46 protein-coding genes and 1 tRNA gene (1 of these 47 only partly in view) are annotated in these 57,671 nt (G+C 72.7%); 30 read left to right on the top strand and 17 right to left on the bottom strand.

Annotated elements, in window-relative coordinates; translation table 11 throughout:
• The 8 genes in view from ACIBM5_RS42985 to ACIBM5_RS42950 are tightly spaced (each overlapping or abutting the next) and all read left to right on the top strand, a layout consistent with a single transcriptional unit that may run on beyond the window.
• Window positions 1-238: the final stretch of an amino acid adenylation domain-containing protein gene (locus ACIBM5_RS42985; RefSeq protein WP_396012133.1), read on the top strand. It extends 3,053 nt beyond the left edge of the window; only the last 238 of its 3,291 coding nucleotides appear in the window; its start codon lies beyond the left edge, outside the window; the stop codon is at window positions 236-238.
• A complete protein-coding gene (locus tag ACIBM5_RS42980) occupies window positions 235-5,832 on the top strand; it encodes an amino acid adenylation domain-containing protein (RefSeq protein ID WP_396012132.1) in 5,598 nt (1,865 codons plus the stop codon). The genes ACIBM5_RS42985 and ACIBM5_RS42980 overlap by 4 nt, the downstream gene beginning before the upstream one ends.
• A complete protein-coding gene (locus ACIBM5_RS42975; RefSeq protein ID WP_396012131.1) occupies window positions 5,829-7,343 on the top strand; it encodes an AMP-binding protein in 1,515 nt (504 codons plus the stop codon). The genes ACIBM5_RS42980 and ACIBM5_RS42975 overlap by 4 nt, the downstream gene beginning before the upstream one ends.
• Window positions 7,340-10,534, top strand: a complete 3,195-nt coding sequence (locus ACIBM5_RS42970) for an amino acid adenylation domain-containing protein (protein WP_396012130.1) — start codon at window positions 7,340-7,342, stop codon at window positions 10,532-10,534. The genes ACIBM5_RS42975 and ACIBM5_RS42970 overlap by 4 nt, the downstream gene beginning before the upstream one ends.
• Window positions 10,531-10,749 carry an MbtH family protein gene (locus ACIBM5_RS42965; protein ID WP_391585674.1) on the top strand — a complete coding sequence of 73 codons (219 nt, stop codon included), beginning with the start codon at window positions 10,531-10,533 and terminating at the stop codon, window positions 10,747-10,749. The genes ACIBM5_RS42970 and ACIBM5_RS42965 overlap by 4 nt, the downstream gene beginning before the upstream one ends.
• Window positions 10,746-11,012 (top strand): acyl carrier protein, encoded by a 267-nt coding sequence (locus ACIBM5_RS42960; protein ID WP_391585675.1) that lies wholly within the window; start codon window positions 10,746-10,748, stop codon window positions 11,010-11,012. The genes ACIBM5_RS42965 and ACIBM5_RS42960 overlap by 4 nt, the downstream gene beginning before the upstream one ends.
• On the top strand, window positions 11,005-12,468 hold the full coding sequence (locus ACIBM5_RS42955) for a condensation domain-containing protein (RefSeq protein WP_396012129.1): 1,464 nt from the start codon (window positions 11,005-11,007) through the stop codon (window positions 12,466-12,468). Before ACIBM5_RS42960 ends, ACIBM5_RS42955 begins: the two co-directional genes overlap by 8 nt.
• A complete protein-coding gene (locus tag ACIBM5_RS42950; RefSeq protein WP_396012128.1) occupies window positions 12,465-14,366 on the top strand; it encodes a N,N-dimethylformamidase beta subunit family domain-containing protein in 1,902 nt (633 codons plus the stop codon). Before ACIBM5_RS42955 ends, ACIBM5_RS42950 begins: the two co-directional genes overlap by 4 nt.
• A 272-nt stretch (window positions 14,367-14,638) precedes the next feature.
• On the opposite strand, the gene ACIBM5_RS42945 is transcribed toward ACIBM5_RS42950, so the two are convergent.
• Entirely contained in the window at window positions 14,639-15,136 is a 498-nt protein-coding gene (locus ACIBM5_RS42945; protein WP_396012127.1) for a cupin domain-containing protein, read from the bottom strand.
• A 601-nt stretch (window positions 15,137-15,737) separates the two neighbouring features.
• A complete protein-coding gene (locus ACIBM5_RS42940; protein ID WP_396012126.1) occupies window positions 15,738-16,673 on the bottom strand; it encodes a LysR family transcriptional regulator in 936 nt (311 codons plus the stop codon).
• A gap of 257 nt (window positions 16,674-16,930) precedes the next feature.
• Between ACIBM5_RS42940 and ACIBM5_RS42935 the strand changes: the two genes are divergently transcribed.
• On the top strand, window positions 16,931-18,304 hold the full coding sequence (locus ACIBM5_RS42935; RefSeq protein WP_396012125.1) for an MFS transporter: 1,374 nt from the start codon (window positions 16,931-16,933) through the stop codon (window positions 18,302-18,304).
• A gap of 147 nt (window positions 18,305-18,451) precedes the next feature.
• On the opposite strand, the gene helR is transcribed toward ACIBM5_RS42935, so the two are convergent.
• Together helR and ACIBM5_RS42925 are read right to left on the bottom strand one after the other, a co-directional pair.
• Complete coding sequence (gene helR, locus ACIBM5_RS42930; protein ID WP_396012124.1) at window positions 18,452-20,605, bottom strand: RNA polymerase recycling motor ATPase HelR; 2,154 nt, start codon at window positions 20,603-20,605, stop codon at window positions 18,452-18,454.
• Between the two features lie 190 nt (window positions 20,606-20,795).
• Entirely contained in the window at window positions 20,796-20,990 is a 195-nt protein-coding gene (locus tag ACIBM5_RS42925) for a hypothetical protein (RefSeq protein ID WP_396012123.1), read from the bottom strand.
• A gap of 617 nt (window positions 20,991-21,607) precedes the next feature.
• Here ACIBM5_RS42925 and ACIBM5_RS42920 point away from each other — a divergent pair.
• Window positions 21,608-22,414 carry a sugar phosphate isomerase/epimerase family protein gene (locus ACIBM5_RS42920; RefSeq protein ID WP_396012122.1) on the top strand — a complete coding sequence of 269 codons (807 nt, stop codon included), beginning with the start codon at window positions 21,608-21,610 and terminating at the stop codon, window positions 22,412-22,414.
• A 255-nt stretch (window positions 22,415-22,669) separates the two neighbouring features.
• Here ACIBM5_RS42920 and ACIBM5_RS42915 read toward each other — a convergent pair whose 3' ends face one another.
• The 3 genes from ACIBM5_RS42915 to ACIBM5_RS42905 form a co-directional block, all read right to left on the bottom strand.
• Entirely contained in the window at window positions 22,670-23,494 is an 825-nt protein-coding gene (locus tag ACIBM5_RS42915) for a hypothetical protein (RefSeq protein WP_396012121.1), read from the bottom strand.
• 323 nt (window positions 23,495-23,817) lie between these two features.
• On the bottom strand, window positions 23,818-24,462 hold the full coding sequence (locus tag ACIBM5_RS42910; protein WP_396012139.1) for a response regulator: 645 nt from the start codon (window positions 24,460-24,462) through the stop codon (window positions 23,818-23,820).
• Window positions 24,463-24,515: 53 nt separating this feature from the next.
• Window positions 24,516-25,862 carry a sensor domain-containing protein gene (locus ACIBM5_RS42905; protein ID WP_396012120.1) on the bottom strand — a complete coding sequence of 449 codons (1,347 nt, stop codon included), beginning with the start codon at window positions 25,860-25,862 and terminating at the stop codon, window positions 24,516-24,518.
• 117 nt (window positions 25,863-25,979) lie between these two features.
• On the opposite strand from ACIBM5_RS42905, the gene ACIBM5_RS42900 reads away from it, so the two are divergent.
• The gene (locus ACIBM5_RS42900; RefSeq protein ID WP_396012119.1) at window positions 25,980-26,333 is read left to right on the top strand and encodes a hypothetical protein; all 354 of its coding nucleotides are present in this window, start codon (window positions 25,980-25,982) and stop codon (window positions 26,331-26,333) included.
• Here ACIBM5_RS42900 and ACIBM5_RS42895 read toward each other — a convergent pair.
• On the bottom strand, window positions 26,330-26,947 hold the full coding sequence (locus ACIBM5_RS42895) for a CGNR zinc finger domain-containing protein (protein ID WP_396012118.1): 618 nt from the start codon (window positions 26,945-26,947) through the stop codon (window positions 26,330-26,332). The two genes, ACIBM5_RS42900 and ACIBM5_RS42895, sit on opposite strands and share 4 nt — an antisense overlap.
• Before the next feature lie 38 nt (window positions 26,948-26,985).
• On the opposite strand from ACIBM5_RS42895, the gene ACIBM5_RS42890 reads away from it, so the two are divergent.
• Window positions 26,986-28,314, top strand: a complete 1,329-nt coding sequence (locus ACIBM5_RS42890) for an MFS transporter (RefSeq protein WP_396012117.1) — start codon at window positions 26,986-26,988, stop codon at window positions 28,312-28,314.
• Window positions 28,315-28,491: 177 nt separating this feature from the next.
• On the opposite strand, the gene ACIBM5_RS42885 is transcribed toward ACIBM5_RS42890, so the two are convergent.
• Entirely contained in the window at window positions 28,492-29,919 is a 1,428-nt protein-coding gene (locus ACIBM5_RS42885) for an MFS transporter (protein WP_396012115.1), read from the bottom strand.
• A 26-nt stretch (window positions 29,920-29,945) separates the two neighbouring features.
• Window positions 29,946-30,608 (bottom strand): NAD(P)H:quinone oxidoreductase, encoded by a 663-nt coding sequence (gene wrbA, locus ACIBM5_RS42880; protein WP_396012114.1) that lies wholly within the window; start codon window positions 30,606-30,608, stop codon window positions 29,946-29,948.
• Window positions 30,609-30,757: 149 nt separating this feature from the next.
• On the opposite strand from wrbA, the gene ACIBM5_RS42875 reads away from it, so the two are divergent.
• Complete coding sequence (locus ACIBM5_RS42875) at window positions 30,758-31,210, top strand: MarR family winged helix-turn-helix transcriptional regulator (RefSeq protein ID WP_396012113.1); 453 nt, start codon at window positions 30,758-30,760, stop codon at window positions 31,208-31,210.
• A 122-nt stretch (window positions 31,211-31,332) separates the two neighbouring features.
• Window positions 31,333-31,848 (top strand): DinB family protein, encoded by a 516-nt coding sequence (locus ACIBM5_RS42870; RefSeq protein ID WP_396012112.1) that lies wholly within the window; start codon window positions 31,333-31,335, stop codon window positions 31,846-31,848.
• Window positions 31,849-32,326: 478 nt separating this feature from the next.
• Here the strand turns inward: ACIBM5_RS42870 and ACIBM5_RS42865 are convergent, their stop codons facing one another.
• Window positions 32,327-33,397 carry a LacI family DNA-binding transcriptional regulator gene (locus ACIBM5_RS42865; protein ID WP_396012111.1) on the bottom strand — a complete coding sequence of 357 codons (1,071 nt, stop codon included), beginning with the start codon at window positions 33,395-33,397 and terminating at the stop codon, window positions 32,327-32,329.
• A 213-nt stretch (window positions 33,398-33,610) separates the two neighbouring features.
• On the opposite strand from ACIBM5_RS42865, the gene ACIBM5_RS42860 reads away from it, so the two are divergent.
• The 5 genes from ACIBM5_RS42860 (at window position 33,611) to ACIBM5_RS42840 (ending at window position 39,863) form a co-directional block, all read left to right on the top strand.
• The gene (locus ACIBM5_RS42860) at window positions 33,611-34,780 is read left to right on the top strand and encodes a Gfo/Idh/MocA family protein (protein ID WP_391585695.1); all 1,170 of its coding nucleotides are present in this window, start codon (window positions 33,611-33,613) and stop codon (window positions 34,778-34,780) included.
• Window positions 34,777-35,949: a dihydrodipicolinate synthase family protein gene (locus tag ACIBM5_RS42855; RefSeq protein ID WP_396012110.1), complete on the top strand. Its 1,173-nt coding sequence runs from the start codon at window positions 34,777-34,779 to the stop codon at window positions 35,947-35,949. Before ACIBM5_RS42860 ends, ACIBM5_RS42855 begins: the two co-directional genes overlap by 4 nt.
• Window positions 35,950-36,112: 163 nt before the next feature.
• Window positions 36,113-37,000, top strand: coding sequence for a sugar phosphate isomerase/epimerase family protein (locus tag ACIBM5_RS42850; protein WP_396012109.1), 888 nt, complete (start codon window positions 36,113-36,115; stop codon window positions 36,998-37,000).
• Between the two features lie 327 nt (window positions 37,001-37,327).
• Window positions 37,328-38,437: a glycerate kinase gene (locus tag ACIBM5_RS42845; RefSeq protein WP_396012108.1), complete on the top strand. Its 1,110-nt coding sequence runs from the start codon at window positions 37,328-37,330 to the stop codon at window positions 38,435-38,437.
• A 268-nt stretch (window positions 38,438-38,705) separates the two neighbouring features.
• A complete protein-coding gene (locus ACIBM5_RS42840) occupies window positions 38,706-39,863 on the top strand; it encodes a methyltransferase (RefSeq protein WP_396012107.1) in 1,158 nt (385 codons plus the stop codon).
• Window positions 39,864-40,155: 292 nt separating this feature from the next.
• Here the strand turns inward: ACIBM5_RS42840 and ACIBM5_RS42835 are convergent, their stop codons facing one another.
• Window positions 40,156-40,836 carry a MarR family winged helix-turn-helix transcriptional regulator gene (locus ACIBM5_RS42835; protein WP_396012106.1) on the bottom strand — a complete coding sequence of 227 codons (681 nt, stop codon included), beginning with the start codon at window positions 40,834-40,836 and terminating at the stop codon, window positions 40,156-40,158.
• 9 nt (window positions 40,837-40,845) lie between these two features.
• Here ACIBM5_RS42835 and ACIBM5_RS42830 point away from each other — a divergent pair, with 9 nt between their 5' ends.
• Window positions 40,846-42,093 carry an MFS transporter gene (locus tag ACIBM5_RS42830; protein WP_396012105.1) on the top strand — a complete coding sequence of 416 codons (1,248 nt, stop codon included), beginning with the start codon at window positions 40,846-40,848 and terminating at the stop codon, window positions 42,091-42,093.
• Between the two features lie 10 nt (window positions 42,094-42,103).
• A tRNA-Arg gene (locus ACIBM5_RS42825) sits at window positions 42,104-42,175 on the top strand.
• Between the two features lie 608 nt (window positions 42,176-42,783).
• Here ACIBM5_RS42825 and ACIBM5_RS42820 read toward each other — a convergent pair.
• Both ACIBM5_RS42820 and ACIBM5_RS42815 read right to left on the bottom strand, forming a co-directional pair.
• Entirely contained in the window at window positions 42,784-43,941 is a 1,158-nt protein-coding gene (locus ACIBM5_RS42820; RefSeq protein ID WP_396012104.1) for an amidohydrolase family protein, read from the bottom strand.
• Between the two features lie 136 nt (window positions 43,942-44,077).
• Complete coding sequence (locus ACIBM5_RS42815; RefSeq protein ID WP_396012103.1) at window positions 44,078-44,746, bottom strand: tetratricopeptide repeat protein; 669 nt, start codon at window positions 44,744-44,746, stop codon at window positions 44,078-44,080.
• A gap of 347 nt (window positions 44,747-45,093) precedes the next feature.
• On the opposite strand from ACIBM5_RS42815, the gene ACIBM5_RS42810 reads away from it, so the two are divergent.
• The 5 genes from ACIBM5_RS42810 to ACIBM5_RS42790 all read left to right on the top strand — a co-directional run bounded on the left by ACIBM5_RS42810 (window position 45,094) and on the right by ACIBM5_RS42790 (window position 48,674).
• Window positions 45,094-45,522, top strand: coding sequence for a hypothetical protein (locus ACIBM5_RS42810; protein ID WP_396012102.1), 429 nt, complete (start codon window positions 45,094-45,096; stop codon window positions 45,520-45,522).
• Window positions 45,516-45,755 carry a helix-turn-helix transcriptional regulator gene (locus ACIBM5_RS42805; protein WP_396012101.1) on the top strand — a complete coding sequence of 80 codons (240 nt, stop codon included), beginning with the start codon at window positions 45,516-45,518 and terminating at the stop codon, window positions 45,753-45,755. Before ACIBM5_RS42810 ends, ACIBM5_RS42805 begins: the two co-directional genes overlap by 7 nt.
• Window positions 45,752-46,729 (top strand): NAD(P)-dependent alcohol dehydrogenase, encoded by a 978-nt coding sequence (locus tag ACIBM5_RS42800; protein WP_396012100.1) that lies wholly within the window; start codon window positions 45,752-45,754, stop codon window positions 46,727-46,729. Before ACIBM5_RS42805 ends, ACIBM5_RS42800 begins: the two co-directional genes overlap by 4 nt.
• A 19-nt stretch (window positions 46,730-46,748) precedes the next feature.
• A complete protein-coding gene (locus ACIBM5_RS42795; protein WP_396012099.1) occupies window positions 46,749-47,411 on the top strand; it encodes an HAD family hydrolase in 663 nt (220 codons plus the stop codon).
• Window positions 47,412-47,615: 204 nt separating this feature from the next.
• Window positions 47,616-48,674, top strand: a complete 1,059-nt coding sequence (locus ACIBM5_RS42790) for an NAD(P)-dependent oxidoreductase (RefSeq protein ID WP_396012098.1) — start codon at window positions 47,616-47,618, stop codon at window positions 48,672-48,674.
• A 314-nt stretch (window positions 48,675-48,988) separates the two neighbouring features.
• On the opposite strand, the gene lpdA is transcribed toward ACIBM5_RS42790, so the two are convergent.
• The 3 genes from lpdA to ACIBM5_RS42775 form a co-directional block, all read right to left on the bottom strand.
• On the bottom strand, window positions 48,989-50,395 hold the full coding sequence (gene lpdA / locus ACIBM5_RS42785) for a dihydrolipoyl dehydrogenase (protein WP_396012097.1): 1,407 nt from the start codon (window positions 50,393-50,395) through the stop codon (window positions 48,989-48,991).
• A gap of 55 nt (window positions 50,396-50,450) precedes the next feature.
• The gene (locus ACIBM5_RS42780; protein WP_396012096.1) at window positions 50,451-51,143 is read right to left on the bottom strand and encodes a helix-turn-helix domain-containing protein; all 693 of its coding nucleotides are present in this window, start codon (window positions 51,141-51,143) and stop codon (window positions 50,451-50,453) included.
• Window positions 51,144-51,334: 191 nt separating this feature from the next.
• Entirely contained in the window at window positions 51,335-51,799 is a 465-nt protein-coding gene (locus ACIBM5_RS42775; RefSeq protein ID WP_391585709.1) for a PPOX class F420-dependent oxidoreductase, read from the bottom strand.
• A gap of 345 nt (window positions 51,800-52,144) precedes the next feature.
• Between ACIBM5_RS42775 and ACIBM5_RS42770 the strand changes: the two genes are divergently transcribed.
• From ACIBM5_RS42770 to ACIBM5_RS42755, 4 genes are all read left to right on the top strand, one after another.
• The gene (locus tag ACIBM5_RS42770) at window positions 52,145-53,572 is read left to right on the top strand and encodes a pyridoxal phosphate-dependent decarboxylase family protein (protein ID WP_396012138.1); all 1,428 of its coding nucleotides are present in this window, start codon (window positions 52,145-52,147) and stop codon (window positions 53,570-53,572) included.
• Window positions 53,573-53,893: 321 nt separating this feature from the next.
• Window positions 53,894-54,148, top strand: coding sequence for an acyl carrier protein (locus ACIBM5_RS42765; RefSeq protein WP_396012095.1), 255 nt, complete (start codon window positions 53,894-53,896; stop codon window positions 54,146-54,148).
• Window positions 54,149-54,800: 652 nt separating this feature from the next.
• On the top strand, window positions 54,801-56,744 hold the full coding sequence (locus tag ACIBM5_RS42760) for an ABC transporter ATP-binding protein (RefSeq protein ID WP_396012094.1): 1,944 nt from the start codon (window positions 54,801-54,803) through the stop codon (window positions 56,742-56,744).
• Window positions 56,745-56,977: 233 nt separating this feature from the next.
• Window positions 56,978-57,373: a Rid family hydrolase gene (locus ACIBM5_RS42755; protein ID WP_396012093.1), complete on the top strand. Its 396-nt coding sequence runs from the start codon at window positions 56,978-56,980 to the stop codon at window positions 57,371-57,373.
• Window positions 57,374-57,671 lie beyond the last annotated feature (298 nt).

Below are 57,671 nucleotides of genomic sequence, written 5' to 3'. Positions count from 1 at the left end.
CGGCGCCCTCGACGACTTCTTCGAACTCGGCGGCCACTCGCTGCTCGCCACCCGCGTGGTCGCCCGCATCGCCGCCACCGCCGACCTGAGCGTGCCGCTGCGCACGCTGTTCACCCACCGCACCCTCGCCGGGTTCGCCGCGGCCGTCGAAGACCTCCTGGTCGCCGACCTGGAGGCTCTGGACGAGGACACCGCCGAGCAGGAGCTCTCCCGGGAGAGGAACCGTCCGCAACCATGAGCACGGAATCGCCGGCACGCGCAGCAACCCTCTCCGCGACCAAGCGTGAACTCCTGGAACGACGACTGCGCAGACGCGCCGACGCCGGTCCGGTCATCCCCCGCCGCCCCGAAGGCACCGTCCCGCCGCTGTCCTACGCCCAGGAACGCCTGTGGTTCATGGAGCAGTTCGCACCCGGAACGGCCGCCTACACCATCCCGATCGCGCGCCGCCTGCGCGGTGCGCTCGACGTCGAGGCACTGACCCGGGCGCTGACCGACCTGGCCGCCCGGCACGAGACGCTGCGCTCGCGCTACCTGGTGGACGAGGACGGTCGGCCGCACCTGGAGATCGCCGACCCGGCGCCGGTCCCGCTCGCCCGCGCCGAGGCCGCGGATCCGGCGCAGGCGCTGCGGCTGGTCTCGGCCGCGATCGCGACACCGTTCGATCTCGCCGAGGGCCCGCTGTTCCGCGCCCTGCTGATCGAGTCGGCCGCGGACGACCACGTGCTGCTGCTGACCGTGCACCACAGCGTCAGCGACGGCTGGTCCAGCGAGATCATGATCCGCGAGGTGCTCACCCGCTACACCGAGCACGCCTCGGGCGGTGCCGCACCGGTGAGCGAACCCCCGGTTTCCTACGGCGACTTCGCCATCTGGCAGCGCGCGCGGCTGACCGGCGAGACGCTCGCCCGCGAGACCGCGTACTGGCGCACCGAACTGGCCGGCGTCGAGCCGCTCGAACTGCCCACGCGCGGACCCCGGCCGGCCCGGCAGACCTTCGAGGGCGCCGGATACGCATTCGAGGTCGACCGCGAACTCCTGGACCGGCTGGCCGCGCTGGCTCGCGAGCGCGGCGCGACGTTGTACATGGTGCTGCTCGCCGCCTTTCAACTGGTGCTCGCCCGGCACAGCGGCCAACGCGCGTTCGCGGTCGGTTCCCCGGTCGCCGGTCGGCCGCATCCCGAGGTCGAGGACCTGGTCGGGATGTTCGTCAACGTGCTCGCGCTGCGCGCGCGCACCGACGGCGACCCGACCTTCGCCGAACTGCTCGACCGCACCCGGGAGACCTGCCTGGAGGCTTACGCGCACCAGGAGTTGCCGTTCGCGCAGTTGGTCACCGAGCTGAACGTGCCGCGCGACGTGACCCGTTCACCGGTGTTCCAGGCGGTGCTGGCGGTGCAGAACTACGCCACCGCGAACGCCGACGGCGACCGTGCGCAGCTGTCCGCGGAGGTGTTCGGGATCCGGGCCGGCGGCACCCGCTTCGACCTGGAACTGTTCCTGATGGAGTGGCCGGACGGCCTGCGCGGCGCGTTCAACTACAACACCGACCTGTTCGACGAGCCCACCATCGCGCGCCTGGGCCGCCACCTGGGCCGGTTGCTGGCGGTGCTGGCCGATCGCCCGGACGTCCCGGTCTCCACGCTCGACGGCCTGGATCCGGACGAGCGCGAGAACCTGCTGACCCACTGGAACGACACCGCCGCGCCGGTGCCGACCGGAGCGAGCCTGGCGAGCCTGATCGCCGAGCAGATCGCCCGCACCCCCGACGCGATCGCGGTCACCCTCGACGAACGCACCCTGACCTACCGCGAACTGGACGCCGCCGCCGACCGGGTGGCGCACCGCCTGCGGGTCGAGGGCGTGCGTGCCGGCGACCTGGTCGCGGTCGGCGCCGAGCGCTCGCCCGAACTGGTCGCCGCGCTGCTCGGGGTGCTCCGGGCGGGCGCCGGCTATACCCCGCTGGATCCGCAATACCCGGCCGAGCGGCTCGCGTTCATGCTCGCCGACTCGGGCGCGCGGGTGCTGCTGACCGGGCGCGACCTGCCGGTGCCGGCCGACCGCGCCGCCCGGGTCCTGTACCTGGAGGACCTCGCGAGTTGGCCCGACCCGGCTCCCGGCGCGCTGTCCGACGCCGCGCCCGGGCCCGACGACGTCGCGTACCTGATCTACACCTCCGGCTCCACCGGTCGGCCCAAGGGGGTGCCGAACACCCATCGCGGCATCGTCAACCGGATCACCTGGATGCAGGACGCCTACCGGCTGACCGGCGCCGACGCGGTGTTGCAGAAGACCCCGGCGAGCTTCGACGTGTCGGTGTGGGAGTTCTTCTGGCCGCTGACCACCGGCGCCCGGCTGGTCCTGGCCCGTCCCGGCGGGCACAAGGACGCCGGCTACCTGCGCGATGTGATCGCCGAACAGGGTGTCACCCTGGCGCACTTCGTGCCGGCGATGTTGACCGTGTTCCTGGCCGAGGAGGACGTCGAGCACTGCACGACACTGCGCCGGGTGGTGTGCAGCGGCGAGGAGCTCACGCCGGACGCCGCCCGGGCGTTCCGCGAGCGGCTGCCGCACTGCGCGTTGGCGAACCTGTACGGGCCCACCGAGGCCGCCGTGGACGTCACCGCGTGGGAGTGCGAGGGCCCGCTCGCCGCGGTGCCGATCGGTGCGCCGATCCACAACACCCGGGTCTACGTGCTCGACGATGCGATGCGGCCCGCGCCGCTGGGCACGCCCGGCGAGTTGTACCTGGGCGGTGTGCAGGTCGCGTTGGGCTACCACGGTCGACCCGGACTGACCGGCGAGCGGTTCGTACCGGACCCCTTCGGCCCGCCCGGCGCCCGGCTCTACCGCACCGGCGACCTGGCCCGGTGGAGTCCGGACGGCACCCTCGCCTTCCTCGGCCGGCTCGACGGCCAGGTCAAGCTGCGCGGCCTGCGCATCGAACTCGGCGAGATCGAGGCCGTGTTGCGGGCGCAGCCCGGGATCGACGAGGCCGCGGTGCTGGTCCGCGAGGACACTCCCGGCGACAAGCGCATCACCGCGTATGTGGTCCCGGTGGAGGCTCCGGCGAGGTCCGGCGCCGCCGAAGCCGGCGGGTCGAAAGCCGGCGGTTCGGAAACCGGCGGCGACGAGGACGGGTTCGATGCCGACGGTGTGCGGGCCGCGCTCAAGCGCACGCTGCCCGACTACATGGTGCCCGCCGCGTTCGTCGCGCTGCCCGCACTGCCGCTGACCCCCAGCGGCAAACTCGACCGCAAGGCGCTGCCCGCGCCCGCCGCGCGCCGCTCCAGGGGTGCCGCCGACGCACCGCCCACCACGCCGGCCGAGCTGCTGTTCGCGGCGATCTGGTGCGATGTGCTCGCGCTGCCCGAGGTCGGCATCGACGACGACTTCTTCGACCTGGGCGGCCATTCGCTGTTGGCCACCCAGGTGGTCGCGCGGGCGCGTCGGCAACTCCCGGAGATCGGCGGGCGCGCCGTCAGCGTGATGGACGTGTTCACGCACAAGACGATCCGCGAGATCGCCGCGCTGTCCACCCTGTCCGAGGCCGAACGCGGCCCGGCCCGGCTGTTGTACCGGCTCACCAAGCCGGTTCCGGCCGCACGCCGCACCCTGTCCCTGGTCTGCGTGCCCTACGGCGGCGGCAGCGCGGTGGTCTACCAGCCGCTGGCCGACGCGCTGCCGGACACGCACGACCTGTGGTCGGTGGCGATCCCCGGCCACGACGTGGGCGTCACCCAGGAGCGGCTGCCCTTCGACGAACTCGCCCGGCGGATCGTGGCCGAGATCCGAGAGCGGGTCGAGGGGCCGATCGCGCTGTACGGGCACTGCGGCGTCGGCAGCGCGCTGATCGTCGCGGTGGCCCGGCAACTGGAGGAGGCCGGACGCGAGTTGGCCGCCGTGTACATCGGCGCCCAGTTCCCCTTCGCCCGTCCGCAGAGCCGGGTGCTGAGCACGCTGAGCAAGGTGGCCGCCCTCGAACCGCTGCTCGGCGACCGGGTCTACGCCAACTGGCTGACCTCGATGGGCGCCGACATGGCGGACCTGGACGGCGAACAGATGAAGTTCATCATCGGCAACATGCGCCGTGACTCGGTGGCCGCCGAGGAGTACTTCACCGAGGCGCTGTCCGACCGACGGCCCCGGCTGCGCGCGCCGATCGTATCGGTGATGGGCGACCGCGACCCGGCCGCGGACTTCTACCAGGAACGCTTTCGCGAATGGCGCACCATCGCCGACCGGGTCGGCCTGGTGATGCTCGACGAGGCCGGCCACTTCTTCCTCAAGCATCGCGCCGCCGACCTGGCCGAGGTGATCACCCGGGTCCACCCCGCGCTGGTCGCCGAGAACACCGACGCGCTGCCCACCCGCGAGGCGGACGGTCCGTGGTGGTTCCACGGATCGGCCGGCCCACCGCGGGATCCGGAGACGCCCGAGCGCACCGGAGCACGCGAACCCCAGCCCGGGATGGGCCGGTTCCTGCTGGTCGCGTTCAGCCAGCTCGTGTCGATCACCGGCTCGGCGCTGACCGAGTTCGCCCTGCCGATCTGGATCTACCTGGAGACCGGCTCGATGGGCAGGTTCGCCCTGTACGCGGTGATCGGGATGCTCCCGGGCATCCTGATCGGCCCGTTGGCGGGCGCCATCGTGGACCGGCTGGATCGGCGCAGGGTGATGCTCGCCGGCGACATCGCCGCCGGCGGCACCCAGGGGGTGCTGTTGTTGCTGCTGGCCTCGGGCAACCTGCATCCCTGGCACATCTACGTGTTGCTGGGTTCATTGTCGATGGCGCTCACCTTCCAGCGCCTGGCCTACGCCTCGGCGGTGCCGCAGCTGGTGCCCAAGCAATACCTCGGACACGCCAACGGCATCGTGCAAATGGCGGGTGGGGTCGCCCAGTTCGTGGTCCCGCTGATCGCGGTGGGGCTGATGGCCGGGATCGGCCTGCGCGGCATCCTGATCCTGGACGTGGTCAGCTACGCGATCGCGATCACCATCATCGCGTGCGTGAAATTCCCGCGCACCCTGCCCTGGCGCCGGCGCGAGTCGCTGACCTCGGAGATCAGGCACGGCTTCACCTACTCCTGGCGCCACCGGGGCTTTCGGGCGATGTTGTTGTGGTTCGCGGTGCTGAACCTGTTCCTGTCACCGCTGTTCCTGCTCACCACGCCGCTGGTGTTGTCCTTCGACTCGCTCGGCGGGGCGGCCCGGGTGTCGATGGCGGCCGGCGCCGGGGTGATCGTCGGCGGCATCGCGATGGGCTTCTGGGGCGGCCCGCGCCGGCAACGGCTTCGCGGCATGTTGTGGTTGGCGGCCGGTCTGGCCGGCGCATCCGCGTTCACCGGACTGCATGCGAGCCTGTGGGTGGTCGGCATCGGCGCCTTCGGGATGTCCTGCGCACTGTCCCTGGTCAACGGCGTCTACACGACCATCGTCCAGGTCAAGGTGCCGCAGCGGTTCCACGGCCGGGTGTTCGCGCTCAACACCCTCGTCGCGTGGTCAACGCTGCCGATCGGACACGGGATCATCGCGCCGCTGGGTGCGAAGCTCTTCGAACCGTTGATGGCCGACGACGGGCCGCTCGCAGGCTCCGTCGGCACCGTGATCGGCCACGGCGAGGGTCGCGGAATCGGCCTGCTGTACCTGGTGTTCGGCGCCGCCATGGTCGCGCTCGTGGTGATCGGCCTGCGCCTGCCGGTGCTGGCCCGCTTCGACCGGGACGTGCCGGACGCACCACCGGACGACGAGGTCGGCATCCAGGAACGCGAACGCCGGCTCCGGGCCCGGGCGGCCGAGTCGGCGCCCGCCCTCGCGGAGGTGTCGCGATGAGCACCGGCACCCGCCCGCGCCCGGTCCCGGCCGCCCGCCGGGCGCCGGAGAGCCTGTCCGCGCTGCTCACCCACCGCGCCGAGCTGGAGCCGGAGCGACCCGCGATCCTCAGCGGCCGGGAGAAGTTGACCTTCGGCTCCTGGCACGAACGCGCCGACGCCGTCGCCGCCGGGCTGAGCACGCGCGGCATCGGACCGGGCGACCGGGTCGCGCTGCTGTACGGCAACGGCGACTGGATCGACTACGCGACCGCCTATCTGGGCGCGCAACGGGCCGGCGCGGTCGCGGTGCCGATGTCGGATCGACTCGCGCCCGCCGAGGTGCGGCACCTGCTGCGGCACAGCGGAGCCGCGGCCGTGCTGCACCGCGCCGAGCTGACCCCGCCGGACGCCGGCACCGGCGCCTGGACCGCGCCGGTCGAGGACATCGAGACCTACCCGGGCAGCGAACTCCCGCCGCCCGCGGCCGGCGACCTCGCCCAGATCCTGTACACCTCCGGCACCACCGGCACGCCCAAGGGCGTGGCCGCAACGCACGCCAACCTCGCGCACGGCTGCACGCTGGACGCCCGCCGGCGCCCGCTGGGCCACTCGGCGCACTTCCTGCACGCCTTCCCGGTCGGCACCAACGCCGGGCAGACCATGCTGATCAACGCCCTGGACGCGAAGGCGACCGCGATCGCCGCGCCGCGCTTCACTCCCGGCCACTTCGCCCGGTTGATCGAACGGCACGCGGTGGGCAGCGTGTTCGTGGTCCCGGCGATGGCGATCGAACTGCTCGGCGCGGAACAGGTGCGCCGCTGCGACCTCTCCGACGTGCGGCTGCTGGGCTCCACCGCCGCCGCCCTGCCGCAGAGCGTCGCGCTGGGCCTGTCCAGGCTGTTCCCGCAGGCCCAGATCGTCAACTACTACACCTCCACCGAGGCCGCGCCCGCGCAGACCACGATGCTCTTCGATCCCGAACACCCCGACTCGCCCGGGCGGCCCGCGTCGCTGCGCGACCTGCGGGTGACCGACGACGCGGGCCGGGTACTGCCGGTGGGCGAGACCGGCGAGGTGTGGCTGCGCTCGCCGACCACGCCCAGGTCCTACTACGGCGAGGACCGCGATTCCGGGGTGTTCTCCGGGCGTTGGGTGCGGATGGGCGATCTCGGCTACCTGGACGCGGACGGCTTCCTGTACCTGGTCGACCGCGAGCGCGACGTGATCAAGTCCGGGGCCCACAAGGTTTCCACGCTGCAGGTCGAGGACGCCCTGCACGAGCACCCGGCGGTCATCGACGCGGCCGCCTTCGGCGTGCCGCACCCCGTCCTCGGAATGACCGTCGCGGCGGCGGTGGTACCACTGGGCAATCTGACCGCGACCGAGCTGCGGGTGTTCCTGATGGAGCGCCTCGCCGCACACGAACTGCCCGGACACGTGCTGTTCCGGGAATCCCTGCCGCGCAACGAGGGCGGCAAGATCCTCAAGCGTGAGCTGCGCCGGCTCCTGGACGACGAGGTCCGACCATGACTGTCACCAACGATCAGATCCCCCCGACGACCGAGGGCGAGGGCACGCCCACCGCCGCTGCGCTCGCCGTCGAGCCGTCCTTCGCGCCGCTGTCCGCCGCCCAGTTGGGCGTGTGGGTGACCGAGCGCACGCTGCCCGCCGAGTCCGCCTACCACCTCTCGGTGCTGCTGCGCTTCGACGGCCCGCTGGACGTGACCGCGCTGACGGCGGCCTGCGCGGCCACCGTCGCCCGCCACCCCGTGCTCGCGACGGCCGTCGGTGAGGCCGACGGCGTCCCCGGTCTGGTGCCGGCCGCACCCGCACCGATGCGCCGGGTGCCGGCCGACGACGCCGCGATCGACGCGCTGATCCGGGCCGAACTCGCCCGCCCGTTCGACCTGCTCGCCGGGCCCCTGGCACGCTTCACGCTGTTCACCCTGGGCCCGGACCGTCACACGCTGCTGGTGACGGCGCATCACATGGTCTTCGACGGAACCTCCAAGGAGATCGTCGTGGCCGGCCTGGCCCGGGCCTATCGGGCCGCCCGGGACGGCACGAACCCGGCGGGCACGGCGCCGGACGCACGCGGGCCGGCGGAGGCGGTCGAGGCCGGAACGGCCCCGGCCCGGCCGGTCACGGACGGCACCGGCGTGTGGGCCAGGCACCGCGAGGAGCCGGGGCGGGCCGTACTGCCCGGCCTGCTGCCCGGTACCCGCGCCGGCAGCGAACCCGCGCCGGGCACCTCGATACCGTTCACCCTCGGCCCCGAGGCGGTCGCCGCGCTCGAAGAGGCCGCACTGCGCCTGGGCGTCACCCACTTCGAACTGCTGCTGGCGGGCTGGCACGCGCTGCTGTTTCGCTACGGCAACGCGCGGGTGCGCACCGCACTGGAGTTGTCCACCCGCACGCCGGCCGACATCCGCCTGGTGGGCCTGTTCGTCAACGAGCTCCCGGTCTCCTCCAGGCCCCGCGCGGAGCAGGAGTTCGGCGCCTTCGCCCGCGAACTGCGCGCGGAACTGCGGGCCGTCTACGCGTTCCGCGACGTGCCCTACAGCCACACCGTGCGCGGCCTGGGCCCCAGGACCGCGCTGACCGACCTGACCGTGAGCTACCGGCGACGCACCCGAGCAATCGAACCGGTGTTTCCCGGTGTCGAGGTGCGGGTCGAGTGGATCGTCCTGCCACCGACCGCGCGCAACACCGCGCACCTGCAACTGGTCGAGGGCCGGGACCGGATCGACGGCGCGCTGCACGTGCCCACCGACGCGTTCGCCCCCGCCGTCGCCGCGCGCATCCCCGGCCACTTCGTCACGCTGCTCACCACCGCACTGGCCGACCCCGACCTGCCCATCGGCGACCTGCCGCTGTTGCCCGAGGCCGAACTGGTCCGGGTGCTGCACGCGGACAACGCCACCGACACGCCGTACCCGGCCCGGGACACCGTCGTCGACCTGTTCGCCGCCCGCGCCTGGGCCGCCCCCGACGCGGTCGCCGTGGTGTGTGCCGGCCGGTTCCTGACCTACCGCCAGGTGGCCTCCGCGGCCTACGTGTTCGCCCGCCGGCTGCGCGCGGCCGGCATCGGCGCGGGCGACCTGGTCGCGATCGAGCTGGGACGCACCGGCGAGCAGGTGGCCGCCGTACTCGGCGTGTTCGCCGCCGGCGCCGCCTACCTGCCGCTGGACCCCGGCTACCCGGCCGAGCGGCTCGCCTTCATCCGCGCCGACGCCCGGATCGCGGCACTGGTCACCGAGCGCGACGAACGCCCCGCCGACACCGCCGCCGAGGTCCTGGTGCTGACCGGGCCCGATCTGTACGGCCCCGACCTGTTCGGGCCCGAACCCGCTCCGGTGGAGCCACCGGCCCGGCCCGAACCGGGCGATCCGGCCTACGTCATCTACACCTCCGGCTCCACCGGCCGGCCCAAGGGCGTCGAGGTCCCGCACCACGCCCTGGCCAACCTGCTGGCGAGCATGCGCGACCGGCTCGGCGCCGGCCCGGCCGACCGCTGGCTCGGACTCACCTCGCTGTCCTTCGACATCTCCACCGTCGAACTCCTGCTGCCGCTGGTCACCGGTGCGCGCGTGGTGCTCGTGCCCGACGACCGGCACCGGGACGGCCCCGCGCAACTGGCCATCCTGGAGCGGCATGCGATCACCCACGTACAGGCCACGCCGAGCGGCTGGCGGGTGCTGCTCGCGGCCGGCCTGCACCGCCCCGGACTGACCGCGATCAGCGGCGGCGAGGCGCTGCCCGCCCCGCTGGCCGGTGAACTGCGGCGCGCGGTGGGCCGTTTGATCAACGTGTACGGCCCCACCGAGACCACGGTGTGGTCCACCTACGCCGAACTGCACACCGACGGACCGCCCGGAATCGGCCGCCCGCTGGCCAACACCCGCGCGTACGTGCTCGACGCCCGGCTGCACCCGGTGCCCGAGGGCCTTCCGGGCGAGCTCTTCCTGGGCGGCGACGGCGTGGCGCACGGATACCTTGGCCGTCCGGGGCTGACCGCCGAGCGGTTCGTGGCCGACCCCTTCGGGCCGCCCGGCGCCCGGCTCTACCGCACCGGCGACCTGGTCCGGCACGCGCCCGGCGGCGGCCTGGACTACGTCGGCCGCACCGACGCGCAGGTCAAACTGCGCGGGCACCGCATCGAGATGGGCGAGATCGAGAGCCTGCTCGCCGCGCATCCGGGCATCGCCCAGGCGGCGGTCCGGCTGCTCGACCGGGACACCGAACACGCCCGCCTGGTCGGCTACGTGGTCCCCGAACCCGGGCAACCACCGGTGCCGTCGGACCGGTTGCGCACCCACCTCGCCCGTACGCTGCCGCCCGCGATGGTGCCCACCACCTTCCTCGTCCTGGACGCGTTTCCGCTCACCCCCAACGGCAAGCTGGACCGCGCCCGGTTGCCCGAACCGGTCCCGGTCCGCCCCCAACCGGTCGATCCCACCGATCCCGCCGGGTCGCCGGGCGCGCCGGCCGACGAGGTCACCGAGATCGTCCGGGCGATCTGGGCCGAGGTGTTGCAGCTGGACGATCTCGGCGTGGACGAGGACCTGTTCGACCTCGGCGGCCACTCGCTGACCATCACCCGGATCGCCGCCCGCATCCGCAAGCGGCTCGGCGTCGAGGTCCCGCTCGACGTCTTCTTCGACACCCCGACCGTCACCGGCGTCACGGACGCCATTCGCGAACTCCAGGAGCAGCGATGAGCACCGACACCGAAATCACCGAGGAGCAGTACCGCGTGGTCGTCAACGACGAGGAACAACACTCGTTGTGGCCGCTGCGCACCGACCCGCCCGCCGGGTGGGTACCCACCGGCTTCGTCGGCACCCGCGAGGAGTGCTCGGCGCACATCGACCGGGTCTGGCCGGACATCCGTCCGCTGAGCCTGCGCCGGCGCCTGGCCGGGGACGCGGCATGAGCGCGGAGCAGTTGCGCGAGCGGGTGGCCACGCTGATCGCCGAGGTCAGCGACGGCGAGGTGAGCGCGCGCGAGGTACTGGACAGCGAGGGCTCGTTGACCGCCGCCGGGGTGAGTTCGCTGACCTTCCTGCGGCTGATCGACGCGCTGGAGGGCGAGTTCGACGTGTTCTTCGACCTGGATGCCGATCTCGACTTCGTCGAGGACCTGGACACGCTGGTCGAACGATTGACCCGGCAGGGCGTGGCGGTGGGCGATGGTTGAGCGCGACGCGGCGAGAACCCCGGTCGCGGCCGGTGATCCGACCGCGGCCCCGCACGAGGTCCGGGCGCCGTTCGCGGTCGCCGCGGGCGGCCCGGTGGAGGCACCGCTGACCTGGGGTCAGCGGGCCATTTGGCAGGCCATCCGACGTACCGCGCCCAGCGACCACTACTTCAACATGACCCGGGTCCTGCCGATCGCCGATCGCGGGGGGCCGGTGGACGTCGCACAGGCGAGTGCCGCACTGGGCCGGCTGATGGAGCGGCACGACGCGTTGCGCACCCGCCTGGTGACCGGCGACGGCGAGCCCCGGCAGATCCGGCACGCGGCGGGCAGCCTGCCGGTGCAGGTGTTCGAGGCGGCACTGATCGAGGACGCGGACACGGTCGCGTCGGCGGTGGCGGAGCGGCTCGGCGCGACCCGCTTCGACTATTTCGGCGCGTGGCCGATCCGGGCCGGGCTGATCGTGCAGGGCGGCCGGGTCCGCTACGTGGCGCTGGCCCTGTGCCATGTGGCCACCGACGGGCACGGCGTCGAGGTGCTGGTGCGCGACTTGCGGCTGCTGATCCGGCGCGGCTCGGCCGGCGGCCCGACCTCGGCCGGACCGCTGGATCTGGCCCACGAGCAGTCCTCGGCGACCGGACTGCGCCGGGGCGAATCGGCGCTGGCGCACTGGGAGACGCACTACCGGCGGATCGCGCCGACGGTGTTCGCCGATGTGGTCGCCGAACCCGCCGCGCCACGCTTTCGCACCGTGCGCCTGGTGTCCGCGGCGCTGGCCCGGGCCACCGACGCGGTCGCGCTGCGGCACCGGATCAGTCCGTCCGCGGTACTGCTGGCCGGCGCGGCCGTGTTGGCCGCGCGGGCGGGTGGTCGGGACACGGCGGTGATGTTGCCGATCGTGGCCAATCGTTTCCGAGCGGACAGTCGCGACCTGGTGACCACGCTGTCCCAGGAGGGCCTGTTCGTGCTGGACCTGGACCCGGCCGCGTACTTCTCCGACCTGCTGCCCGCCGCGTGGCAGGCGTCGTTGCGCGCCTACCGCAGCGCCGGCTACGACCCGGATCGATGGAACGCGTTGATGCGGCGGATCGCGGCCGAGCGCGGCACGCCGATCCGGCCGTTCTGCTGCTTCAACGACATGCGTCTGGTGGACCGGCCGCCGACGGCCGGCCCGGCGCCGACCACCGCCGAACTGGACGCGGCACGCAGCCACAGCCGGGTCGAACCGGCGGGCGGGCACGAGTTCATCGCGTGCCGGTATTGCATGCACGTGGTGTCCGAGGGCGATGCGCTGGTGGTCAGCGTCACCGGCGACACGGCGTATCTCCCGGTGCATGCGCTGGAGGCGCATCTGGTCGCGTTGGAGGACCTGTTGATCCGTACGGCGAGCGGACGGGAGGTGCCGATCGGCGCGTTGACCGGCTTCGCGGAGCGTGTGGCGGAGCCGGTCGCATGAGTGTTCTGGCGTATGCCGGCGCAACGTCCGTGGTCGCGGGCGGCCGGCTGCGCTTCCACCTCGCCTCGACCGACGGCGGCCCGGTGAGCGGCGAGGTCACGGTGATCGACGCGACCACCGAACGGGTGCTCACCCGCGCCCGAGTCGACGGCGGGCTATGGGAGTTGGCCGTGCCGGAGAACTGGCCCAGCTCGCTCTACCGGGCCGTGTTCGACGACGGCACCCCCCTCGCCGGGGTCGAACCGCTGGACCACGAGGCGTGGTTCGTGGTGCGTGCGGCTCGGCCGGGCACGACGGCCCGCATCCTGGTGTCCGTACCGTTCGCCACCTGGCAGGCGTACAACCGCTCCGGCGTGCCCGGACAGGGCCTGTACTACGCGGAACAACCGGACCGCGCCGCCCGGGTCTCCTTCGACCGGCCCGGCGGCGGCCCGCCGCCGGAGCGCTGGGAGGAGGGCCTGCTGCGCTGGTTGCGGGCCACCGGTCGGCGGGTCGAGTTCTGTTCCGGTCTGGATCTGCACGGCGGCGACGAACTGCTGCGGCACTACCGGCTGTTGGTGATCAACGGCCACGACGAGTACTGGTCGAAGGAACAGCGGGACACGGTGGAGGACTTCGTCCGCCGTGGCGGCAACCTGGCGATCTTCGCGGCCAATACGGCGTGGTGGCAGATGCGTCTGGAGGACGACGGGCGCACCATGGTGTGCCATCGGGACGCGGTGACCGACCCGATGGCGGCGATCGATCCCGAACGGGTCACCGTGGAGTGGTCCAGCGCACCGGTGTACCGCCCGGAGAACAGCATGACCGGGCTCAGTTTCCGGCGCGGCGCGGGCGCGTGGGGCGAGGGCATGAAGGTGATCCGGGAGGAGACCTACACCGCCCGGTTCACCGACCACTGGGTGTTCGCCGGCACCGGCCTCGCGGACGGCGACAAGTTCGCGCAGGGCGCGCTGGGCTACGAGACCGACGCGACCGAACTGGACTGGAGCGGCGGGGTACCCCGCGCCACCGGGCGGGACGGTACGCCGGCGTCCTTCGTCGTGCTGGCCACCGCCGACCTGCGGCACTGGGCCCGCTACGGGCAGGGCGGGGACGCGGTGATGGGTACGTTCCGGCTGGGCGCGGGCACGGTGTTCAACGCGGGCACGATCAACTGGGGCAGTGCGCTGGCCGATCCGGTGGTGGACCGGGTCACCCGCAACGTGCTCGATCGGCTCGGCGCGGATAGGCAGCCGCATTGGGAGGTGATCGGTCCCTCCGGCGACATCCGCGCGCTGGCGGCCTGTGCGGACGTGCTGTTCGGGGTGGACACCGAGGGCGCGCTGGTCTGCCGCGAGGTGAGCGGACAGAACCTGCCGTGGCGCACGATCGGCACCGCACGACCCGTGCTGGCGCTGGCGGCGGCGCGCGAGGCGTCCGGGCCGCTGCCGTTGGTGCTGTACGCGGCCACGGCCGACGGCCGGCTGTTGCGCCGGCCGCCGGTGACCGGGCCGGCGCCGTGGACCTGGGTGGCCCGGCTGCCGGCCGGCACGATCGCGCTCGCCCTGTGCGACGGCGGCCTGTTCGCGGTGTGTGCCGACGACACGCTCCACCACGTGTACGCCGCCGACCTGCCCACCGATCCGGATGCGTCGGCGCCCTGGCGCGAACTCGGCCGCGCGGGCGGCGCGATCGTCCTCACCGCGATGAACGGCAGGTTGTACGCGGCCGATCGGCGCGGCCGATTGTCCACCCGACCACCGATCACCACCACCGCGCCCTTCACCCCGCTGCCCGGAGAACCGGCCGCCCCGGACACATGCCGGGCACTCACCGGCCACGCGGGCAGCCTGATCGCCACGGCACCGGGCTCGCGGGTACGCCGCAGGGCGGCGGTGCCCACGGCGAGAGGGTAGGTGTCAGGCCCTCCCCGCCCGGCCGCCGCCGGTCCACGCCCCGCCCCGGCACGACCCCGTCGTCACCCCGACCCACGCCCCGCCCCGGCACGACCCCGTCGTCACCCCGACCCACGCCCCGCCCCGGCACGACCCCGTCGGCACCCCGACCCACGTACGGCCCGGGGCGCGTCGGTCCCCGTCCCGGTCCGGCATTCACTGCACGGCGCGCCGGCGCCCCCGCCCCGGCCGCACCCGGCAGTCCCCGGCGCGTCACCGCCCCGACCCTCGCCCTACCCGCCCAGGTCCACCCAGTGGTTGTCGTGCCGCAGGAAGAACTGTGCGCGCTCCTTGTCCGTGAGATGTGCGAGCTCGGGCACACCCTCGAAGTACGCCTCGCGCGGCGCACCCGGGGCGAACTGGAGCAGCATCGAGGCCGGCTCGCCGGATTCGTTGCGGAACGCGTGCAGGCCGCCGACGGGCACGTACAGGAAGTCGCCGGCCTTGGCGTCGCGCCATGCGTTGCCGTCGAACAGCCGGATCGTGCCGGACAGCACGAAGAACGACTCGGAGATGGTCCGGTGGAAGTGCGTGCCCGGGCCGCTGGGCACGGCGTGCATGTCCACCCGGTACAGCCCGTACTCGCCGTCCGTGGAGTCGGTCGTGGCCAGGTAGTGGAAGCTCGCCCCGGCCGTGGTCAGTTCCGGCGGATGCCCGGCCGGGCGGAAGCGGGCAGTGACTTCGCCGCCCTCGCCGTGGTAGCGGGCCTCGGGATAGGTGGGATACGACATGTCGTGACTCCTCGTGAGCAGCGTCGGGCGGGGAGTGTGTGGCTCGCCGTCGGGGTGGGACCCTCCGAAGGATCCCTCCCGCACCGATGAGTTTCCGGCCGACCGGCGGTCGAAGCATGTGACGGCTCGGAAACCACGAAAGGCACTGCCGTGAAGCTCGTGCTCTCGCGCACCACCGGGACCGGCGTGGTGACCAACTCTCACGAAGGAGTCGGGGCACCCATGTACGGGACGTTCGATCCGCGCGAGAACGCGTAGGCCATCACGCGGAACGCGGGACCCGAGGGCGACGGGAACCGGCGCGGGGTCTCCGCCGCCCCGCCCCACGGCGTCCCGGGCCGGAGGCGGGTACTCCCGACGTGCCGCGGGGCCGACACCCTCGGGTGCCGGCCCCGCCGGTCGTGCCGCGCTCGGGGGCGCGCACGGCGCCACGGTGCGCGGCCCGGTCAGCAACGGAGGGTGACCGCCGGCCGCGGAACGTAAACGCCACCGGATACGGCCCGACCACCCGCCGCCCGTGAGACCCGGGCCGGATGGACCGGCCCGGTGGACGGCCGTCACCCCGACCGCCGCGGCTCGGCCGGTGGGCGGGCGGCCCGGGTCAGGGCGCCGTGTGCGGGGTGACCGTGCTCGTGAGAACGGGGGTGCTGCCGGGCGTGGGGGCGGCTGCCGCGTAGAGCACTTCGCGCAAGCCGGGGACGGACTCCCGGTCGGGGCGCCAGACCAGTCGCAGGGACAGATCGGGGGCGTCCAGGGCGAGTCGGATCAGCTTGCCGGAGGCGAGTTGGTCGGCGACCGCGAAGGTGGGCAACAGGGCGACGCCCAAACCCTGTTCGGCCCACGCCCGGATGACAGCCACACCGCCGACCCGGACCTGTTCCACCTCCGCACCCAGGAGTCGATCGCCGGCCAGCCGGAACGAGCAGGCCGCCGCGTTGACCAGGAGCCGGTGGCCGCGCAGGTCGTCGCCGACGATCGGTGAACGGCCTCCGAGCGGGTGGCCCGGCGCCGCGACCAGGACCAGCCCGACCGGCTCCAGGTCGACGAACGCCAGTGCGGCGGGCGGCGGTTCGAAGCCCAGTTCGCCCAGCCAGGTACCGGTGTCCAGGATCAGGGCGGCATCGAGGCGGCCGGCGGCCACGGCCTCCAACAGGTCGTCGCGCGTACCATCCGAACGGACCTGGACCCGCAGGTCGGGCCGGCGCGCGCCGAGCCGGGCCAGCACCGGGGGCACGTGCGTCGCCGCGATGCTCTCCAGCGCGCCCAGCCGCAGCGGCGGCGCGACCTCGGCAACCTCGCGGCGGGCCTGTTCGGCCTGGTCGAGCAGGCGGTGCGCCCAGTCCCGCATGCGCTCACCGGCCGAGGTGAGCGTCATCCCCCTGGGGCCTCGGTCGAACAACGCGACACCGACCGACTTCTCCAGCACCCGGATCTGTTCGGAGACCGACGAGGGCGCGATGCCGAGCACGTTGGCGGCGGCGGTGACGGTCCCGGTACGGGTGACCGTCTCGAACGTGCGGAGCTGACGAAGTTCCATGGCCCGCCAACCTCGGCAACGCGTTCGGATATTCCGAACGGGGCATGCGGCACAGCCGGTCGAGCCGAATCCGTCGCGGCCGCACAGTGGTTGCCCTCGAACCGTTTCCTGCCGCCGACGCCCGACCTCGGCGGCACGCCCGTGTCGAGCCCTGCCGGCCGGACCCGCGCGGGCTCGGACCGTCGCACGAGCGCCGTGCCGTGCGATGGCCCTGCCTTCGCCGGGTTCGCGTCCCTCCCGTGCTTGGAGAATTCTCGATGACCGTCCTCGCTTCACCCGTTTCCACCCGGCCCGCGCCGACGGCGCGCTCGCGTACGATCGCCCTCCTCGGCATTGCGCTCGGCTACTTCATGGTGCTGCTCGACCTGACCGTGCTCTCGGTCGCCGAGCCGGATCTGGCCCGCTCGCTAGGCAGTTCGGTGGCGGGTCTGCAATGGGTGGTGTCCGGGTACACCGTCGTGTTCGGCGCGCTGCTGCTGACCGCGGGCGCGGTGTCCGACCGGTTCGGTGCCCATCGGGCCTTCCGGGTGGGCATCGTCGTGTTCGGCCTCGGCTCGCTGCTCAGCGCATGGGCACCGGACCTGTGGACCCTGGTGGCCCTGCGCGCACTGCTCGGCGTGGCCGCCGCCGCGTGCGTACCCGCGTCGATGGCGATGGTCACCACGCTGTATCCGGTGCCGGCGGAGCGGGCCGGGGCGGTCGCGGTCTGGGCCGCGCTCAGCGGCGCCGCACTCGCGGTGGGACCCATTGCCGGCGGACTGCTGGTCGACGCATTCGGCTGGCGGGCCATCTTCCTGGTCAACGTGCCGCTCGCGGCCCTCACCCTGGCCCTGACCGCCGGACGCACGGTGCACTGCCCCAAGGGCGTACGGCCGATCGACTGGACCTCCCAACTCGCCGCGTGCGTCGCGCTGGGACTGGCCACCGACGCCCTGATCGCGGCCGGCTCCGGCAGCGCGACGCACGCCGCCGCCTCGGGTGCGGGTGCGGTACTGGCCGGGCTGCTGTTCGCCGGATCCGAGCGGCGCAGCGCCAACCCGGTACTGGCCCGGGCGATCCTGCGCTCGCGGGGCACGGTGTCCGCGTTGCTCGCGGGGGCCGCGGTCAACTTCGCGCTGACCGGGCTGCTGTTCGTTCTACCGCTGCTGTTTCGGCAGAGCCTGCACATGTCGCCGCTGGAGACCGGTGTCGCGTTCCTGCCGATGACCCTGCCGTTCGCGGTCAACCCGCTGCTCACCGGCCGGATCGTGGCCCGGTCCGGGGCACGCGGGCCCATGGTGGCCGGGTTGGGTCTGCTGACCACGGGCAGCGTCGTGTTCGCGGTGGCGGTGCTGACCGGCTCGGCGTACCCGGTCTTGGCCATCGGCCTGGTGTGCACCGGCTTCGGCGTCTCCTTCGCGCTCCCCGCACTGGTCACCACGGTCATCGCCACGGCCCCCGAGGGCACGGCCGGTGCCGCCGGCGGCCTGCTCAACGCCGTCCGCCAGATCGGCGCGACGGTCGGCGTCGCCGCGATGGGCGCCTTCGTCAGCGTCGACGGCGCGGCCGACCCGCACGACCTGGCCTGGGCCCTGCTGCTGCCGGCCGTGTTGTGCGCGGCCGCGACCCTCGCGGTGTGCCGCCGCCGCTGACCCGCGGATCGAGCACCGGCGGCGGCGGTGGCGGCGGCGCCGTCACCCGGTTCCGCTTCCCCTTCCGCTCCCGCACCCGCACCCGCACCCGCACCCGCACCGGGACGTCGCCGGCCCGGCCGGGAGCGGGTGTTCGGCCGACGGGCCTCAGGAGCTCGTGAGGACGACGAGTTGTCGGGTCGCCCGGGTCATCGCGACGTAGCGGTCGACCGCTCCTTCGATGCCCGTGCCGAACCCTTCCGGGTCGACGAGGACGACCAGGTCGAACTCCAGCCCCTTCGACAGCTCCGGGGTCAGCGACCGCACCCGGGACGTCGCCCGGAACGCGGGATCGCCGATGACGCAGGCGATCCCCTCGGCATGTGCGGCGAGCCAGGTGTCCAGGATCGAGTGCAGTTCCGCGGTGGATCCGTGCCCGACGGGGATGCCGCTGCTGCGGATGGAGGTGGGCACGTTGGCATCCGGGAGCACCGCCCGAATGACCGGCTCGGCCTGGGTCATGACCTCCTCGGGTGTCCGGTAGTTGATGCTCAGGGAGGCCAGGTTGATCCGGTCCAGCCCGATCCGTTCGAGCCGTTCCTGCCACGACTCGGTGAATCCGTGCCGGGCCTGGGCCCGATCCCCGACGATGGTGAAACTGCGGGACGGGCACCGGAGCAGCAACATCTGCCACTCCGCGTCGGTCAGTTCCTGGGCCTCGTCCACGACGACGTGCGCGAACGGACCGGCGAGCAGGTCCGGTTCGATGCCGGGCCGGGCCGACTCGTCGACCAGGGAGGTCCGCAAGTCCTCCCCGCGCAGCATGGTCACCACGCCCTCGCCGTCGTCGTCGGCCTCCAGCAGGGCGTCCACGACGTGCGACATCCGCTCGCGTTCGGCGGCCGCGGCGGCCTGGTGCCGGCGCCTGTGGCGCGCCGCGTCCGGGTCGCCGAGCCGCTGCCGCGCCGCGTCCAGGAGCGGCAGGTCGGACACCGTCCAGGCATGGGCGTCCGCGCGCTGCAACGTGCGCACTTCGTCGGGTGCCAGCCAGGGAGCGCACATCCGCAGGTAGGCGGGTACCGTCCACAGGTCCCCGACCACGTCGGCCGCTTCGAGCAGCGGCCACGCGCGGTTGAAGGCCGTGAGCAGTTCCCTGTCCCGCGCCAGGGACCTGCGGAGCAGGTCGGCCGGGACCTCGTCGTCGTCGTGCTTGTCCACCAGGATCGTGAGCAGTTCCTCCCACACCTGCTCACGCGCCTCGTTGTGCGCCGTACCGGGCTCCGCCGCCTCGAACGCCTCCGCCCAGTCGGCCGCGGTCAGCCGGATGTCCGACCAGTGGGTCGTGATCGTCATCCCCTTCGTGGGCGGCTCCTCGTAGAAGGTGACGGCCTTCTCGATCGCGTTCACCAGGTCCGCGGACGACTTCAGGAGGGCCACCTCCGGGTCGGCCTCGATCCCCGCGTCGGCTCCCTCGGCGACCAGGTCCCGCAGGGTGCAGGTCTGCACCCCCTCCTCGCCGAGGCTGGGCAGGACGTCGGCGACGTAGCCCAGGTAGGGCTGGTGCGGTCCGACGAACAGCACACCGCCCCGGCGATGACCCAGGTGCGGGTCGGAGTACAGGAGGTAGGCGGAGCGGTGCAGGGCGACGACGGTCTTGCCCGTGCCCGGCCCGCCGTCGACCACGAGAGCACCGCGGGAGCCGGCGCGGATGATGGCGTCCTGGTCGGCCTGGATGGTGCCGAGCACGTCGCGCATCCGGCTCGACCGGTTGCCGCCCAGACTGGCGATGAAGGCGGACTGGTCGTCGAGCGCGGCGTGTCCGACGAACCCGTTCGTGGTGAACACCTCGTCCCAGTAGTCGCTGATCCGGCCGCGGGTCCAGCGGTACCTGCGGCGGCTCGCCAGACCCATCGGGTTGGCGTGGGTGGCTCCGAAGAACGGCTCGGCCGCGGGAGTGCGCCAATCGATCAGCAGCTGACGACCCGTGTCGTCGGTGAGGCCGAGTCGTCCGACGTACACGGGCTCGGAGTCGTCCGTGCCGACCATGTGTCCCAGGCACAGGTCCAGCCCGAAGCGGCGCAGGGCCCGCAGCCGGGTGGTCAGCCGATGGATCTCGATGTCCCGGTCCATCGCCTGCCGGCCCTTGCCGCCGGGCGACTTGCGCTCGGCGTCGAGGCGGTCGGTCAGGTCGGCGATCGACTGGTCGAGGCATTCCGCAATGGCCGCGAAGTGCCGCTCGTCACCGGCGATCAGCGTCGGGTCGGCCTTGGCGGAGAGGCGGTCGGGAAGGTCGAACGCGCTGGTGGCGGTCAGGGGGTTCACGGCATCGGCTCCGATCTGCGGTCGCGGTACGACCGTGGCGCGTGGCGAGGGGTTCGGACCGTCGGGACGAATCCGGTGGTCGGGACGGGCGACACTTCGACCGACGCGGCCCCATGGCGGCGGTCGGTCCCGGTCTCCGGGGGGTGCGGGTTCTCGTCTTCCTGGTCCCGGCTGGACAATCCCGCGTGGGTCACGCGGACATCGGCGGCCTGTCCGGGCCGGGCGCACCGAACGCGTCGGACGTGTCGAACGCGCCGGGGGCGCCGAGCGCGTCGAACGCGTTGAACGCGCCGCACGCGACGCATGCGCCAAGGGCGTCGAACGCGATTCCCGGCACCGGTTCGACGTCCGCGCGCGACCCGAACGACGACAAATGCACACGCACGTGATGACTCTCCTGTTTCCGCAGATTCCGCCCCATGCTCGGGCTCAGGTCGACGATTCTGCGGCACGAAGGGGGCCTTGCCACAAGGCCCCCGGTGCGTTATAAGTTGTATATGGCGAGGAGTGGATATCTCCCTCGCCATTTTCATGTCCGGCGTTCATGTCGGGGGTTCACGTCCGCTTTCCTGTCGGGCTTTCCCGTCCGGCGGACGAACGGCCTCCCACGCGAAGCACCGGCGTGCGCGCCGCAGTCGGCGGGGGCGGGTGCCGAGTCCATCGCCGGCGACCGGTCGACGGGCGACCCGGTCGACATCGGCGCGGTGGGCACATGCTCTCGGCGAGCGGCCTCTACGGCAACCCCGCCGCAGACGTGACCGTGGCGCGCTGCACCGGCGAGTCGGGACTCGGCAAGTCGGCGATTCGGTGGGCCGCGAGGGCTCCTACGTCCCGCATCACCCGCTCGGCCGAGCCGAAGCGCCCGGATCGGCGTGGCGGCGGGCCACGCTTGACCGGCTGTCCGACGGCGATCTAACCTCGCGTACGGAAAGCGCTTTCCGGTCAACGATCCGGGCCGGCCGGTCGGTGGCGCGGGGTCGGGCCAGGGAGTCGAGGACACACGTGAGCACACCCGAGCGTGCGAAACGATGGGCGTTCAGCACGCTCGGCGCGCCCGGCCGGCCCCTGTCCGAGCACCTCGCCCGGGCCCTGCAGCACGGCTGCACGGGTCTCGAACTGCGGGTACATCAGGACGAGTTCGTGCACCTGGAGCTATCCGTCGGGGAACGCCGGGACATCCGCGCCCGAATCGCCGACGCCGACCTCGCCGTGCCGTGCCTGGCCGGCTACGCCGGCATCTGCGCGCCCACCCCCGACCCGGTCGTGCTGTCCACGATCAGCCGGCTCCTGGACCTCGCGCACGACCTGGGCGCACCGGCCGTCCGGATCTTCCCGGGCGGCACCGGCGAAGGCGACGCCGAACGCGCCGGGCACCGACTGGCAATGCTGCTTCCGGAAGCGACCGCGCGCGGGGTGACCATGCTGGTCGAGACGCACGACTCGCACCCCACGGGCGCGGCGGTCGCCTCCCTGGTGCGACCGTTCGCCGGCGCGGTCGGGGTGATCTGGGACGCGTTGCACCCGTGGCGGCACGGCGAGCAGCCCGCCGACACGGCCGAGGCCCTCGCCGGGCTGCTGCGCTACGTGCAGATCAAGGATGCCGCGTCCGCCATCGACACCACGCCGGTCCCCCTGGGCACCGGGTCCGTGCCGCTGACCGCCATCGGAACCATCCTGCGCGAACACGACTGGCGGGGCTGGGTGTCGTTGGAGTGGGAGAAGGCCTGGTACCCGGACGTGGCCTCGCTCGACGAGGTGTTGCCCGCCGCGGCCGACTGGGTGGACCGCTTCGGCTCGACGACCGAGTAGCGGAGCCGCCCGAGCACGGCGCGCGCGGTGGGCGAACGGGGCGAAGGCGTACAGCCGATGGCCGATCGTCCACGGGACGCCCGACCGTCCGCGCGCAGTGCCTCGCAGCCAGGGGGCGCCCCACCGTTCGCACGTCCCGCAGGACACGTGGGTGCCGCACCGTTCGTGCGCGGTGTCTCGCACCCACGGGACGCCCCGCGTCCGCGAGGTGCCGCGCCGTTCGCGCGGTGCGTGCCTCACCGGCCATGGGGCGCCTTACCAGCCGCCTTCGAAGAAGGCGGCGAGTCCCGGCCTCGGGTCTGTCGCGTTGCCCGTGTTCACCACCGCGACGACGATCAGGACCAGCGACGACAACACCGTGAGAACGCCGAACGCCCCCGACAGACGCCTCGTTCGCCGGTCGGACGACGCCGTCCTCGCGTACCTCCGCCACGACACCGCACTCATCCCGATCAGGACGACCGCCAGGACCGCCCCGAGCACGGCCATCGCCAGGTGGTACCGGGCGAAGTCGTCGATCATCATGTCGAGGGGCGGCGGAGTCTGCTCGCCCGCGCCCGAGGGGGCGGCCAGTCGCTGTCGGACCTGGTCGAGCGTGGCGGCGAGTTCCCCGTCGCGGGCACCGGTCGGCAACATCGACAACAGCGACGCGAAGGGCGCCACCGCACCCTGGATGTTGGCCACCGTCGTCACCGCCGCGAACAGCGCGAGAAGCGTGACGAGAATGCCGGCCGACGCGAGGCCGACGCGCTGCCCCGCGCCGAGACCGCCGGCGCGCAGGAACGCCTTGCGGACGAGAACGCCGAGCGTGACGAGCACGATCAGCAGGATCGCCGCGATCACGGCCTTGGCCACGTGGTAGCGGAACCAGTAGTCGACGACCCGTTCCATGCCCGGGGAGAAATCCCGATTGCCGGCATTCCAGTATTCGACGAACGCCTTGCGGAAGGATTCGGCGAGGTTGCCCTCGTCGAGTGCGGCGCCCGACCCGGTCGCCGCCAACGCGCCGGGGCCGACGAAGAGGGCGACGAAGAGCGCCACGGCGAGGACGACGAGCGCGGCGAGTGTGCGGCCGGGCATACCTGCGAATCGGGGCGGGGCTACGCGACCTTGCCGCGGGCCCGTGGTGTGTGGTGTTGCTGTCATGCCGACCACGGTTTCGCACCGACGGCCCCCGGTCACCGGGGCAGGCCGGACACTCGGGGGTATGGCAGGCCACACCCTCGCGCCGAGCCGGCGGCCACCGGGGGAGGGTGGAGGAGGGTCGAATCCGGATGGAGCCGACCGCCTTCGGCCCCCGGAGAGTTGGGGCTCGGGGGTTCGGCCGCCGGGGGCTCGGCCCTCCCGGAGGCTCGGCATCCCGGGGTTCGGCATTCGGGACGGGTTCGGTTTCCGAGACGGGTTCAGCCTCTGAGATAGGTGAGGACTGCGAGTACTCGGCGGTGCCGGGCGTCGTCGGGCAGCAGGCCGAGTTTGGCGAAGATGTTGCCGATGTGCTTCTCCACCGCGCTGGCGGAGACCACCAGTTGCCGGGTGATGGCGGTGTTGGAACAGCCCTCGGCCATCAGTGCCAGGATCTGCCGTTCTCGCGGGGTCAAAGTGCCCACGGGGCTGTCCCGGCGCTGCTCCGTCAGCAACTGGGCGACGACCTGGGGGTCGAGTACCGTCGCGCCGTGGGCCACGCGGTCCAGTGCGTCCAGGAACTCGGCGACCCTGGCGACCCGGTCCTTGAGGAGGTAACCCACCGCGCCGGAACCGTCCGCGAGGAGGTCGCCGGCGTAGGAGGCCTCGACGTACTGGCTGAGCATCAGCACGGGGGTTCCGGGGAGGTGCGAGCGGGCGGCGATCGCCGCGCGCAGTCCCTCGTCCGTGTGGGTCGGCGGCATGCGCACGTCGACGATGGACACGTCCGGACGGTGTGCGAGCACCGCCTCCACCAGGGAGGGACCGTCGCCGACCGCGTCCACCACCTGGTGACCGTCCTCGACGAGCAGCCGGACCAGGCCCTCGCGCAGCAGCACCGAGTCGTCGGCCACGACGATCCGCAACGAACCGCGCACCGCACGGTCCGGGACCGACCCGGGCGCTCCTTCGTCCGGGGTCAGCAACACGGCAACACGGCGGTGATCGTGGTCGGGCCTCCGGAGGGGCTGTCGACCTCCAGCCGACCGCCGACCGCGCGCAGCCGCTCGTCCAGCCCCCGCAGTCCGTGCCCCTTGGCCGGCGCGGCGCCGCCCACCCCGTCGTCCGTCACCCACACCCGCAAGATTCCCCCACTGTGCCGTAGTGCGATCGTGCAGCGCCGCGCATGGCTGTGCTTGGCCACGTTGGTGAGCGTCTCCGCGACCACGAAGTACGCCGCCGTCTCGATGTCGGCGGCCGGCCGACGGTCCAGGGGAACCGTATCGAGTTCGGCGGGGACGGTGGAACGCGCGGCCAGGGCGGTGAGCGCGTCGTTCAAGCCGCGGTCCACCAGGATCGGCGGGGCGATGCCGCGCGAGAGCGCCCGCAACTCCTCCAGCGCCTCCTGCGTCTGCACGATCGCGTCGGCGAGGGCCGCCCGGACGGTCTCCGGCCTGCTGTCGAGGTAGTGCTGGGCCCGCCCCAACTCCATTGCCAGGCGCACCAGTCGTTGCTGGGGACCGTCGTGGATGTCGCGCTCCAGTCGGCGCAACGCGGTTGCCTCGGCCGTCACCGCGGCCACGGTCTGCGCGCGGGCGGTGTCGCGCTCCTGCTCCAGGCCGCTGATCCTGTGATGCAACGCGGACGCGTGGGAGAGCAGCGCCTGCCCCAACCCGACCTGGGCGGTGGTGCATGCCCGAGTCACCAGCGGCAGGGTGACCAGCAACAGCAGGCCGACGGTGGTGCCGAAGGCGACCCGATCGCTCGGCGACGACAACCCCAGGCTGACGGTGACGTGCGATTCGGCGCTGCCCGCGTTCAGGGACAGCGGACGCAGCGACCCGGGCGGTGCGTACCGGTAGCGCAAACCGCACGTGACGCAGGCGAGTCCGACGAACCACCACAGTGCGGTCACCATCGACGTGACCAGGGCGACCGGGAACACCACCACCGCGTGGACCACCTCGAGCCACCGGCCGCGGGCGGACGCGGCGGCGCCTCCGGGCGGCCTCGACGGCACATCGCCGCGTTCCTCCGCCGCGGCCGGGGGACGAACCCTGGCAATGCGCCACCGTTCCAGATCGGCGCACCACCGCGCCGGTGCCAAGGCGCGGGTCGCGACCGGCGATCCCCCGGGCAGCAGCAGAGCGACCGTCGCGACGAACACTCCGCCGAGCACCGCCAGGAGGCCGGCCCCGGCGGTCACCGGCGCGGTGAGCAGGTAGAGCGATTGCCCGAGCGTGTGCCGCCCCGTACGGGAGACGACCCCCGCGCCCGACCACCTCCACCACCGACCCCGGACCACGGAGGAGAGCGAGTTGGTCATGGCCCATACGCTAATACGGCTGCGGAACGGCCTCCGCCGGCCGTTCCGGCACCGGCGTCGACATCGGCGAACTGCCCGGTATCCGCGCGCCGGTCTCGGTGCGCGGCCCGGCGGCGAATGCCGGGTGCGAAGACCACGTACGTACCGGCGCCGTACCGGTCGTCGCCCTCGATCACCTCGCCGAACGTGGTCGCGGACCGGGACGTGCTGTACGTGGACCGTGGCGACCCGGCCACCGGCGCCGAGTCGGGCGCGGGCGTCGACCTGTGCCTGCACCCGGTCGGGATCGACCACAGCGCCGGCCACGCCGCACGGGTGCGCTCACGCGCAGCATGGTGCTGCCGGCCGCACCGCGAGGGCGGCCGACCCGACTACGCAGTGCGGCCGTTGCCCGTACGCACCGACGAGACGCCGGCCCCGTTGATGGATGGGGCGACGGAGCACCCGGGCGTTCCGCGGCGGCTGCGCTAGGCCCGAGTTCGTCGGTGGGCCGCCACTCGCTCGCGGGTGGCGCAGCGGCGGGAGCAGTAGCGGCGGGGCGGGCCGCTGCCCTCGTTGGTGAAGACGTGGTGACAGGTGCCGGACGCGCACACGCCGCCGGGCGGCCGTTGTCGATCCCACACCAGGATGGTCAGCGCCAGGCAGGACGAGGCCAGGAACCACTCGCCCCACGGGGCGTCGTCGTCGCTGTCCAGATGCGGATGCCAGGGGCTGCGCCCGTCGTGCGAGGTGAGCCGGAGGGCACCTCGGCCACGACGCAGCAGGCGGTTGAGCGCGGCTGCGGCGGTGGCCACGTCCTCGGCGGCGAAGACGTCGCGCAGCAGTACGGCGGCGGCACGCAGGTCGGTGACGTCGGCCGGGGACAGGTCGATCGGGTCGGGCTCGCCATGGGCCCGCAACAGATCCGCGAGGGCCGCCGGCGATGGCGTCGCCGGAACCCGATCCGTCGCCGTGGCCCGGGCCGCCGCCGGATCGTCCCCGGTCAGGGCGTTGACCAGGGCCACCGTCCGGCGGGCCACGGCCTGGACCGAGTGGCGGGTGGATCGATCGTCGTTCGTGGGAGGCACACCTCGAATGTAACGCATCTGGCGAAGGTTTGAGTTACCTGCGTAACGTTCTGAGCATGGCAAAGCGTTACGGAATGTGGTCGTACACGGTAGGGGCAGCGGCCGCGCGTACGGGCGACGAGATGTCGGGGCCGGCGCTGCTCCTGGCCGGATTCGCGGTCACCGGGTCGGCGGCCACCGGGTCCGCGCTGCTCGCGGCCGTCACCGCGTCCGCGGCGCTCGGCGGCCCGCTCCTCGGTGTGCTGCTGGACCGGTCGGCGCGGCCCGGCCGGTTGCTCACCGGGGCATTGGCCGGCTACGCGGCGGCGCTCGCGGTGATCGTGCTGTGCCTGGGACCGCTCCCGCTCCCGGTGATCCTCCTGATCGCGGCATGCGCGGGCCTGGCGGCTCCGGCCCTGGCCGGCGGCTGGACCGCGCAACTGCCGCGCGTCGTACCGGCCGCGAGGTTGCCCCGCGCCACCGCGCTCGACGCGATGACCTTCAACCTGGCCGGCCTGACCGGACCGGCCCTGGCCGGCGTCGTGGCCGGCCTGGCGGGCGCCCGCGTCGCCGTGGTCGCCTCGATCGCACTGATCTGCCTCGCGCTGCCCGCGGCCCGGACGCTGCCCCCATCCCGAGACCACCCGCGGCGAGCGCGGTCGACCACGTCGATCGGTACCGACCTGGCCGCCGGCTTCCGGGCCGTCTTCCGCACCCCGCCGCTGGCCCGGGCCACGGTCGCGTCGATGTCGTCCTGCGTGGGCCAGGGCATCCTGGTCGCGTACAGCCCGCTGTTGGGCGAACAGGTCTTCGGCTCCGCCGCGCACGGCACGATCCTGCTCTCGGTCGTGGCCGGCTCGGCCCTGACCACCAACGCACTCCTCGCCCGCCGGCCGCACGCCGTCCGCCCGGACACGGTGATGTGGTGCAGCGCACTGATCCTGGCGATTGCGTTCCTCCTGGCGTCGACCGGCCGGCCGATGTTGCTGATCGCCGCGATGTTGCTCGCCGGTATCGGCGAAGGCCCGCAGCTGACCGCGCTGTTCGCGATCCGCCACCGCGAGGCCCCGGACCGGCTCCGCGGTCGGATCTTCACCACCGGCGCAAGCCTGAAGATCACCGCCTTCGCCCTCGGCGCGGCCCTCACCGGCCCACTGACCACCCACGCACACCCGATCCCCCTGTACGCGGCAACCACCTTCGAAGTCCTCGCGGCACTGACCTTCGCGCACCTGCGCCGGCCCCGACCCGCCGCACACGTGCGCTCCCGACCGACGCCGTCGCTCCCTGCGCCCGCGCCCACGCCGACCCGACCCGACCAACCCGACCCGCGAACGCATGCCACCCCCGTCCGCCGAGAGCCCCCGGAGCCCGCCACCGCCACCGAGGCTCAGCCGCCCACCTAGCCGGCAATAGCCCATGCGCCGTCGAGGAGTTCGCGGTCCGAGATCGATGTGGAACCACTCCGCGTCGCTCCGGAACCGGAACCACGCCGCCTCGCGGGCCAGGCGTTCGACCTCGTCTCGCCTCGGTACTCGTCCGCCGGGAGACCCACACGGCGACGCCGGGCCTGCCGTTCGCGCTCAGGTGCGCCGGTGGCGCGGAAGAAGCATGCCGACCACGGCGATTGCCACGGCCAGACCTGCGGCTATGAGGAACACGAGGTCATACCCGTCGGCCAGGGCGTTCGCTGAATCGGCATCGGACGCATGGGCTGCCCGGGCGGCCGCGGCCGTGGCGAACGCGGCAAGCCCGAGCGATCCGCCCACCTGGACGGCGGTGTTCGCCAGACCGCCGGCCGTACCCGCGTCCCGGCCCGCGACCCCGGCGGTGGCGGCAGCCATCAAGGTCGGGAAGGTCAGACCGATGCCGGCCGCGATCAGCAAGGTCGGGCCGAGCACGTCCGCGAGGTAGCCGCTGTCCGCATCGGCCCGGGACAGCAGGCCGAAGCCGACCACAAAGCACCCCGAGCCGCCGAGGACCGACAGGCGCGCACCGACGCGCGGAAGCAGGATCGCCGATTGTCGGGCAACCAGCATGAACGCGACGGCGGCCGGGGTCTGGCCGAGCCCGGCGCGTAGGGCGCTGTAGTCGAGTACGTTTTGGAGGAACAGCGACGTGAAGTACCACATGGCGATGGTGATCCCGCCGAACAGCAAGAGCGTCAGGTTCCCGACGGCCACACCGCGGAGACCGAAGAGTCGCAACGGAAGCATCGGTTGCGCGGCGAACCGGGCCTCGACGACGGTGAACACCGCCAGTAGCACCAGTCCGGCGGCGGTCGGCGCGACGACGTGCGGGGACGTCCAGCCGAATTCGGTGCCCTGCATGACACCGTAGATCAGCGCGGCGAGACCGGCCGTACCGGTGACCGCGCCGGTCAGGTCGAGCGACGTGCCCCGTTCGGCGCGTACGCCGGGCAGGACGGTCATCGCCACGGCGACGAGGACCGCGCCGATCGGCATGTTGATGAGGAAGACCCACCGCCACGACAGGCCCGTGGTGAGCGCGCCGCCCGTCAGCGCACCGGCCATCCCGCCGACGCCGCCCGCGGCCGACCAGGCGCCGAACGCCCGGGCGCGGGCGTGTTCTTCGGTGAAAGTGGTGTTGAGGACGGCCAGAGTCGTCGGGGCCAGCACCGCGGCCCCGACACCTTGGGTGATGCGGGCGCCCACCAGGATTTCCGGAGTACCGGCGAGGCCGCCGACCAGGCTCGCCGCGGAGAACACCGACAGCCCGGCGACGAGCATCCGGCGGTGGCCGAATACGTCGGCGGCACGGCCGCCGAGCAGCATGAAGCCGGCGAAGGTGAGCAGGTAGCCGTTCACCACCCAGGCCAGTCCGGTCGAGGTGAAGCCGAGGTCCTGGCGGACGGACGGCAGCGCCACGTTCACGATCGACGCGTCCAGGATGACCATGAACTGGCACGCGCAGGCCAGGGCCAGGATCAGCGAAGCGGGGCCGGAGCGGGGTGCGGTGGCTGCGGGTTCGGTGGTTGGGGTGGTGGTCATGGCTTCCCCTCGTGGCAGACGGAGACTCATGCGGCCCGGGTGGCGGGCGTGCCGCCGTCACGCGGTGCGTCGCCGGTGCTGTCACGGCCTGCGAGGAGCCGGTCGGTGATGGCGACCAGGCGGCGACCCTGGTAGGCGGCCGCGGCCGGCGCCGCATCGTCGGGCCCCTCCCCGGTCGGGCCTGTGACGGCGGAAGTGCCGTAGGGGTTGCCGCCCGCCGCATGGACGGTGGGGTCGGTGAATCCGGGCGGCACGATCAGCGCGCCCCAGTGGTAGAAGACGTTGCTCAGCGACAGGATCGTCGCCTCGCTGCCGCCGTGCCGGTTGTACGCCGACGTGAAGGCGGTCACGGGCTTGTCCGCCAGACCGCCCTCGCGCCACAGGCCGCCGGCTTGGTCGAGGAACTGCTTGAGCTGTGCGGCGGGTGCCCCGAATCGGGTCGGTGTGCCGAACGCGAAGGCATCGGCCCAGGCCAGGTCGTCGATCGCGGCTTCGGGGATGGACGCGGTGGCATCGGCGTGGCGGCGCCACAGCGGGTTCTCGTCGATCGAGTCGTCGGGCGCGAGCTCGGCGGCTCGGCGCAGGCGCACGTCCGCTCCGGCCGCGGCGGCGGCGTCCGCGAGGGCCCTGGCGAGAGCATGCACCGAACCGGTGGCGCTGTAGTAGACGACGGCGATCTTGGCGGTCATGTACGGCTCCTGGGGAAGGCGAGGGCGGGTGCTGCGCGTTGAGGCGTGCGGCTGCCGGAACCGCCCTCGGGGTGGTGCGCGTAGAATGCTTACGCGCATAAGATTAGCTGCATAATGTTATGCGCCTAAGTATTTCGTCAAGGAGGACCGTGGACTTCGCCCAAGCCGATGCCCTCAACCAGGCCATCCGACTGTTGAGCCTGCGGCACCGGGCCCGGGCCGCCGCGCTGATCGCGCCGCTCGGACTGCACCCCGGCCAGGAGGCGCTTCTGCTCGAACTCGCCCGCACCGGCCCGCGCATCCAGGCCCAGTTGAGTGACGCGCTCGGGGTGGAGCCGCCGAGTGTCACGCTGATGGCCCGCAAGCTGGAAGCGTCGGGACACATCCGTCGCACGCAGGCCCCTTCCGACAAGCGCGCGAGCATCGTCGAGTTGACCGACAGCGGCCGGGAACTCGCCGAACAGATCAAGGAGCTGTGGTGGAAGCTCGGCGAGGAGACGGTGGCAGGGATCGCCGAGGCGACGGTGGCCGGGCTGCCCCGCGTACTCGCGGCGATGACGGCCAACGTCGACGCGCGTCGCGCCGGCACGGGCGAGTCATGAACCTCGGACGGCAACGAAGTGCCGACTTGCAAGGGCAGCCCGACCAGCCCGGACGCTCCACCCATCGCCCCACACGAATAGCCGGGCGTGCTCTCCCGGCGGCACAGGAGGTATCCGCCGACATGGCACCGGAACTGCAGCGCCCTCCGCTCCAGGCGGACGAACGTACGGCAATCATCGGCTGGCTCGACCTGCAGCGGCAGATCCTGCGCTGGAAATGCGAGGGTTTGAGCGATGCGGACGCACACCGCTCGGTCATCCCGACGTCACCGGCCATGACGATCGCCGGCCTTGTCTCCCACATGCGCTGGACCGAGCACATGTGGCTGGAGGTACTGTTCCTCGGCGGCGACGCGCGGCGGAACCCGTCCTTCGACGAGTCCACCGAGGACGCCGACTGGCGCACCGACGGCCGCCCGCTCGCCGAACTCCTCGCGGAGTATGAAGCCCAGTGCGCCCGCAGCAACGAGATCGCCGCCGGGGCGTCCCTCGACGACATCGGCCGCCACACCGGGTTCCGCTCGGGCAGCGCCAACCTCCGCTGGATGCTGATCCACCTCGTCGAGGAGACCGGCCGCCACGCCGGACACGCCGACATCGTCCGCGAACTGCTCGACGGAACGAGGGGCTACTCCTGAGTCACGCCGGTCGGCCCCGGCCCGGCCGCGAGAGGGCGCCGGACTCGTCCGGAAGACGCTGCGTCGGCGCCCTCCCGGCCGCTTCGCCCCGGTAGCCCCCTTCGTCGCCGTCCACAGCGAAGGCCGCCCAGCGTCGACCGACAGGACATCAACGCACGCGCGGACTGTCCGGTCCCGGACCCGACGCCCGCCCCGACACGTACCGCCGTCGGCAAGCACCCGGAGCATCACCCCGATGCCGTCGAGGTCCGTTCCCCTCCCCGCCGACGCACGCGACCCACGTGTCGCTCCGCGTGAACCCGACCGACGGGGCGGGGAACACCCTCGCCCGGACGATCGTGCGGGCATACGCGCTGCCGAACAAGTAGCCCTCGAAGGAACCACGGCGGCGGCCGCTCCGGCGATGCACGGCATCGGACGCCGCCGAGCCCGCCGCGGGATTGCAGCCCCGCCCCGGGCCGCGTCCGGCGGACGCGGCCTAGCGCGGCGCGGTCGTGGTGCTGCTGCGGACGACGAGTTCCGTGTCCAGGTCGAGGGTGCGGGGCTCGATGGTCGGGCCGGTGAGGATCATGTCCATCGCGCGGGCGCCGATGTCGGCCAGCGGCAGTCGGATCGTGGTCAACGGGGGATTCAGGTCGGCGGCGAACGGCAGGTCGTCAAAGCCGACCACCGAGATCCGTTCGGGTACGCGCAGCCCCAGGTCGTCGCGGAGCGCGGCCAGGACGCCGGCGGCCATCACGTCGTTGAGGACCACGATCGCGGTCAGTTCGGGCGCGCGGGTCACGAGCGTGCGGGCGGCGACCCGGGCCTGCTCCCGGGTGAAGCCGCCGTCGATCACCTGTGCCGCGGGCAACGCCACGCCCAGGGAGCGAAGTTGCCGGCGGGCGCCGTCCAGCCGGTCGCGCACGGTGGTCAGCGCGCGCGGGCCGGAGACGATGCCGAAATTGCGGTGGCCGAGGTCGTACAGGTGCCGCACGGCGAGCGCGGCGCCGGGCCGGTTGGCGGGGCGGACCGTGTCCGAGGCGATCCCGTGCGCACCGACGGCGACCACGTGACCGCCGTCGGCGCGGTAGGCGTCCACCTCGGCGGCCAGACGTCGGGTGAACTCGTGATCGGCGAAACCACTGCCGGCCAGCACCACCGCGCGGGCACGTTGGGCGCGCAGCCGGGCCAGGTAGTCCAGTTCGAGTTCCGGGTCGCGGAAGGTCGCGGCGAGCATGACGAGCAGGCCGTGTTCGCGGGCGACGCCCATCGCGCCGGCGGCGATGGCGGCGAAGTACGGGTCGGCCACGTCGTGCACGACGACGCCGACCACCGTGGTCGTCGACCGGGCCAGGGCCTGGGCGGGCGCGTTGGAGACGTAGCGCAGTTCGCGGGCGGCGTCCAGGACGCGGCGGCGCAACTCCTCCCCCACGATCCGGGTGCCGCTGCTGCCGTGCAGGGCGCGCGAGGCGGTGGCCGAGGACACACCGGCACGCTCGGCCACCTGCTGCAGGGTGACGGGGCCTCCCGGGCGGGTCGCAGGCGGATCGGAGGTCGGATTCGGCATGGGCACACAGTAGCGATTGGAAAGCGCATACCCAACTTGTCGGGGCGGGCAACGGCTCCCGAGCCGCATGAGTGCGGTGATCCCTTGACCTGATCGTCGCGCCGCCCTAACTTACGGGAAAGCGCTTTCCCAGCGGGAAGCAAGGCCGCGACCACCACCCGGCGCGCCCGATCGGCCCACCGCTTCCGTTCCGTCCGCTTTTGAGAGGCCCCCATGACCACCCACACCCTCGGCGTCGTGATGAACGGCGTCACCGGCCGGATGGGCTACCGTCAGCATCTGGTCCGTTCGATCCTGGCCATCCGCGACCAGGGCGGCGTCGCGCTCGCCGACGGGTCCAGGGTCCGGCTGGAACCGGTCCTGGTCGGCCGGGACGCGGAGAAGTTGCGCGCGATCGCCGAGCGGCACGGCATCGACGCGTGGACGACGGACCTGGACGGCGCGCTGGCCGACCCGGCCAATTCGATCTACTTCGACGCACAGGTGACCACGGCCCGCGAGCAGGCGATCCACGCGGCGATCGCGGCGGGCAAGCACGTGTACACCGAGAAGCCGACCGCCGAGACGCTCACCGGCGCACTCGACCTGGCCCGGGCCGCCGACGCCGCCGGTGTCAAGCACGGCGTGGTGCAGGACAAGCTCTTCCTGCCCGGCCTGCTCAAGCTGCGTCGGCTGATCGAGGGCGGCTTCTTCGGCCGGATCCTCTCGGTACGCGGCGAATTCGGCTACTGGGTGTTCGAGGGCGACTGGCAGCCCGCCCAGCGCCCGAGCTGGAACTACCGCTCCCAGGACGGCGGCGGCATCGTCGTGGACATGTTCTGCCACTGGTCCTACGTGCTGGAGAACCTGTTCGGTCGGGTCGAGGCGGTGACCGCGAAGGCGGTCACGCACATCCCCACCCGGTGGGACGAGCAGGGGCGCGAGTACCCGGCGACCGCCGACGACGCCGCATACGGCATCTTCGAACTCGCAGGCGGAATCGTCGCGCAGATCAACTCCTCCTGGGCGGTGCGGGTCAACCGGGACGAACTGGTGGAGTTCCAGGTGGACGGCACCGAGGGCAGCGCGGTCGCGGGCTTGCGCCGCTGCCGGGTGCAGCACCGGTCGGCGACCCCGACTCCGGTGTGGAACCCCGACCTTCCGGTCACCGAGCCGTTCCGGGACCAGTGGCAGGAAGTGCCGGACAACGCGGGGGACGCCGGCTTCGACAACGGATTCAAGGTGCAGTGGGAGGACTTCGTCCGGCACGTGGTGGCCGACGAACCGTTCGCCTTCGACTTCCTCGCCGGGGCACGCGGCGTGCAACTGGCCGAGTGCGGGCTGCGCTCCTCGGCCGAGGGCCGTCGGGTGGAGCTGCCCGTGCTGGATGGGAAGTCCGCATGACCGCCGACCTGTTGCTGCCCACCACGAGCGGCGCACTGGAGGCGTACCGGCCCACCGGGGTCTACCTCGGTGCGGCCCCCGGCGGGCCGGCCTTTCGTAGCCGCACCGCATACGCCGCCGCGCACGTGGTGGCCGACCCGCTCGCGGACAACACCCCGGGCCGGCCGGCCGTGCCGGACTGGGACGCCACCCTCGCCTTCCGGCACCACCTGTGGTCGCACGGGTTCGCGGTCGCGGACGCGATGGACACCGCGCAGCGGAACATGGGCCTGAACTGGGCGGCCACCGCCGAACTGATCCGGCGCAGCGCCGCCGAGGCGGCCACGGTCGGCGATCCGTACACGCTGATCGCGTGCGGCGCGGGCACCGACCACGCCGACCCGGACCTGACCGTCGATCAGGTGATCGCCGCCTACACGGAACAGGTCGCGGTGGTCGAGGAATCGGGCGCCAAGGTGGTGCTGATGGCCAGCCGTCAGCTGGCCGCGGCAGCGCGCGGCGCCGAGGACTACCGCCGGGTGTACGGCGCGCTGCTCCGGCAGGTGCGGCGTCCGGTCGTACTGCACTGGCTGGGCGAGGTGTTCGACCCGGCGCTGGCCGGCTACTGGGGATCGGCCGACGTGGACGCGGCGACCGAGGTCTTCCTGGAGCTGGTGCGCGAGCACGCGGACCGTGTCGACGGGGTCAAGGTCTCGCTGCTCGACCGCGACCACGAGATCCGGTTGCGCGCGGAACTCCCTTCGGGCGTACGGCTCTACACCGGGGACGACTTCCATTACCCGGAGCTGATCCGGGGCGACGACCGGCACTTCAGCCACGCGCTGCTCGGCATCTTCGACGCGATCGCCCCGGTTGCGGCGGGCGCGCTGCGCGCGCTGGATGCGGGCGACTCGGCGGGCTACGACGCCCTGTTCGCACCGACGGTCCCGCTGTCGCGGCATCTGTTCGCCGCCCCCACCTATCACTACAAGACCGGCATCGTCTTCCTCGCCTGGCTCACCGGCCACCAACCCGCGTTCACCATGATCGCCGGTGCCCAATCGGCGCGCTCGCTCCCACACTTGGCGCAGGCATATCGCCTCGCGGACGCGGCGGGCCTGCTCCCGGACGCAGACCTGGCGGCCGACCGCATGCGGGCGCTGCTCGCGGTGGCCGGGGTGCGCGCGTGAGGCGGGCGGGCGCACTCGGCGCCGGGCGTCCGGTCTTCGTCCTCCGAGGCGGAGGCAAACGCGGACGCGAGCCGGGCACGACTACGGAGGCGGGCACGGAAGTGGGCACGGGGACGGGCCGGGAACGGCATGCGGAAGTGGGCACGGGCACGGGAGCGCCGGCATGAGCACGTTGGATGTACCCAGTGGACGGCCCGCGGCCACGGCCACTCCCGAGGCCGGTGACCCGCGGCTGGCGCGGCTGTCGCTGAACCAGTGGACGACGCGCGAATGGTCGTTGCGCGAGGCGGTGGACGGGTGTGCGCGGGCGGGGCTGCCCGCGATCGGGTTGTGGCGGGACAAGGTCGCCGACGCGGGCCCGGCCGAGGCGGCGAAGCTGGTGCGCGACGCCGGGTTGCGGGTGTCGTCGCTGTGCCGCGGCGGGTTTCTGACGGCGCGTGAGCCGGGCGCGTGGGCCGAGGCGATCGAGGACAACCGCCGTGCGATCGAGGAGGCCGCGGCGGTGGAGGCGGCGTGCCTGGTGCTGGTCGTGGGCGGGCTGCCCGACGGGGACCGGGATCTGTTGGGCGCACGGGAGCGGGTGGCCGAGGCGCTGGCCGAACTCGCGCCGTACGCCGGTGCGCACGGCGTGCGACTCGCGTTGGAGCCGCTGCACCCGATGTACTGCGCCGACCGCGCGGTGTTGTCCACCCTCGACCAGGCGCTCGACCTGGCCGAGCCGCATCCGGTCGGGCAGGTGGGCGTCGTGGTGGACGCGTTCCATGTGTGGTGGGATCCGTACCTGTTCGCGGCGATCGCCCGGGCGGGCGAGCGGATCGCCTCGTACCAGGTCTGCGACTGGGTGTTGCCGCTACCGGCCGACAACCTGCTCGCCCGGGGCATGATGGGCGACGGCGTGATCGACTTCCGGACACTGACGGCGGCGGTCGAGAGGGCCGGTTACACCGGTGACATCGAGGTGGAAATCTTCAACGCCGACGTCTGGGCCGCGAACGGCGACGCGGTGGTCGACACCATGAAGCGCCGCTACGTGACGGAGGTCCTCGCCTGACCCCACCGACCGCGAACCGCCCCCGGGACCCCGGTCGTTGCCACGGCCGTGGCCCGGGGCGACCCGTCGCCCGGTCGCCCCGGTCACCGACTCCGCACATCCGTCGGAAGCACCACCCGATCGGCATCGACGTCGAAGCCGAGAAGCGGGTGGCCGGCGCCGCATGTACGCCCGCACGCCGGTGCGCCACGCACGCCCTACCGTTGGTGGGTCATGTCGCCGTCGTGATCGTTTCGGCCCGTTCGTTCGGGACCGTGCCTCCCGACGAACCTGTCGCCCCATTCCCGGTCGCCATGGCGGCTGGCGAGCAAGAAGGTGGAATGCGTGATGCGCATCGTGATCGCTCCCGACGCGTTCAAGGGCACCGTCGCCGCCGATGCGGCCGCGGGCGCGTTGGCCGAGGGGTGGCTGGGGGTGCGGCCCGGGGACGAGGTGGTGGGGCTGCCGCTGGCCGACGGTGGTGAGGGCACGCTCGACGCCGTGGCGCGGGCGGTACCCGCAGCCGTGCGGGTGCCGGTGCTCGGTGCGCCCGGTCCCGACGGGCGGCCCGTCGACACGGCCTGGTTGCGGCTGCCGGACGGTACGGGCGTCGTCGAGTTGGCCGCCGTATCCGGGTTGCCGCTGATGGCCGCGCCGGACCCGATGGGCGCCCACACCGCCGGCCTCGGCGTGGTCGTCGGCGCGGCGCTGCGGGCGGGGGTGTCCGCCCTGGTGGTCGCGGTGGGCGGCTCGGCCTCGACGGACGGCGGAGCGGGCGCACTGGCCGCGCTCGGCGCCCGCTTCCGCGATCTCGACGACAAGGAACTACCGTACGGCGGAGGGGCTTTGGCCCGCCTCTCGGCGATCGACACGACCGGCTTGGCGACACCTCCGCCCGGCGGCGTGCAGATCCTCACCGACGTCACCAACCCGCTGCTGGGCCCGACCGGCGCGGCAGCCGTGTTCGGCCCGCAGAAGGGCGCGTCCGCCGCCGACGTCACCGCCCTGGACGCGGGTCTCGCGCGCCTGGCCGCCCTCCTCGGCGGCGACCCGGCCGCCGCCGGAGCCGGTGCCGCCGGTGGTACGGCGTACGGGTTCGCCGCCGCGTGGAAGGCCTCGATCGTCCCCGGCTCCATCCGCGTGGCCGAACTCGCCGGCCTGCCCGACGCGCTGGCCGGCGCGGACCTCGTGATCACCGGCGAGGGCCGCTTCGACGCCACGTCCACGCACGGGAAGGTGGTCGGCACGGTGCTCGACCTCGCCCACCACGGCTCCGGCGTGCCGGTGGCCCTGGTCGCCGGATCGGTGGCCGCGCCGCTGCCGGCGGGTGTCGTGGCCGCCACCGACCTGACCCGCCTCGCCGGCTCGACGGCCGCGGCCCAGGCCGACGCCGCACACTGGCTGCGCCGGGCCGGCGCCGTACTGGCGGAACGCTTCGACCTCGGCCACACAGACTGACGCTCCGACGAAGCGCCCGGGCGGATCGCCGCCACCGGGCCACACTGCGCACCGCACCCTGCTCACCGCCGGCCCGGGCTCGGAGGCGGCCCGCCCGCTCGGGCCCGGTCCCAGCGCGCGCAGGCGGCCCCACGGGGACGGCTTCGATCGTGGGCGGCCGATGCCGGTCCCGTCGACCGGCGCCCGATCGGCGGCCCCGTCCGACCCGTCCCGCGGCGGAGCGACCGCCGAGCGACCGCACCCCGGGCCCGGCTAGGCTGGGTGGACAATGAACCGTTTCTCTGCGCCTTCCGGCGAGTTCGAGCTCACCCGTTACCCCGAGGATCCCCGCGATCTGCTGCGCGCGTGGGACGCGGCCGACGAGTACGTGCTGCGGCACCTCGCCGGGATCGACGACGACAAGCCGACGGATCTGTCCGGCAGCGTCGTGGTGGTGGGCGACCGGTGGGGCGCGCTGGTCACCGCGCTGGCCGAGTCCCGGCCGGTACAGATCAGCGACTCCTTCCTCGGCCAGGAGGCCACCCGAGCCAACCTGGCACGGAACGAGGCGGACCCCGACTGGGTGCGGTTGTTGTCGACCCGGGACGCACCGCCGGAGCGCATCGACGTACTGATCGTCCGGGTCCCGAAGAACCTGGCCCTGTTGGAGGACCAGTTGCACCGGCTCGCGCCGAGCGTGCACGCGGACACCGTGGTGGTCGGTACCGGGATGACCACCGAGATCCACACCTCGACGCTCAAGCTGTTCGAGCGCATCATCGGCCCGACCCGGACCTCGCTCGCGGTCAAAAAGGCCCGGCTGATCTTCACCACACCCGACCCCACGCTCCCGCGTACGGCGAGCCCCTGGCCGCGCAGCTACACGCTGCCCGCCGACGTCGGCGCGGGATCCGGGATCGTGGTCACCAACCACGCGGGCATCTTCTGCGCCGACCGACTCGACATCGGTACCCGCTTCCTGCTGCGCAACCTCCCGCGCCGCACCGGTCGCGACCGGGTGGTGGACCTGGGCTGCGGCAACGGCGTGGTGGGTACCGCGGTGATGCTGGCCAACCCGCGCTCGGACGTGTTGTTCGTGGACGAGTCGCATCAGGCCGTCGCCTCGGCGCGGGCCACGTTCCAGGAGAACCTGGGATCGGATGCCGGTGCCGAGTTCGTGGTCGGCGACGGTCTGACGGACGTGCGGGCCGAGAGCGTCGACCTGGTCCTGAACAACCCGCCGTTCCACACCCATCGGGCCACCACCGAGGCCATCTCGTGGCGGATGTTCGCCGGTTCGCGTGCGGCGCTGCGCTCCGGTGGCGAACTGTGGGTGATCGGCAATCGGCACCTGGGTTACCACGTCAAGCTGCGCCGACTGTTCGGCAACTGCGACATCGTGGCCAGTGACCCGAAGTTCGTGGTGCTGCGGGCCGTCAAGAACTGACCGGAGCCGAACCGGGGGCACGCGGTGCCGGGGACGCGCGGCGCCGGAGGACAGGGGCTACCGGGGCACGAGGCGCCGGGGTGCGGGAGTGCGCGGGCGCGGGCGGGAGCACGGGCGCGGGCGCGGGCGCGGGAGAACATCCGGGAGCGCCCGAAAGCAACGTGCGCATCGGTCGCGCCTGCGTGTCCCCGCTCCGGGGCCGGACGCCGACCCGGGCTCGGACGCCGACCCGCACCCGGACGCCGATCCGCGCCCGGATGCCGACCGAGTACGTCCCTACCCCCGCGCCACCTCAGCCGGCGTTCTCCACCCGCAGCAACATCCGCTTCAGCAGCGCGATCAGTACGTCCTGATCCGCCTCCTCCAAGGGGTCGACCATCGCGCGTTCGGCCCGGTCAAGCAGTTTCATCGCGGCCGTCCAGTGCGCGCGGCCCGACTCGGTGAGTTCGACATCGACCCGGCGACGGTCGTCGGTGCCGCGGATGCGTCGGATCGAACCGGCCTCCTCCAGGGTGTCCAGCCGGCCGGTGATCCCCGCCGGCGACACCATGAGCTCCGCGGCCAGTTCGGACGGCGTGGCCCGGTAGGGCGTACCGCGCGAGGCCAGTCGGTGCAGCGTGTCGAACTCGAAGGCCTGGAGCCCGACCTCGGCAAGCGCACGTCCCTTGACCTGTGCCAGGTGCTTGGTCAGCATCTGGATCCGGGTGACGATCCCCTCCACGCGCTCGTCGAACGGCGCCTTGTGCCGCCACCGCGCGATGTGCCGGTCGACCGAATCCTCGACGGCGACCCCCGCCTCGGCCTCGGCGGACACGTCGACGGCACCCGCGCCGCCGGCCTCGCCCTCGGGTCGGGCCGGACCGTCGGCGCCGCCGTCCCGTGCCCGTCTCTGTCCCCGGCCCTCACCGTGCATGCGGCCATTATGCTCGGCCGATGATAATTCGTTGACGAATGATTTGCTGACGAAATACATTCCGGTGCCATGACCCCTGCCACGCGCCGGCTCCTGCTCGGCCGCACCTTCGCCGCCCTTGCGACGGCCCTGATCCCCACCACGCTGACCCTGGCTCTCGTACACACCGGCTCGGGCACCGATCTGGGTCTGGTACTGGCCTGCGAACTACTGCCGATGTTGCTGCTGCTCCCGGTCGCGGGCGTGATCGCCGACAGCTTCCCCCCGCACCGGGTGATCCTGGCCGCCGACCTGGTCCGTGCCGGCGCCCAGCTGGCGATCGGCGCCGAACTGCTCGCGGGCCCGGTGCGAATCCCGGACCTGGCGATCCTGTCCGCGCTCACCGGCGCCGCCGTGGCCTTCGGCACCTCGCCGATCCACACGCTGGTGGTCGCGGTGGTGCCCGAGTCGGAGCGGCTGCGGGTCAACGCCCGGCTCGGCGTCGCGCAGGGCCTCGCCCAGGTGGCGGCCCCCGCTGCCGCCGGCACCCTGATGCTCGCCGTCGGGGCCGGCTGGTCCTCGCTGCTGACCGGCCTGCTGTTCGTCGGGTCCGCCGCCACGTTCGGCGGCCTGCGCCCCGAACGCGTCGTGCGCAAGACCGAACGCGGGCCATTCCTCGGCGAGTTGCGCGCGGGTTGGGTGGAGACCCGGCGCCATCCCTGGTTCCTGGCCAATGTCGTCGCGCACGGCGTCTGGCACCTGGCGGCCGGCTTCCTGCTCACCCTCGGCCCGATCATCGCGGTGGACCGACTCGGCGGCGACCGCTCGTGGGTGATCATCGCCCAGGTCGGCACCGTCGGCGTACTGCTCGGCGCCCTGATCGCATCCCGGCTGCCCGTGCGCCGCCCACTGGTGGCCACCTCGATCGGCGCCGCCCTGTACGGCCTCCCACTCGCCGCCCTCGCGCTGCGGGCACCGCTGACGGTCGTCGCCACCGCCTACTTCCTGGCCATGCTCGGTCTGGGCGTGCTGAGCCCGTTGTGGCAGACCACGCTGCAACACCGCATCCCGTCGGAAGCACTGGGCCGGGTCGGCTCGTTCGACACGCTGATCTCCTTCGCCACGCGCCCGCTGGGCCTGGCGATCGCCGCCCCCGTCGCCGCGGCGATCGGCACGAGCACCCCGCTGCTGGTCGGCGCGGCGTTGGTGGTGGCCACGAACGCGGGTCTGCTGCTGCTGCCGGACGTACGCGCGATCGCGTCCGCGCCGAAGGCCACCCCCGCCGCTCGCGCCCGATTGCGCCGGCCCTCGTCCCCCGGGCGCGGCACCGGCGTGTGAGCGACGACAGCGGCGTGTAGCTCAGCAGTAGAGCACCGGACTTCGGATCCGGAAGGCGCGGGGGCAGCACCCGCCATGCCGGCCGGGAACGACAACGATGAGCGGCGTCAGGGGCCTTCGCCCGCGACCGGCGGCCACGGATACCTCGGTCGGCAATCGGCCCGAGCACTCGGCACCGCCGCGAGCCACGAGAACACGGACACCCGCGAACGCGCCGAGCGCCGGGTCGAGCACCGGCGCCGGGTATTGCGCGGCGTCACGAGCGGGCCCCTCCGGGTGGGTTCGCGTACACCGGTGGCCGAGTCTTCCGTCCGGGTGACGCCCGAGGTGGTCCGCGGCGGCTTCGCCACGGGCGCGGCGAGCGCCGGCGGACCACTGCTGCCGCACGAGATCGAGACCGCGAACCGGGTGGGCGTGCCCGCCGCCCGGCGCGCCCTGTTCGAGTATCACCTCACCGACGCGGGCCTGGCCGAGCCGACCGAGACGCTGGAGCATGGACGCTACGAGGTGGCCGTGCCCGAGGAGGCCGCACTGCTCGCGGTGCCCGGCCGGCGTGGGCCGGCGACCGCGCCGCCACGCTGCGCCTCCACGAGACGATCGAACGGTTCCCGGATCGGCTGCGCTTCCCGCCGCGACCCACGTCGGCCCCGCCTGCGGACGCGAGCACGGCGTACCGGCGGCGGGGGCGGGTCAACGAATCCGGGTTCCGTTGCGCCACACGCCTCGGATGCGCCGGTCCAGTGCGGTCGGGTCCAGGGTGGTGCCGGCGAGCAGGACCAGGTCGGCGCGTTTGCCGACGGCGATCTCGCCCCGGTCGTCGGCGAGGCCGAGCAGCCGCGCCGCGTCGTGGGTGGCCGCGCGGAAGGCACCGGCGGGGCCGAGGCCGACCCGGGACAGGTGCTCGATCTCGCGGAGCACCTCGGTATGCGGTCGAACCGGGTTGTCACTGCCCATGGCGATCGGGACACCCGCTCGGATCGCGAGGCCGACCGCGTGCCGGTGGGCCTCGGCCGCGCCCTCGGCCGCCGCCGCGGGATCGGTCTGCGTACACGACAACGTCGGCACCAGCCAGGTCCCGCGCTCGGCCATCGCGTCGACCGCGGCGTCGTCGAGCCAGGTGCCGTGTTCGACGCTGCGCGCACCCGCGCGGGCCGCGAGCTCCGCCGCCCGCGCGCCGTGCGCGTGCGCCATGACGCCGCGTCCGCCGAGCCGGGCTGCCTCGTCGACGAGCGCGGCCATCTCGCCGGCGGTGAACTGTACGTCGTGCACGCCCCGTCCGGAGGCCATCGCCCCGGACGGCGTCGCCTTGATCCAGTCGGCCCCGGCCCGCACCATCCGCCGCACCACGGCACGCGCGGCATCCGGGCCGTCGAAGACGGGGTCGGGCATCGCCGGGTCGGCGAAGAAGTCCACCGCCCCCACCCGCGGCGTCCAGTGGTCCCCGATCCCGCCGGTGGTACACACCTGCCGCACGCTGATCAACACCTGCGGTCCCTCGATCCACCCCCGCTCGACCGCCATCCGCACGCCCGCATCGGCACCCCAGGCATCGCGCACGGTGGTCACCCCGAGCCGCAACAGCGTCCGCAATACCGGTACCGCCGACAACGGCCTTACCGAGCGCGGCAGTTCGAAGGGATCCCGCAGGGTCTGGGTCAGGCACACGTGGGTATGACAGTCGATGAACCCGGGGACCACCAACTGCTCGGCGCAGTCCACCACTTCGTCCCCGTCGAGGCCGGTCCCGACGGCAACGATCCGACCGCCCTCGACCGCCACATCGGCCGCGCCGACCACGCCGGAGCGTACGTCCAACACCGATCCGCCCCGCAACACCACACGTCCCATGCACCCATCCTGCCTCGCTCGGAACGGTGGTGGCCGGACGACGACGGTCCGCGGAGCCCGGCTTTCGAGATCGCCACGGTGGCGTCGCCCCGGAGGGGGCCCGGCAGCACGGGCGGATCACGCACCGGCGACGGCCTCAGAGCGGGGGAGGCACGTCGCCCGCCAGATCCGAACGGGCCTCCTCGACCATGCGCACGATGCCCTCGGCGCCGGCGGACTTCGCGATCGTGCCCGCCTCCTCGATCAGCGCCCACGCGTCGTCGCGGCGATCCTGCCCGACCGCGATGTACGCCAGCCCGACCAGGTTGGCCGCCACGCCGGGCAGGAAGCCCAGTTCGCGGCGCAGCCGCAGCGATTCCTCCAACCGTTCGCGCGCCACGGGCAACCGGCCGTCGATGTGCGCCGCAATGCCCAGGTGGCGAAGCGCGTACGACATGGTCGCTTTGTCGTCGGCGCTCGTGGCCAGTTGCAGGGACCGCTCCAGCGCGGGCAGCGCGGAGACATGGTCTCCCCGGACCACCTGATGGAACGTGCCGACCCAGAACAGCGCTTCGCCTTCGCCCCGCGCGTCGCCGAGCGAGCGGTAGAGCTCCGCGGCCCGTTCGAACAGGGCCCCCTCGCGGGGGTCCTCGGCGCTGCGATCGGCCAGGAAGCGCGCGTGCGCCACCCGTCCGCGGGCCAGCGCCAAGTCCGCCTCCACCGCGTCCAGTTCCCGGTCGGCCACCGGAAGCCCGGTCGGGTCGCCTCCGAAGACCGCCCGTTCGTAGCACAGTCCGGCCCGTTCGATCCGTTCGTCCGTGCCCATCGTCGCTCCAGCCACCCGAATCCCACGCCTCATCGGGCACGGCGCACCGCGGCAAAACGGCGTCCCCCGCCCGAATCGAGCCGTCCGAGCGGCGAGTCTAGGCCGTGTCCGGCGGATCTTGGCGGATCTTGGCGGATCGGGCGGTGCGGTCGGTGTGGTCGGTGCGGTCGTCCTCCGAGACGGTCGATCGATGTAAAGAAAACTAGACCTGGTGTCAGTGTTGCTTTACATTGACCGGTGTCCGTATGGATTCACATCGGCTCGTCTTCGCAGGGCTTCTCCGCGTCCGCTCGCGTCCGCGTGGCCTTGTCATCCATGTCCACCATGCTCGAGCCGGGAGTCGCCGCATGGCTTTTGAAGAGAAACGTGCATGGATCATGGCGGTGGTCACGGTCTGCGCATACGCGACCTACCTCGCCGTCGTGGTCGGGCGAGCGGGCAATGCCCCACTCGCCGAGGTGTCGTACGCGTCGACCCTGGTGTGGACCATCGGCGCGGCGATCCTGGCGGCGATCGTGCTGCACATCGTGGTGTCGATCGTCTCCCCCGAAGGCGCCAACCGAAAGGACCGACGCGACCGGGAGATCGGCCGGTTCGCCGAGTTCGTCGGCCAATCCCTCGTCGTCGTCGGCGCCGTGGCGGCGCTGGCCATGGCGCTGGCCGAGTTCGACCACTTCTGGATCGCCAACACGATCTACCTGGCGTTCGTACTCTCCGCGATCCTGGGCTCCGGAACCCGGATCGTCGCCTACCGCCGGGGCTTCCAACCATGGTGAGGAAGCCGCCGACCCGGGTCACCAATACGATCCGCGCCCTGCGCTTCACGCACGGCGAGATGACCCAGGCCGAACTGGCCGAGCGGGTGGGCGTCACCCGGCAGACCGTCATCGCCATCGAACAGGGCCGCTACTCGCCGTCCCTGGAGATGGCTTTCCTGATCGCCCGGGTCTTCGGCGTGCCTCTCGACGAGGTCTTCCAATACCCGGACCCGGCAAGGGAGACGCCGTGAAGGCATTCGTTCAGGACACCTACGGACCACTCGACGTGCTGCGACCGACCGACATCGAGCAACCGGCGGTGGGCGAGGACGACGTGCTGGTCCGGGTACACGCGGCCGGTGTCGACCCGGGTGTGTGGCATCTGGTGACGGGCCGGCCGTACCTGCTTCGGCTCACCGGTTACGGCCTGCGCGCACCCAAGGACCGCGTGCGGGGCATGGATGTCGCGGGCAGCGTGCATGCGGTGGGCCGCAATGTGACCCGATTCCGGCCCGGTGACCAGGTGTTCGGCACGTGTCGGGGTTCCTTCGCCGAGTACGCGTGCACGCCGCAGAGCAGGCTCGCCATGAAACCGGCGAACCTCGACCCGGCCCAGGCGGCGGCCGTACCGACCTCCGCGTTCACCGCCCTTCAGGCGCTCCGGGACAGCGGCCGGGTGCGGCCCGGGCAGCGCGTCCTGATCATCGGCGCGGGGGGCGGCGTGGGCACGTTCGCGGTGCAACTGGCCGCCCACGTGTTCGACGCGCACGTGAGCGGGGTGTGCAGCACGGGCAAGGTCGAGTTGGTCCGCTCGCTGGGCGCCGACGAGGTGATCGACTACACGCGCGAGGACTTCGCCGACGGCACACGGCGATGGGACCTCATCCTCGACACCGCGGGCAATCGGCCCGTCGGGCTGCTCCGGCGAGCGCTCACTCCGCGGGGGACCCTCGTCATCGTCGGCAGCGAAACCAAGGGGCGTTGGTTCGGCGGCGTCGACCGCATGTTCCGGGCACTGGCGCTGGGCCCGTTCGTACGGCACCGGCTGTGCGGCGTGATGTCCACCGAACGCGCCGAGGATCTGGACCTGTTGCGGCAGTACCTCGAAACCGGCCGACTCACGCCGGTCATCGATCGCACGTATACGTTCACCGAGATTCCCGAGGCGATTCGCTACATCCACGAGGGTCACGCACATGGGAAGGTCGTGGCAACGGTGGCGTGAGGAACACGGGGAGACATCGATGCAACGGCTGGTGCTCTTCGACCTGGACAACACCTTGATCGATCGATCCGCGACCTTTGCCCGGTGGTCGGCGGAGTTCGCCGACGAGCGCCGTCTCGGCGACGGGGCCGCGCAATGGCTCGCATCCGTGGACGGGGACGGCTTCGTTCCTCGGGAGCGCTTCTTCGCGTCCGTACGAAGCCGATTTCGGCTGTCGGAATCGGTCGAGGTGTTGTGCTCGACGTACCGGGCGCGGATGCCGGAGTTGGCCCGGTGCCGCGATGAAGTCCTGGCCGGCCTAACGGACTTGCAGGCGTCGGGTTGGCGGATCGGCGTGGTGACGAACGGCCATCCGTCACAACAGGTGGCCACGATGCGCAGCACCGGTCTGGCCGCGCACGTCGACGGGTGGGCCGTCTCCGAGCAGGAGGGTGTACGCAAGCCCGATCCGAGGTTGTTCGAGATCGCCGCTGCCCGGTGTGGCGGGCTGTCCCCGGCCGACGGCGGCTGGTGCGTCGGGGACGACCCGGTGGCCGACATCGGCGGCGGGAGGGCGGCCGGGCTGACGACCATCTGGGTACAGCGGCTCCCGGAGTGGCCGATCGGGCCGACGGGCCCACCCGAGCATCGGGTCACCGATGTGACGGAGGCCTTCGAACTCCTGCTCTTCGACGGGTCATAGCGCACACTGCCGTCAGCCGACGGCGGGTCGCCGGTCCGAAGTCGTCGCGGTCACCACGGACGTCCTGATCACCACGCGGCCGCCGCCGCGATCGACGGGCCGCCCGTCGTGGCCCGGCACTCGGAACGCGGCGGCGGCCCTGCGGGGTTGGGTGCGGGAGCATCTCCGGGCGCCGGTAGGGTCCATGCCGGGAAGGGGAATTGCATGGAGCAGGGTCGGATTCTGCTGTTGGATGCGGCTCCCGGTGATTTGCTCGGCCGGGAGTTGGAGCGTCTGCTCGGGCACGGGATGGCCGTCACGCTGAACCTTCGGCGGGTGGCCGACCGGGCCGGTGCGCGGGCTGCGTGGGCCGGCCGGGTGGACTTCACCGATTTCGATGCCTTCGACGAGGCCGCGCTGGTGGCCGAGTTCGTCCGGGACGGGCTCGGCCACCACGCGGTCAAGTCGCGTGCCGGTGTGCCGTTGCGCGCCTCGTTCCTCGCGGCGGCGACCGACACCGCCCTGGCCCATCGGCTCCGCGTGGTCGGCCGGGCCGGCGCGGGCACCGACCACGTCGACTCGGCAGCCGCAGCCCGGCACGGCGTCGCCGTCACCCATACCCCGGGTTCCAACGCGAACGCGGTCGCCGAGTTCGCCTTGGCCCAACTGCTCGCCCTGACCCGGGATCTCCCGGCACACAACTCGGCCGCACACCGGGGCACCTGGCGCGCCCCGGCCGCACCGGCGGTGGAGCTGTCGGAATTCACCCTGGGCATCGTCGGGCCGGGACGGATCGGACTGGCCCTGGCCCGGCGGGCAACCGCCCTGGGCATGCGGGTCCAGGCCCTCTCCCGGCGCCCCGCCGAGATACCGCTCCCCTCGGCCCGCTCTCTCACCGCACTGCTGACCACCAGCGACGTGGTCTCCCTGCACCTGCCGCTCACCGCGCGGACCCGGGGGCTGATCGGCAGGGCGGAGCTGGCGCTGATGCGTCCGGGGTCGATCCTGCTGAACACCGCCCGCGGCGGGATCGTCGACGAACAGGCGCTCGCCGACGCCCTGCGCGACCCCGCACACCCCCTCGCAGCCGCCGCCGTCGACACCTTCGAGCACGAACACGCCGCCTTCGCCTCGCCCCTGTTCGGCCTGCCGAACGCCCTGCTCACCCCGCATATCGCCGGAATGACCAGGAACGCCATGGCCGCGGCGGCGCTGCGCTGCGCAGACCACATCGCCGCCCTGCTCGCCGACCGCCCGGACGGCATACCCGTGGTGACCGCGTGACCACGAGGGGCTCGGGGGCGGGCCGGACGCCCGGCACCCACAACGGCCCGCCACCACGTGGCCGGGCATGCCCAACGCCAGGTCGGGTGTGCGCGTAGCGGCCGATCGTTACCCCGCAACGGCCATCCGTGCGGGCGATCCGAGCCCCGAGCGAAGCGGCGGGAAAGGATCGACGCGGGACGGACCGGGGTCGAACCGTCGCCAAAGGCGCGAACCGGAGGCCGCAGGGCCACCGATCCCCGCCGACACGGCATGCGTGCCCTCCGGCACACCCTGCGCGCGTGTTGCGCGATACATGCCGGAGGGCTGCCGGGTCACATGTTGATCATGTGGCCGGCCAAGCCGTGGATGGCTTCCTTGACGGCTTCGCCGAGGGTGGGGTGGGCGTGGACGTTGCGGGCCACCTCGTGCACGGTGAGGTCCCACTGTTGGGCCAGGGTGAGTTCGGGGAGGAGTTCGGTGACCTCGGGGCCGATCAGGTGGGCGCCGAGGAGTTCGCCGTGGGTGCGGTCGCTGATCACCTTGACGAAGCCGACCGGGTCGCCCAGGCCGTGGGCCTTGCCGTTGGCGGTGAACGGGAACTTGGCGACCTGGACGTCGAAGCCCTGCTCCCGGGCCTGGGCCTCGGTCCAGCCGAAGCTGGCGATCTGCGGCTGGCAGTAGGTGGCGCGCGGGATCATCACGAAGTCGAGTTCCATCGTCTCGGCGCCCGCGATCGTCTCGGCGGCGATCATCGCCATCGACTCGGCCGCGTGTGCGAGCATCAGCTTCGCGGTGACGTCGCCGATCGCGTAGATGTGCGGGATGTTGGTGCGGCCCCGGCCGTCCACGTCGATCGCGCCACGCTCGGTGAGGCGTACGCCGATGGTCTCCAGGCCGTAGCCGGTCACGCGCGGGGCGAAGCCGATCGCCTGGAGGACCTTGTCGGCCTCCAGGACCTGCTGCTGCCCGTCGCGGGTGACGGTGACCCGGACCTTGGCGTTCGGGTCGCTGTCGTCGATCGATTCGACCCGGGTCGAGGTCAGCACCTCGATGCCCAACCGGCGGTAGCGCTTGGCGAGTTCGGTGGAGACCTCGACGTCCTCCAGCGGTACGACCCGGTCGAGGAACTCGACGATGGTCACCTTCACGCCGTAGTTGTGCAGCACGTAGGCGAACTCGACGCCGATCGCGCCGGCGCCCGCGATGATGATGCTCTCCGGCAGTTGTTCGGTGAGGATCTGCTCCTCGTAGGTGACCACCCGCTCACTGAGCGAGGTGCCCGGCAGCAGGCGCGTGGTCGCGCCCGCCGCGATGATGCAATGGTCGAACGTGACGGTCTCGACTCCGCCGCCCGTGAGCGAGACGTCCAGCGTGTGCGCGTCGGCGAACGAGCCGTGGCCGTCGTACTCGGTGATGTTGTTCTTCTTCATCAGGTAGTGCACGCCGTTGACCCGGCCGTCGGCGACCTTGCGGCTGCGCTTGAACGCGGCCTCGTAGTCGAACGTCACCGAACCCTCGACGCGGATCCCGAAGGTCTTGGCCTCCTGCGTGAAGATGTGCGCGAGTTCCGCGTTGCGCAGCAGTGCCTTCGACGGGATGCAGCCGACGTTCAGGCAGACGCCGCCCCAGTACTTCTGCTCGACGACTGCGACCCGCAGCCCGAGCTGTGCGCTGCGAACCGCTGCGGTGTATCCGCCCGGACCGGCGCCCAGGACAACGACGTCAAAGTGTGTACTCATGATCCACACGATATGCGGCCGGCGCCGATGCCGGCGCGGCGGCCGGACCGGCTCGCTACCCGGCTCCCTCCCCCACCCTCGGCCGCACCCGCCGACCCGTCACGTGCTCCGCCCGGATCCGGATGCAGACGTCCCGGCGGTCGGCCGGCCATGGGACCTCGGCGGCCGACGGGACGTCCGTCGGGTCCGAGTCCCGCTCCGCCGTGCCGCGGATCAGGACGCTCCAGCCGATCCGGGCCGCGTCGACGATGTCGTCCACCTCGAACAGGACCGGGCCCTCGACCCGGGCCAGGACCGAGTCCGCAGCCGTACAGAAGATCACGTCGCGGCCGAGCATCACGTAGTTGACCGGCAACACGAACGGGTCGGGCCCGTCCAGCGCGGCGATCCGGCCGACCAGTTGCAGCAGCAGGTGGGCCTGACACTCCTCGTCGGTCATCTCCACCAACTCCCGCCCCGGGCCCGGGTCCTGACCCGGCGGACGAGGCGGGACCCGGTGGGTGAAGCCGGCCGACGGCGCGGAGAGCAGGTCGTCGACGGTGGTTTCGAGCGCGTCGGCGAGTCGGGACAACGCGGGCGCGGACGGTGCGGTGGATCCGCTCTCGACGGAGCTCACCCATGTTCCGGGCAATCCCGTACGGCGGGCGATGTCCGCCACGGAGAGCCCGAGTTCGCGGCGCCGGGCGGCCAGCCGGCCGGGCAGCGCATCGACGGATGGACGGACGGTACCCGCAGTCTCCTCGGTCATCCCACCAGCCCACCCCCCGCGAACCGATTTCGCCGGGCATTGCGCCGATCGGCGGCGCGCCCCGGACGACGTCCGTACGGCGCCGCGACGAGCGCACCGCCGGCGTCCCGCCCCCGCCCGATCACCTCGCGACGCATGGGCCGCCGGCCGCGCCCGCCGGTACCCGGGACCCGCGCCCGCGCAGCCCCGCGCTATTCGGCCGCGGCCAGGCGAGCCGGGAAGCCGCCGGTGGCGATCGGACCCCAACGGTCGATGTGGATGCGGATCAGCGACTTGTCCTGCCTGCGCATCGCCTCCCGGTACTCGTCCCAGTCGGGGTGCTCACCCGAGATACACCGGAAGTAGTCGACCAGCGGCTCCAGCGCCTCCGGCATGTCCAACACCTCGGCGCGGCCGTCCACCTGCACGTACGGGCCGTTCCATTCGTCGGATACGACGCACATGGACACCCGCTCGTCCCGCCGGGCGTTGCGGGCCTTGGCCCGGTCGGGGTACGTGGACACGACGATCCGGCCCGCCCCGTCGACCCCGCAGGACACCGGCGACATCTGCGGACGCCCGTCGGCGCGGGTCGTGGCCAACAGCCCGCGATGGCGCGGGCGCAGGAATGCCAGGAGTTCGTCGAGGTCGGGGTGACGCGCGGTCGCGACGGCCATGAATCTGCCCTTCGAGTGGCTCGGAACGTGTTCCTGGGGTCTCCCAACCCTAGGCATCGCGGCCCGATTCGTCCGGGCCGCAACACACCCACCCCCGCGGCGCCGTTCGCGTGCGGCCCGCTACAGACATCGCCCGCCCGCCGCGCTACGGTGCCCCGAACCGGTGATCGGACCGCACCGGAGCCCGGCCGGCGACGAATGCCGACCCGGTACGGGATACCCGGAAGTCGGAACCGCAGGCGCAACCAGCAGTGGGCAGTGGCCGCCGCGTTCGCGGCAGCCGCCGCATCGGCAGACGCAGCCGCGGCAGCAGCCGCGTTCACAGGCGGGGAGGCACGCGTGGGCATGTTCGCGGACGGACGGCCGGTGGCCGAGGTGCTGGCCGAGTTGACGGCCATGCACGCCGGAGACGAACCCGGACGCGGGCGGCCCGGAGTGGCCAATACGTTCGATTCCGGCGCGGCCTCCGTCGAAGCGGTCGCCGTTCGCGCGTTCGAGCTGTACCTGCACGTGAACGGCCTGTACCCGACGTCCTTCCCGAGCGTCGCGACGCTGGAGCACCAAGTGGTCGCGGTCGTCGGCGAGATGCTGCACGCACCCGCGGGCGCGGCCGGCAGCTGGACCAGCGGCGGTACCGAGAGTTGCCTGCTGGCGGCCAAGGCGGCTCGGGACGCGCGGCCCGACCTGGCGCGCCCGCAGATCGTGTTCGCCCGTTCGGCGCATGCGGCCTGGGCCAAGGCGGCGAAGTACTTCGGGCTCGACCCGGTGATCGTGGACATCGACCCGATCCACCTGACCGCCGACGTCGCCGCGATCGAGCGCGCGATCACCGACGACACCGTCCTGGTGGTCGCCTCCGCACCCTCCTACGGGCACGGCGTCGTGGACACCATCCCCGAAATCGCCGCGATCTGCGCGCGGCGCGGCGTGCGCTGCCACGTGGACGCGTGCATCGGCGGCTGGGTGCTGCCGTTCGCCGAACAACTCGGACACGCCGTGCCGGCCTGGGACTTCCGAGTGCCGGGTGTGGATTCGATCTCGGTGGATCTGCACAAGTACGGTTACGCGCCCAAGGGTTGCTCGATCGTGCTCTACCGCACCGCGGCGCTGCGCCGGACCCAGTACTTCGTCGCATCCGACTGGACCGGCTATCCGGTGGTCAATTCGACGATGCAGAGCTCGAAGTCCGGCGGCCTGATCGCCGCCGCGTGGGCGGTGCTGCGCCACCTCGGCGCGGACGGCTACCGCGACCTGGTCACCCGTACGCTGGCGGCCACCGCCGATCTGGTCGAGGGCGTCGCGGAGATCGCGGGCCTGCGCGTGCTCGGCGCGCCTGCGGCGAGTCTGGTCGCGGTGACCACGGACGGCGTGGACTTCTTCGCGTTCCTGGACGAGTTGGAGCGCCTGGGGTGGGCCGTGCAACCCCAGCTGTCCCAGCCCGGCATCCCGCCGACGATCCACCTCACGATGACCGCCACGCACGGTCCGCACATACCCGAACTGCTCACCGCGCTGCGCTCGGCGGTACACGCGGCCGGCGAACGCAATCCGCTGCCCACCCCCGAGCAACTGGGCGCGGTCGCCGAGCTCACCGCCCTCGCCGACTCGGAGGCCGGGGTGACCGCCGACGCGCTGACCGAACTCATGTTCAAGACGGGCCTGTTGACCGACGGCCGGTTGGCGCCGGTGCACGCGCTCCTGGACCACCTCCCGGCGCATCTGCGGGAAGCGGCGCTCCTCGCCTTCTTCGAGGGCCTCAATCCGCCGCTGTGACACCGCCGGGCGCGGCACCCACGCCACGCGGTGGGTACGGCCCGGCCTCGCTCTCCACCGCTCCAACCGCCGGGCACACCGATTCGCCACGCTTCGCCACCCGCGACGGGTCGGCCACGTTCTACCGCCGGGACCTGGGCTCCTACTAGCGTTTCCGGTACGACAGGAGCCGGTGTCGGGTCGATGGGCCCAGGCACAGGCGGCCGGACCGGTACCCGCGAACTCCCCACATCGGCCCCGGGAACGCTCGTGTCGACGTGCCGATCCAGCCCGGCCATCCCACGCCTGGGACGCATCCATGACCCGTCAAGGAGCCTCACCGTGCCCGTGAACGCTGCCCTTCTCGACGAGATCGTCGATCAGACCGCCCGACTCGTCTCCCTCGACATCTCCCGGGTCGACCCGGACGACACGTGGGCGGAACTCGGCGTGGACGCGGTCCTCGCGGTCGAGTTCGCGGACGTGCTCGGCAAGCGGTACGGCATCGCCGTCGAGCCGAAGGTGATCCTGGAACGCGCCTCCCCCAGCGGTTTGGCCGAGTTCGTCGCCCAGGCCCGGGCAGGCCGCAGCGGGTGAGCGGTGTGGCGCGGCGGGGTCGCGGCGCCCCGGCCCGGCAGACCCTCGCGGCCTGCGCGTGTCGGCGGTCGACCGTTCCGCCCTCCGCGTGGCTCGCCCGGCTCGGCGCACCGTCGACCTCGACCGGCCGTTCCCGGCGATCCGGCCGATCCGGGCGACGCGTCGTGCGATCCGACGCCGCTCCCGCCATCCGATCGCACGGCGCGCGTCGACCGCCCGGATCCGCCGGAGTGCGGCACAGCGCGCGGCCCCGGCCGTCGTCGTCGGGTCCGCGCCCGAACCCGACGTGGTACAGCGTCGGTTCGGCCCGCCGGTCGGGCGCGTGCTCGAGCGTGCCGCGAGACGGATGCGCCCGGCCCGTACACCCGTACGCCCTGTCCGATCCGCCGGGCCGGCGGGCAGCATGTGCGGTCGTCGGCAACACCTCGGGATCGAAGAGGAACGTGGTCACCTTGGCAACGGCACCATCGCGAGTCACGCCTTTCCGCACGTCCGCCTTCCGCACGCCTGCTTTCCGCACGTCCGCTTTCCGCACCTCTGCTTTACGTACGCCCGCGCACGCGCCCGTACCGGCCCGCCGGCGACCGCACACTCCTCCTCGGGAGGCCCGGTGAAGTTTCGTCGACGGGCGCCCGCGCGGCGGACGATTCCGGTGTCCGAGTCCGAACAGCTGCTGTTCGGCGGCGCGTTGCGCTACGACATGTCCTTCACCGACCATGAACAACCACTGCTTCGGGTGTCGTTCTGGGCGATGGCACGGCAACTGCCGAGCATGGTCGCGGTGGTCACGCGCGCCGCCTGGACGGTGGATCGGCCCGCGGTGCTCGCGCTGCTCGTGGCCGAGATCGGTCAGGGGCTCGCGGCCGGGCTGGGGCTGCTCGCCACCAATCGTGCGCTGGTGGCGCTGTTCGCCGACGTGCCGACCACCGATCGCTTGCGTGACGCCGCGCCGGCCCTGCTGTTCATCATGGTGGTCACCGCCCTGTCCGCACTGCTCGCGGCGGTCTCGGTGGGTGCGACCAGCCGGCTCGAACCGCAGGTCGAGCGGGTCTGTACGGCCCGCTACTACCGGCTCGCCGCCCGAGTGGAACTCCAGGCGTTCGAGGAGGCGCGCTTCCATCGCACGCTGGACGCGGGCCGGTTCGGCACCGATTCGGTGCGGCGCATGATCGGCGCCTCGGTCGCGGTGATCAACGCGCTGGTCGGCCTGGTCGCCACCGGCAGTGTGTTGACCCTGTTGAATCCGATCCTGCTGCCGTTGTTGTTCCTGGTCGCGGCCCCCAAGGGCTGGGGAGCGGTCCGATCCGCGCGCCGCCAACACGAATCCGTGCACGCCTGGCTGGAGCACCGGCGTGCGATCGAGATCCTCGGGCACAGCCTGATCGATCCGGCGCCGGCGGCCGAGGTGCGGGCGCACCGGGCGGGTCGGTTGGTGCTGGACGCGTTCGAGGACATGTCCGCGACGATGGAGGCCGAGCACCGCCGACTCGCGCACGCCAAAGGCCGCACCCAGGCGACCGCGTCCGCGATGTCCGGAGTCGGCGCGCTGTCGGTGTATGCGGCGTTGTGGCTGCTGCTCACCGAGGGCGGCATGCCGCTGGCCGCGGGCGGTACCGCGGTGATCGCGATCCGTACCTGCACCAGCGGCCTCACCGCGCTGGTCATGCAGGTCAACCGGCTGTACGAGGAGTCGCTGTACCTGCGCGACCTGGAGGACGCCTGCGCCGAGTCGGAGCGGCGGGCGATCCCGACCGGCGGACTTCCGCTGCCGCATGTCGTGGACGAGGTGCGGCTGGATCACGTCTCGTACTGCTACCCCGGCAACGACACGCCGGCGCTGGACCGGGTCAGTCTGCGTATCCCGGCGGGCAAGGTGGTCGCGCTGGTCGGCGAGAACGGCTCGGGCAAGACCACGCTGTCCAAGCTGGTCGCCGGGCTGCTGCTGCCCAGTGAGGGCACGCTGAGCTGGGGTGGCGTGGACGTCCGCGACGCCGATCGGGACCGGATCTTCGACCGGGTGGCGGTCCTCGGGCAGGACTTCCCGCGGTGGGCGATGACCGCGCGGGCGAACGTGTTCATCGGCCGCCCGGACCGTCCGCTCGACCAGGCCCGGGTGGAGGGGGCGGTCGACCGGGCCGACGCGAGCGACCTGGTCGACGCGTTGCCGCACGGTTGGGACACGCTGATCGTCAAGGGCTACCAACGCGGTTCGCAGATCTCCGGCGGACAGTGGCAGAAGATCGGCAACGCCCGGACCCGGTATCGCGGCGCGCCGTTCGTCATCGTCGACGAGCCGACCTCCGCGCTGGATCCGGAGGCGGAGATCGCCGCGTTCGCCGCGCTGCGGTCGATGACCGAGGACGGGACGACGGTACTGCTGATCACCCATCGGCTGGCCGCGACCGCCACCGCCGACCTCATCTACGTGCTGGAGGGCGGGCGGTTGATCGAACAGGGCGACCACGAGGGCCTGATGGCGCTCGACGCGGGTCGGTATCGGGCCATGTACACAGCCCAGGCGGCGCAGTACGGCATTCGCTCGGAGCCGACCGTGTCGCCCATTCCGCATGCGCGGACGGCAGGGGTGGAGAGTTGACGCCGACCGGGTCGCACGACCTCGCTCGACGCCGACGGAAGCGGGCGATCGGCCCGCATCGGCGTGTTCGGCACCCGACCGGTGGGTGTTCTGGCTAGAGTCGCCGGCGGGATTTGTTCCGATTCGGGGTTTTCGTCGATGGGCCGGGCCCGGGCCTGTTCGCCGGTCCGGGTCGCCGGTTGCCACCGCCGAGCCGGACCGCGTCGGGACCGATCACGACGAAGGGTGACGCGATGCACAGGCAGGACATCGGACCGCGGATGTTCGGCGACCGACTCGGCTACAACCGGGCCGTGTCGGTGACGAATCCGGAACGGTGGCTGGTGTTGGCCGGGCACGAGTCCCGGGGTCCCGACGGCGCGATCGTGCACGTGCGCGACCTGCGCGGACAGATCGAGACCACCTTCGACCGGCTCGCCGAAACGCTGGCCGAGGCCGGCTTCACCTTCGCGCACGTGGTGCAACTGCGCTACTTCGCGGTCGACGTCGCGGAGGTCACCCGGCACTTCGACGTGATCACCGCCCGCCTGGAACGGGAGGGCTGCCGCCCGGCGACCGTCCTGGTCGGCGTCACCGCACTGTCCGACCCGGACATGCTGATCGAGATCGAGGGCCTGGCGGTCCGCTGACAAGGGTGCTCCGAGCGCATTCCCGGGCCCGTCCTCGATCCCACGTCGAGCCCGCGACGCGGGATCGAAGACGGCCCGGGGGGGCAACCCCCGCGCCGAACGCGGCCGATCACGAACGGGGCGCTACTACGCGCGGATCGCTCCACCCGGGACCGCCGAATCCGGCCGACTGGAACCGAGCAATGCCCGCCGCCCCACCGGACGCGGGGGCGGGGGGGGGGGGGGCGCCGGGCCCCGCCCCCAGGGCGGGCCCGCGGCGGGGGAGGCGGCGTGCGGCGCCCACGGGGGGGGGGCGGGG

The organism is Embleya sp. NPDC050493 (assembly GCF_044458105.1).
Lineage (GTDB): Bacteria > Actinomycetota > Actinomycetes > Streptomycetales > Streptomycetaceae > Embleya.
Note: the sequence above shows the minus strand (reverse complement) of the source record. Positions and strands in the feature narration are given on the sequence as shown.

Bases quoted from the DNA above. Each gene is read 5' to 3' on its own strand.
- ACIBM5_RS42810 (WP_396012102.1), top strand. From the start codon at position 45,094: ATGGCTTTTGAAGAGAAACGTGCATGGATCATGGCGGTGGTCACGGTC.
- ACIBM5_RS42755 (WP_396012093.1), top strand. From the start codon at position 56,978: ATGCACAGGCAGGACATCGGACCGCGGATGTTCGGCGACCGACTCGGC.
- ACIBM5_RS42900 (WP_396012119.1), top strand. From the start codon at position 25,980: ATGCCGGGTGCGAAGACCACGTACGTACCGGCGCCGTACCGGTCGTCG.
- ACIBM5_RS42860 (WP_391585695.1), top strand. From the start codon at position 33,611: ATGACCACCCACACCCTCGGCGTCGTGATGAACGGCGTCACCGGCCGG.
- ACIBM5_RS42945 (WP_396012127.1), bottom strand. From the start codon at position 15,136: ATGTCGTATCCCACCTATCCCGAGGCCCGCTACCACGGCGAGGGCGGC.
- ACIBM5_RS42980 (WP_396012132.1), top strand. From the start codon at position 235: ATGAGCACGGAATCGCCGGCACGCGCAGCAACCCTCTCCGCGACCAAG.
- ACIBM5_RS42805 (WP_396012101.1), top strand. From the start codon at position 45,516: ATGGTGAGGAAGCCGCCGACCCGGGTCACCAATACGATCCGCGCCCTG.
- ACIBM5_RS42895 (WP_396012118.1), bottom strand. From the start codon at position 26,947: ATGCGTTACATTCGAGGTGTGCCTCCCACGAACGACGATCGATCCACC.
- ACIBM5_RS42970 (WP_396012130.1), top strand. From the start codon at position 7,340: ATGACTGTCACCAACGATCAGATCCCCCCGACGACCGAGGGCGAGGGC.
- ACIBM5_RS42915 (WP_396012121.1), bottom strand. From the start codon at position 23,494: ATGCCCGGCCGCACACTCGCCGCGCTCGTCGTCCTCGCCGTGGCGCTC.
- ACIBM5_RS42940 (WP_396012126.1), bottom strand. From the start codon at position 16,673: ATGGAACTTCGTCAGCTCCGCACGTTCGAGACGGTCACCCGTACCGGG.
- ACIBM5_RS42955 (WP_396012129.1), top strand. From the start codon at position 11,005: ATGGTTGAGCGCGACGCGGCGAGAACCCCGGTCGCGGCCGGTGATCCG.
- ACIBM5_RS42790 (WP_396012098.1), top strand. From the start codon at position 47,616: ATGGAGCAGGGTCGGATTCTGCTGTTGGATGCGGCTCCCGGTGATTTG.
- ACIBM5_RS42770 (WP_396012138.1), top strand. From the start codon at position 52,145: ATGTTCGCGGACGGACGGCCGGTGGCCGAGGTGCTGGCCGAGTTGACG.
- ACIBM5_RS42780 (WP_396012096.1), bottom strand. From the start codon at position 51,143: ATGACCGAGGAGACTGCGGGTACCGTCCGTCCATCCGTCGATGCGCTG.
- ACIBM5_RS42935 (WP_396012125.1), top strand. From the start codon at position 16,931: ATGACCGTCCTCGCTTCACCCGTTTCCACCCGGCCCGCGCCGACGGCG.
- ACIBM5_RS42885 (WP_396012115.1), bottom strand. From the start codon at position 29,919: ATGACCACCACCCCAACCACCGAACCCGCAGCCACCGCACCCCGCTCC.
- ACIBM5_RS42795 (WP_396012099.1), top strand. From the start codon at position 46,749: ATGCAACGGCTGGTGCTCTTCGACCTGGACAACACCTTGATCGATCGA.
- ACIBM5_RS42830 (WP_396012105.1), top strand. From the start codon at position 40,846: ATGACCCCTGCCACGCGCCGGCTCCTGCTCGGCCGCACCTTCGCCGCC.
- ACIBM5_RS42850 (WP_396012109.1), top strand. From the start codon at position 36,113: ATGAGCACGTTGGATGTACCCAGTGGACGGCCCGCGGCCACGGCCACT.
- ACIBM5_RS42965 (WP_391585674.1), top strand. From the start codon at position 10,531: ATGAGCACCGACACCGAAATCACCGAGGAGCAGTACCGCGTGGTCGTC.
- lpdA (WP_396012097.1), bottom strand. From the start codon at position 50,395: ATGAGTACACACTTTGACGTCGTTGTCCTGGGCGCCGGTCCGGGCGGA.
- ACIBM5_RS42845 (WP_396012108.1), top strand. From the start codon at position 37,328: ATGCGCATCGTGATCGCTCCCGACGCGTTCAAGGGCACCGTCGCCGCC.
- ACIBM5_RS42865 (WP_396012111.1), bottom strand. From the start codon at position 33,397: ATGCCGAATCCGACCTCCGATCCGCCTGCGACCCGCCCGGGAGGCCCC.
- ACIBM5_RS42840 (WP_396012107.1), top strand. From the start codon at position 38,706: ATGAACCGTTTCTCTGCGCCTTCCGGCGAGTTCGAGCTCACCCGTTAC.
- ACIBM5_RS42820 (WP_396012104.1), bottom strand. From the start codon at position 43,941: ATGGGACGTGTGGTGTTGCGGGGCGGATCGGTGTTGGACGTACGCTCC.
- ACIBM5_RS42855 (WP_396012110.1), top strand. From the start codon at position 34,777: ATGACCGCCGACCTGTTGCTGCCCACCACGAGCGGCGCACTGGAGGCG.
- ACIBM5_RS42870 (WP_396012112.1), top strand. From the start codon at position 31,333: ATGGCACCGGAACTGCAGCGCCCTCCGCTCCAGGCGGACGAACGTACG.
- ACIBM5_RS42835 (WP_396012106.1), bottom strand. From the start codon at position 40,836: ATGTATTTCGTCAGCAAATCATTCGTCAACGAATTATCATCGGCCGAG.
- ACIBM5_RS42960 (WP_391585675.1), top strand. From the start codon at position 10,746: ATGAGCGCGGAGCAGTTGCGCGAGCGGGTGGCCACGCTGATCGCCGAG.
- ACIBM5_RS42775 (WP_391585709.1), bottom strand. From the start codon at position 51,799: ATGGCCGTCGCGACCGCGCGTCACCCCGACCTCGACGAACTCCTGGCA.
- ACIBM5_RS42975 (WP_396012131.1), top strand. From the start codon at position 5,829: ATGAGCACCGGCACCCGCCCGCGCCCGGTCCCGGCCGCCCGCCGGGCG.
- ACIBM5_RS42950 (WP_396012128.1), top strand. From the start codon at position 12,465: ATGAGTGTTCTGGCGTATGCCGGCGCAACGTCCGTGGTCGCGGGCGGC.
- wrbA (WP_396012114.1), bottom strand. From the start codon at position 30,608: ATGACCGCCAAGATCGCCGTCGTCTACTACAGCGCCACCGGTTCGGTG.
- ACIBM5_RS42890 (WP_396012117.1), top strand. From the start codon at position 26,986: ATGGCAAAGCGTTACGGAATGTGGTCGTACACGGTAGGGGCAGCGGCC.
- ACIBM5_RS42815 (WP_396012103.1), bottom strand. From the start codon at position 44,746: ATGGGCACGGACGAACGGATCGAACGGGCCGGACTGTGCTACGAACGG.
- ACIBM5_RS42905 (WP_396012120.1), bottom strand. From the start codon at position 25,862: ATGACCAACTCGCTCTCCTCCGTGGTCCGGGGTCGGTGGTGGAGGTGG.